Origin of the sequence: Ancylobacter sonchi, assembly GCF_018390695.1 — a bacterium.
Classification (GTDB): Bacteria; Pseudomonadota; Alphaproteobacteria; order Rhizobiales; family Xanthobacteraceae; genus Ancylobacter; species Ancylobacter sonchi.
Genome location: NZ_JAHBGF010000013.1, coordinates 1 through 57442, shown reverse-complemented (window position 1 = coordinate 57442; position 57442 = coordinate 1). Strand labels below are relative to the sequence as shown.

Annotated in this window: 51 protein-coding genes and 2 pseudogenes; 29 read left to right on the top strand and 24 right to left on the bottom strand. The window is 63.3% G+C overall.

All coding sequences use genetic code 11. The annotated features are described in order from the left end of the window. Positions 1-520: 520 nt before the first annotated feature. The 4 genes from KHC28_RS06405 to KHC28_RS06390 all read left to right on the top strand — a co-directional run bounded on the left by KHC28_RS06405 (position 521) and on the right by KHC28_RS06390 (position 4808). Positions 521-2185 carry a recombinase family protein gene (locus KHC28_RS06405; protein ID WP_214007517.1) on the top strand — a complete coding sequence of 555 codons (1665 nt, stop codon included), beginning with the start codon at positions 521-523 and terminating at the stop codon, positions 2183-2185. Between the two features lie 326 nt (positions 2186-2511). Beyond that, entirely contained in the window at positions 2512-2955 is a 444-nt protein-coding gene (locus KHC28_RS06400) for a hypothetical protein (protein ID WP_214007516.1), read from the top strand. A gap of 162 nt (positions 2956-3117) precedes the next feature. Beyond that, positions 3118-3405: a Rha family transcriptional regulator gene (locus KHC28_RS27960; RefSeq protein ID WP_376772620.1), complete on the top strand. Its 288-nt coding sequence runs from the start codon at positions 3118-3120 to the stop codon at positions 3403-3405. 617 nt (positions 3406-4022) lie between these two features. Beyond that, on the top strand, positions 4023-4808 hold the full coding sequence (locus tag KHC28_RS06390; RefSeq protein WP_214007514.1) for a LuxR C-terminal-related transcriptional regulator: 786 nt from the start codon (positions 4023-4025) through the stop codon (positions 4806-4808). Positions 4809-5570: 762 nt separating this feature from the next. Here the strand turns inward: KHC28_RS06390 and KHC28_RS06385 are convergent. Next, positions 5571-6137 carry a helix-turn-helix domain-containing protein gene (locus tag KHC28_RS06385; RefSeq protein WP_214007513.1) on the bottom strand — a complete coding sequence of 189 codons (567 nt, stop codon included), beginning with the start codon at positions 6135-6137 and terminating at the stop codon, positions 5571-5573. 124 nt (positions 6138-6261) lie between these two features. After that, complete coding sequence (locus KHC28_RS06380) at positions 6262-6747, bottom strand: DUF1269 domain-containing protein (protein ID WP_214007512.1); 486 nt, start codon at positions 6745-6747, stop codon at positions 6262-6264. 229 nt (positions 6748-6976) lie between these two features. Between KHC28_RS06380 and KHC28_RS06375 the strand changes: the two are divergent. Next, positions 6977-7500 (top strand): annotated as a pseudogene (locus KHC28_RS06375) (IS3 family transposase); the annotation flags it as partial. Positions 7501-7627: 127 nt separating this feature from the next. Here the strand turns inward: KHC28_RS06375 and KHC28_RS06370 are convergent. The 10 genes from KHC28_RS06370 to KHC28_RS06325 form a co-directional block, all read right to left on the bottom strand. After that, complete coding sequence (locus tag KHC28_RS06370) at positions 7628-8791, bottom strand: BatD family protein (protein WP_214007511.1); 1164 nt, start codon at positions 8789-8791, stop codon at positions 7628-7630. After that, positions 8785-9399 carry a hypothetical protein gene (locus tag KHC28_RS06365; protein ID WP_214007510.1) on the bottom strand — a complete coding sequence of 205 codons (615 nt, stop codon included), beginning with the start codon at positions 9397-9399 and terminating at the stop codon, positions 8785-8787. The genes KHC28_RS06370 and KHC28_RS06365 overlap by 7 nt, the downstream gene beginning before the upstream one ends. Then, a complete protein-coding gene (locus KHC28_RS06360; RefSeq protein ID WP_214007509.1) occupies positions 9396-10262 on the bottom strand; it encodes a VWA domain-containing protein in 867 nt (288 codons plus the stop codon). Before KHC28_RS06360 ends, KHC28_RS06365 begins: the two co-directional genes overlap by 4 nt. Then, entirely contained in the window at positions 10259-11200 is a 942-nt protein-coding gene (locus KHC28_RS06355) for a VWA domain-containing protein (protein WP_214007508.1), read from the bottom strand. Before KHC28_RS06355 ends, KHC28_RS06360 begins: the two co-directional genes overlap by 4 nt. Further along, positions 11197-11538, bottom strand: a complete 342-nt coding sequence (locus tag KHC28_RS06350; protein WP_214007507.1) for a hypothetical protein — start codon at positions 11536-11538, stop codon at positions 11197-11199. Before KHC28_RS06350 ends, KHC28_RS06355 begins: the two co-directional genes overlap by 4 nt. Further along, a complete protein-coding gene (locus KHC28_RS06345; protein WP_214007506.1) occupies positions 11525-12361 on the bottom strand; it encodes a DUF58 domain-containing protein in 837 nt (278 codons plus the stop codon). The genes KHC28_RS06350 and KHC28_RS06345 overlap by 14 nt, the downstream gene beginning before the upstream one ends. Further along, positions 12355-13305, bottom strand: a complete 951-nt coding sequence (locus KHC28_RS06340) for an AAA family ATPase (protein WP_214007505.1) — start codon at positions 13303-13305, stop codon at positions 12355-12357. Before KHC28_RS06340 ends, KHC28_RS06345 begins: the two co-directional genes overlap by 7 nt. A 92-nt stretch (positions 13306-13397) precedes the next feature. Further along, positions 13398-14723 carry a histidine kinase gene (locus KHC28_RS06335; protein WP_214007504.1) on the bottom strand — a complete coding sequence of 442 codons (1326 nt, stop codon included), beginning with the start codon at positions 14721-14723 and terminating at the stop codon, positions 13398-13400. Further along, entirely contained in the window at positions 14723-15355 is a 633-nt protein-coding gene (locus KHC28_RS06330) for a response regulator (RefSeq protein ID WP_214007503.1), read from the bottom strand. The genes KHC28_RS06335 and KHC28_RS06330 overlap by 1 nt, the downstream gene beginning before the upstream one ends. A 556-nt stretch (positions 15356-15911) precedes the next feature. Then, a complete protein-coding gene (locus tag KHC28_RS06325) occupies positions 15912-17351 on the bottom strand; it encodes an NAD-dependent succinate-semialdehyde dehydrogenase (RefSeq protein ID WP_214007502.1) in 1440 nt (479 codons plus the stop codon). A gap of 140 nt (positions 17352-17491) precedes the next feature. Here KHC28_RS06325 and KHC28_RS06320 point away from each other — a divergent pair, with 140 nt between their 5' ends. From KHC28_RS06320 to KHC28_RS06275, 10 genes are all read left to right on the top strand, one after another. Further along, positions 17492-18259, top strand: a complete 768-nt coding sequence (locus KHC28_RS06320) for an IclR family transcriptional regulator (protein ID WP_214007501.1) — start codon at positions 17492-17494, stop codon at positions 18257-18259. 20 nt (positions 18260-18279) lie between these two features. Continuing rightward, complete coding sequence (locus KHC28_RS06315; RefSeq protein WP_214007500.1) at positions 18280-18657, top strand: nuclear transport factor 2 family protein; 378 nt, start codon at positions 18280-18282, stop codon at positions 18655-18657. 69 nt (positions 18658-18726) lie between these two features. After that, positions 18727-20322, top strand: coding sequence for a phytoene desaturase family protein (locus KHC28_RS06310; protein ID WP_214007499.1), 1596 nt, complete (start codon positions 18727-18729; stop codon positions 20320-20322). A 55-nt stretch (positions 20323-20377) separates the two neighbouring features. Beyond that, positions 20378-20758, top strand: coding sequence for a cupin domain-containing protein (locus KHC28_RS06305; RefSeq protein ID WP_110374484.1), 381 nt, complete (start codon positions 20378-20380; stop codon positions 20756-20758). A gap of 39 nt (positions 20759-20797) precedes the next feature. Beyond that, positions 20798-21928 (top strand): extracellular solute-binding protein, encoded by a 1131-nt coding sequence (locus tag KHC28_RS06300; RefSeq protein ID WP_214007498.1) that lies wholly within the window; start codon positions 20798-20800, stop codon positions 21926-21928. A 132-nt stretch (positions 21929-22060) separates the two neighbouring features. Next, the gene (locus KHC28_RS06295) at positions 22061-23134 is read left to right on the top strand and encodes an ABC transporter ATP-binding protein (protein WP_214007497.1); all 1074 of its coding nucleotides are present in this window, start codon (positions 22061-22063) and stop codon (positions 23132-23134) included. Continuing rightward, positions 23134-23997, top strand: a complete 864-nt coding sequence (locus KHC28_RS06290; RefSeq protein ID WP_214007496.1) for an ABC transporter permease — start codon at positions 23134-23136, stop codon at positions 23995-23997. Before KHC28_RS06295 ends, KHC28_RS06290 begins: the two co-directional genes overlap by 1 nt. Beyond that, complete coding sequence (locus KHC28_RS06285; protein ID WP_214007495.1) at positions 23994-24821, top strand: ABC transporter permease; 828 nt, start codon at positions 23994-23996, stop codon at positions 24819-24821. Before KHC28_RS06290 ends, KHC28_RS06285 begins: the two co-directional genes overlap by 4 nt. Before the next feature lie 106 nt (positions 24822-24927). Further along, a complete protein-coding gene (locus KHC28_RS06280) occupies positions 24928-26631 on the top strand; it encodes an amidohydrolase (RefSeq protein ID WP_214007494.1) in 1704 nt (567 codons plus the stop codon). Positions 26632-26864: 233 nt separating this feature from the next. Continuing rightward, complete coding sequence (locus KHC28_RS06275) at positions 26865-27983, top strand: PLP-dependent cysteine synthase family protein (RefSeq protein ID WP_214007493.1); 1119 nt, start codon at positions 26865-26867, stop codon at positions 27981-27983. Positions 27984-28166: 183 nt separating this feature from the next. Here KHC28_RS06275 and KHC28_RS06270 read toward each other — a convergent pair whose 3' ends face one another. From KHC28_RS06270 to KHC28_RS06245, 6 genes are all read right to left on the bottom strand, one after another. Beyond that, positions 28167-28358 (bottom strand): hypothetical protein, encoded by a 192-nt coding sequence (locus KHC28_RS06270; protein WP_214007492.1) that lies wholly within the window; start codon positions 28356-28358, stop codon positions 28167-28169. Between the two features lie 133 nt (positions 28359-28491). Continuing rightward, the gene (locus tag KHC28_RS06265; RefSeq protein ID WP_214006459.1) at positions 28492-29244 is read right to left on the bottom strand and encodes an SDR family NAD(P)-dependent oxidoreductase; all 753 of its coding nucleotides are present in this window, start codon (positions 29242-29244) and stop codon (positions 28492-28494) included. 13 nt (positions 29245-29257) lie between these two features. Next, on the bottom strand, positions 29258-30103 hold the full coding sequence (locus tag KHC28_RS06260) for a fumarylacetoacetate hydrolase family protein (protein ID WP_214007491.1): 846 nt from the start codon (positions 30101-30103) through the stop codon (positions 29258-29260). Between the two features lie 70 nt (positions 30104-30173). Further along, a complete protein-coding gene (locus tag KHC28_RS06255; RefSeq protein ID WP_214007490.1) occupies positions 30174-31343 on the bottom strand; it encodes a mandelate racemase/muconate lactonizing enzyme family protein in 1170 nt (389 codons plus the stop codon). A gap of 9 nt (positions 31344-31352) precedes the next feature. Beyond that, positions 31353-32033, bottom strand: coding sequence for an amino acid ABC transporter permease (locus tag KHC28_RS06250; protein ID WP_214007489.1), 681 nt, complete (start codon positions 32031-32033; stop codon positions 31353-31355). Positions 32034-32112: 79 nt separating this feature from the next. Further along, positions 32113-32967 carry a substrate-binding periplasmic protein gene (locus tag KHC28_RS06245; protein WP_214007488.1) on the bottom strand — a complete coding sequence of 285 codons (855 nt, stop codon included), beginning with the start codon at positions 32965-32967 and terminating at the stop codon, positions 32113-32115. A 259-nt stretch (positions 32968-33226) separates the two neighbouring features. Here KHC28_RS06245 and KHC28_RS06240 point away from each other — a divergent pair, with 259 nt between their 5' ends. Then, the gene (locus tag KHC28_RS06240; RefSeq protein WP_214007487.1) at positions 33227-34036 is read left to right on the top strand and encodes a FadR/GntR family transcriptional regulator; all 810 of its coding nucleotides are present in this window, start codon (positions 33227-33229) and stop codon (positions 34034-34036) included. Further along, the gene (locus tag KHC28_RS06235) at positions 34033-35055 is read left to right on the top strand and encodes an aldose epimerase family protein (RefSeq protein ID WP_214007486.1); all 1023 of its coding nucleotides are present in this window, start codon (positions 34033-34035) and stop codon (positions 35053-35055) included. The genes KHC28_RS06240 and KHC28_RS06235 overlap by 4 nt, the downstream gene beginning before the upstream one ends. Here the strand turns inward: KHC28_RS06235 and KHC28_RS06230 are convergent. Then, a complete protein-coding gene (locus KHC28_RS06230) occupies positions 35052-35858 on the bottom strand; it encodes an SDR family NAD(P)-dependent oxidoreductase (RefSeq protein ID WP_214007485.1) in 807 nt (268 codons plus the stop codon). The genes KHC28_RS06235 and KHC28_RS06230 overlap by 4 nt on opposite strands. 207 nt (positions 35859-36065) lie before the next feature. Between KHC28_RS06230 and KHC28_RS06225 the strand changes: the two genes are divergently transcribed. The 7 genes and pseudogenes from KHC28_RS06225 to KHC28_RS06195 form a co-directional block, all read left to right on the top strand. Beyond that, positions 36066-37085 carry an ABC transporter substrate-binding protein gene (locus tag KHC28_RS06225; RefSeq protein WP_214007484.1) on the top strand — a complete coding sequence of 340 codons (1020 nt, stop codon included), beginning with the start codon at positions 36066-36068 and terminating at the stop codon, positions 37083-37085. Positions 37086-37181: 96 nt separating this feature from the next. Next, a complete protein-coding gene (locus tag KHC28_RS27825; RefSeq protein WP_214007483.1) occupies positions 37182-38267 on the top strand; it encodes an ABC transporter ATP-binding protein in 1086 nt (361 codons plus the stop codon). Positions 38268-38278: 11 nt separating this feature from the next. Then, a complete protein-coding gene (locus tag KHC28_RS06215) occupies positions 38279-39148 on the top strand; it encodes an ABC transporter permease (protein ID WP_214007482.1) in 870 nt (289 codons plus the stop codon). Further along, the gene (locus KHC28_RS06210) at positions 39145-39942 is read left to right on the top strand and encodes an ABC transporter permease (RefSeq protein WP_214007481.1); all 798 of its coding nucleotides are present in this window, start codon (positions 39145-39147) and stop codon (positions 39940-39942) included. Before KHC28_RS06215 ends, KHC28_RS06210 begins: the two co-directional genes overlap by 4 nt. Positions 39943-39998: 56 nt before the next feature. Beyond that, a complete protein-coding gene (locus tag KHC28_RS06205; RefSeq protein WP_214007480.1) occupies positions 39999-41216 on the top strand; it encodes a mandelate racemase/muconate lactonizing enzyme family protein in 1218 nt (405 codons plus the stop codon). Between the two features lie 21 nt (positions 41217-41237). Next, a complete protein-coding gene (locus tag KHC28_RS06200; RefSeq protein ID WP_214007479.1) occupies positions 41238-42140 on the top strand; it encodes an SMP-30/gluconolactonase/LRE family protein in 903 nt (300 codons plus the stop codon). Positions 42141-42270: 130 nt separating this feature from the next. Beyond that, a pseudogene (locus tag KHC28_RS06195) lies at positions 42271-42387 on the top strand (IS3 family transposase); the annotation flags it as partial. A gap of 120 nt (positions 42388-42507) precedes the next feature. On the opposite strand, the gene KHC28_RS06190 reads toward KHC28_RS06195, so the two are convergent. After that, on the bottom strand, positions 42508-43656 hold the full coding sequence (locus tag KHC28_RS06190; protein WP_214007478.1) for a glycosyltransferase family 4 protein: 1149 nt from the start codon (positions 43654-43656) through the stop codon (positions 42508-42510). A gap of 247 nt (positions 43657-43903) precedes the next feature. On the opposite strand from KHC28_RS06190, the gene KHC28_RS06185 reads away from it, so the two are divergent. Next, on the top strand, positions 43904-45073 hold the full coding sequence (locus KHC28_RS06185) for a glycosyltransferase family 4 protein (RefSeq protein ID WP_214007477.1): 1170 nt from the start codon (positions 43904-43906) through the stop codon (positions 45071-45073). 32 nt (positions 45074-45105) lie between these two features. Here the strand turns inward: KHC28_RS06185 and KHC28_RS06180 are convergent, their stop codons facing one another. Next, positions 45106-46245 carry a glycosyltransferase gene (locus KHC28_RS06180; RefSeq protein WP_214007592.1) on the bottom strand — a complete coding sequence of 380 codons (1140 nt, stop codon included), beginning with the start codon at positions 46243-46245 and terminating at the stop codon, positions 45106-45108. 418 nt (positions 46246-46663) lie between these two features. Between KHC28_RS06180 and KHC28_RS06175 the strand changes: the two genes are divergently transcribed. Both KHC28_RS06175 and KHC28_RS06170 read left to right on the top strand, forming a co-directional pair. Continuing rightward, positions 46664-47539 carry a glycosyltransferase family 2 protein gene (locus KHC28_RS06175; protein WP_214007476.1) on the top strand — a complete coding sequence of 292 codons (876 nt, stop codon included), beginning with the start codon at positions 46664-46666 and terminating at the stop codon, positions 47537-47539. 124 nt (positions 47540-47663) lie between these two features. Beyond that, positions 47664-48962 carry a polysaccharide biosynthesis/export family protein gene (locus tag KHC28_RS06170; RefSeq protein ID WP_214007475.1) on the top strand — a complete coding sequence of 433 codons (1299 nt, stop codon included), beginning with the start codon at positions 47664-47666 and terminating at the stop codon, positions 48960-48962. 466 nt (positions 48963-49428) lie between these two features. On the opposite strand, the gene KHC28_RS06165 is transcribed toward KHC28_RS06170, so the two are convergent. Then, entirely contained in the window at positions 49429-50268 is an 840-nt protein-coding gene (locus tag KHC28_RS06165) for a Hint domain-containing protein (protein WP_214007474.1), read from the bottom strand. Positions 50269-50737: 469 nt separating this feature from the next. Between KHC28_RS06165 and KHC28_RS06160 the strand changes: the two genes are divergently transcribed. Further along, on the top strand, positions 50738-51706 hold the full coding sequence (locus tag KHC28_RS06160) for a crotonase/enoyl-CoA hydratase family protein (RefSeq protein WP_214007473.1): 969 nt from the start codon (positions 50738-50740) through the stop codon (positions 51704-51706). 50 nt (positions 51707-51756) lie between these two features. Here the strand turns inward: KHC28_RS06160 and KHC28_RS06155 are convergent, their stop codons facing one another. Then, the gene (locus KHC28_RS06155) at positions 51757-54249 is read right to left on the bottom strand and encodes a hybrid sensor histidine kinase/response regulator (RefSeq protein ID WP_214007472.1); all 2493 of its coding nucleotides are present in this window, start codon (positions 54247-54249) and stop codon (positions 51757-51759) included. Continuing rightward, positions 54233-56404: an EAL domain-containing response regulator gene (locus KHC28_RS06150; protein ID WP_214007471.1), complete on the bottom strand. Its 2172-nt coding sequence runs from the start codon at positions 56402-56404 to the stop codon at positions 54233-54235. The genes KHC28_RS06155 and KHC28_RS06150 overlap by 17 nt, the downstream gene beginning before the upstream one ends. Positions 56405-56924: 520 nt before the next feature. Here KHC28_RS06150 and KHC28_RS06145 point away from each other — a divergent pair. After that, entirely contained in the window at positions 56925-57149 is a 225-nt protein-coding gene (locus KHC28_RS06145; RefSeq protein ID WP_214007470.1) for a hypothetical protein, read from the top strand. Positions 57150-57442: the final 293 nt, after the last annotated feature.

Genomic DNA, 57442 nt, shown 5'->3' with positions numbered 1-57442 from the left:
CCCAAACCAGCCATTCGTGATGCCCTCGGCGACTTCCGCTTATGGCGCAACCATGACCTCAAGAGCGGTAAGCGGAAACGTCTGCTTTCGGGAATCCGATAATCCGATCTCTACGTCCGACATGGCGGCGCAAAGCCGCCATCCGCACGGGCGTGTCGACATGGCCGCTTCTGGCCAAGGAAGTACTGCGTACTGCAGGTCATAGATCGGCTGTTGGGCATCGGTCGCCGTCGCGTCAGTCTTGGGAATGACCAGACGCTCACATTCACCCACTCAATACCCCGCATATCGATTGGCGCCGAGCCGCTTGCCCGGCAACCTCTACACCTACGCCGACACGCCGTCGCCCTGTCGCAGAACGCGGCCGTCGCCAGTTCCCGCCCCGATGACCGTCGCCGACGACTGGCCAGAATACATTCCGGTGACAGAGGCGGAGATTGCTGTCTTCAAGGCGTGGTTCGGGGATATTCTGGAGGAGCTGATCCAAGGGGAATGACCGCCTGACACGAAAGGCTCCACCATGACCGCTCCGTTGCGTGCCGCCTTGTACCTGCGCGTCTCCACAGCCCGGCAGGCCGAGCATGATGTCTCGATCCCCGACCAGCGCCGGCAAGGCGAGGCCTATTGCCAGGCGCGCGGCTATCAGCTGGTCGAGACATATGTGGAGCCGGGGGCCTCAGCGACCAACGACCGCCGGCCCGAATTTCAGCGGATGATCGAGGCGGGGACAATGAAGCCGGCGCCGTTCGATGTCGTCGTGGTGCACAGCTTCTCGCGCTTCTTCCGCGATCACTTCGAGCTGGAATTCTATGTCCGCAAGCTCGCCCGCAACGGCGTGCGGCTGATGTCGATCACCCAGGAAATGGGCGACGACCCTATGCACGTCATGATGCGGCAGATCATGGCGCTGTTCGACGAGTACCAGTCCAAGGAGAACGCCAAGCACGTCCTGCGGGCGCAGAAGGAGAATGCCCGGCAGGGCTTCTGGAACGGCGCCCGCCCGCCGATCGGCTATCGCGTGGTCGAGGCCGAGCAGCGCGGTGCCAAGGTGAAGAAGAAGCTGGAGATCGATCCGCTTCACGCCGACACGGTGCGGCTCATCTTCGATCTCGCTCTCCATGGCGATGGCCGCTCCGGTCCGATGGGCGTAAAGGCCCTCGTCAGCCATCTGAACCGCAACCGGATCTACACCCGCGAGGGCGGGCGCTGGGGCATCGGTCAGCTTCACCGGGTGCTGACTCGCCGCACCTACGTCGGCGAGCACCAGTTCAACAGCCGCTCCAAGAGCAAGCAGAAGAAGCCCGACAGCGAGGTAGTGGTGGTCGCCGTGCCGCCGCTGATCGACGCCAAGGTCTTCAACGCCGTGCAGGAGCAGCTTCAGGCGCGCAATCCCAAGATCGTCCCGCCGCGCGTCGTGAGTGGCCCGACGCTGCTCACTGGTATCTGCTATTGCGCCCAGTGCGGCGGGGCCATGACCATCCGCACCGGCAAGAGCGGGCGGTATCGGTACTATGCCTGCTCGATCAAGGCTCGGCAGGGCGAGACCGGCTGCGCCGGGCGGGCCATCCCGATGGAGACGCTCGACACCCTTGTGGCGAGCCATATCGAGCAGCGTCTTCTCCAGCCCGAGCGGCTGCAGGAAATCCTCGCTTCAATGCTCACCCACCGCCAGGAGCGCCTTGAGCGCCGCCGCGGGCACATTGCTGAACTCAACAAGCGCGGGACAGAGGCGGATCAGCGGCTGCGCCGGCTCTATGACGCCATCGAATCAGGCGTCGCCGACATTACCGATCCGGCGCTCAAAGAGCGGATCGACGGACTGAAGGGTATCCGGGACCAAGCCCATGCCGATGTTGCTCGCGCGCAAACCTCTCTCGCGACTTCAGGCGACGACGCCGTCACGCCGGCCATGGTGGCGCGTTTCGCCGACATCGCTCGCAAGCGCATGCGCATCGAAGGCGGCGGCTACCGGCGCGATCATTTGCGCGCCTTGGCTCAGCGCGTGGAAGTCGGAGCGAGGGAAGTCCGCATTATCGGATCGAAAGGAGACCTGCTCCGAACGCTGGCTGCCGTCTCAGGAGGGAAATCGGCGACTCTAGGCGTGCCCAGTTTGGGACTGAAATGGCGGGGCGTGCGGGATTCGAACGAGGCTGAAACGCACGTGCCGCGCGGATATGTTTGTTGACGTGCATGCCGGCGCACCCTAACTCGAGACGTCACTAAGCCCATTCTTCGGCGCTTTCTAAACCAATGCAATTTCAACGACATAGGTGTTCGCAGTTTCACTTTGGTCGGCGCGCCAATTTTTTCAATGGCTTGGCCGTTGATTTGGTGCGGAAACTTCTTCGTTACGGCAAAAATACGGAAAAGGCGCCCCGAGCTTCTGTGAGCTGCGGCGGCCTATCAGCTTGTCGCGGGAACGAAAAAGGCGGCGAGCCCGTCTGGCTGCCGCCTCTTGATTCGCTCGTAGGAAGAGGCAGCGCCTCCTGCCCTCAGTCATCATGGAAGGCAGTGTCGATCCTGCTGGATGGCGATGAGCCTGCGCGTTTTGACTGGACCATAAAGGGCGGCACATTCTGGTCGTTCAGCGATCCGCATGACTCGGCGTGTCGGCATATTGTGGACCTCGACCAGGTCCAGGCCATCGAGACCTCCGAGATCGCCTTCCACGACGATCAAGATGAGCTGAACAATTTTGCCTTCCTCTTGCGGAAGACGCTCGATCATCAGGTGCGCGCCGATCTCGCCTGGAGCAAGGAGCGCAAGCTTTATTATTTCAGGGCGTCGGATGTGAATACACCTCGCTCATTCACCTGTGATGCTTCAAAGAAGAAGGCATCCACCGAAGTCGTGAATGTCTCTATGAGAAAGTCTGACAAAATGCGAATTGAGTTCGTGAGAATCATGAATCAGTTCCTAGATTGGAGTGTATTTACGATCAGTGGTATCTGGTAATCAGCCCGACATGCTTCTTCACGACCAATGGGTTCATTCCGCATGCCTATCCGGCAGCGCTGCTCTCTGGAAGAAACGGCTCGATAACAGCGCGTCGCTTCGAGGACAGGTCGTCATGTGGCATCGCTTCCTCAGTCGGCCCGACCGCGAGGGAGATAATCTATTCAGCAAAGCATCACCCGAACCTCGCCTGAAGCTCGGCGAGTCGCCTCAGGTGGCACTCGCCACGCGCGTACGCCTCCAGCCGGGACGTTTGCGGAGTTCTTTGAGAGGCGGCACGACAACGTGCTGCGGGACATCAAGGGCCTTCTTGAGGAGGCTCCGTCCACTGCTCTCAATTTTAAGGCCAGTTCCTACAAGAATAGCGCCGGGCGGACGCTGCCCGATAACGAGATGACGCTACGGGGGCCTCAGGCTACCGCAACCGCCTCAACGATGCTCGCCGGCTGATGTCCGAACACACCGGACAGTCGGACGTAGGGCCTTCCGACTACGCCCCCACGAGACCCATCACGTTCCCGAACAGATGCCCTTCAGCGAGCTTCCCGCGGCCGACACGTGCTGAAAGCTCTCTGTGCCGACTCCAGGGGCAGTTCAGGGGCCGCATAGAGGCATTCCTGACACCCTCCGATCCATGAGCGTGGAGGAGGTGAAATCCTTTTGCGTGCGGGTGGTGGAGCAAGGCCAGCGAGACCGGCAAGCGACTGCGTCTCAGTTCGACCTTCCTCACCCTCAGGGTGCCCTTTCAGGCCATCGGGAAGGTGACCGTGAGGCTGGTCGATCCATGGCGCGAGGGGCCGCAGACGGTGGCCGCATGAGACGCAGTTATTCCAGAATCTGCATATACCTTCGGCCCATGGGTTACCGGCCGGTTACCAATCCGAATGACGACAAGCCTACGCCTTTTTGGTTATCCAGAAAGGCCACAAAAATGATACTACTTTTGATAGATGGGGCACTCAGGGAAAACCAGACGGTGTACCGAGTTGCCGTTTGCTGCAATTTCCAAGCTAAAAGCTTGTGGATTGCCTAGGGCCAAATGCAACGTACACCACGGGGCGATTTGAATGAATATCGCACACGCGCATGATATGAAGCGTACAGAATATAAATATACAAAAGAAAATATTATTCGTGAGAATGAAAAAGATGATTTATCTTTGTGTCGATTAGAAGAAGAAAAAAATAATATTTCTAAGTCTTTATCATGCATAGCCTTGATTGAGCCGCGCGTACTTCGTGCGGAATGTATGTATAAATCTTTTATAGAAGTTAAATCGATAGATAGATTCTCAGTTCATTGTAGGTTGTCTGACTGGGCTTCTTCCGAAGAGAGTGCGCGTACCTCGCTGGTACTCTTTTCCTTGTCGAAAGTTTACGGTTCGTCATCTGAAGCGGCCTCGCAGGAGTTGGCAAAGTTACGGCCGGCGATGCGATTTGCTATTCTGTCGGATACGGATGAGCCAAACGACGTACGGGCGGCCATGCAGGCAGGGGCTCAAGGGTATCTTTCGACCGATTTGTCGTTCGAGGTGATGGTTCAAATTTTGCTGTTGCTGGAGGCTGGTGGCACTTATGCGCCAGCGTCAAGGTTTCTAAATCTGTATGCTGACCCGAAATCGAATGAATTTTCAGGAAAAACGGATTCAGTATTTGCATCCCATCGGCAAATGTTAGTGGCACGCGCCATGTGCAAGGGCGCTCCGAATAAGATTATCGCGTATCAGCTCGGTATGTGTGAGAGTACCGTGAAAGTTCATGTTCGTAACATCATGAAAAAACTCAATGTAAGAAATCGGACTGAAGTTGCGCTTTGGGCAACTCAGAGGTTTGCTGACGCTGAAAATGGGTAAGTTCATGGCCTAGGCTAGACTAAAATATACATAGGGTCACGTGCGGGCTCGATCGGAAGCTGCGCTTTCTGCTGATGCGGGAGTTAAAGCCTTTCGAACTGGGCCGGAAGCGGGAGCTTGCCGGGTGGAAGCAGCGGTCGGTTGGCGAAGCGCGCTGTCAGGGGGAGGGCTCCCTAGGAAGTTCCTAGGGTCCTTTCAGGGGCGGATATTCCACCGGAAAAACTGAGCGCGTATCTGAATAGGAAGGAACCGCGCGTTCCCCCCTGGGGGGCTTGCCGGGCTGCATTCGGCCAAGCCTAGGGTGCCCCGGCGGTGGCCTGCGGATGCCCTCAGGACTCCATGGGCGCGCATTGAGCGCCGCCGCTGTAGAGCCCTGCTGTGGAGTGCGAACGCCGACCTGCGGGGGCTCCCTGAGTCCAAAGGGGCGAGGTCAGCCGATCTGATCGATGACGATTGCGCGGATTTGCTCGCGCGTCAGGCCGCAGGGCTCCGGCTTCCAATCGGGGCGGGAGCGGCGTGCCTCGGGGGCGGGGGCGGGGGCGGGCGGAAGGACGGGGAGGGGGCGTATAATCTGAGTATGCATATATCCTCTATGCCTCCGGCAGATAGCCGGTGGCTGACGCTCGTGCGTCGATTTGAGTGGAGCCCGATGCCTGAGGCAGGGCGTGGCCGCATGTGCGACGATGCTGACCTAACGGGACAATGCGTTCCCAGTATGACAGCCGGGGAAACGACCTCAGGATACCGCTCCGGCTAACCCCACTATAGGATCCCGTCCGTGGGATATGAGACCAATGAGGAGACCAGCTCAACGTCTGGATCATGGCGATAGTGGCCGTCATTGCGGCCTTCTGCGCCAGCTTCGAAGCGGTCTTCGGCTGGCCTGAATGGCTCAGCGCAGGGCGGGTGCCGAGGCATGGTCTCAAGCTTCCGTGACCCTTGCAGTTCCCACGTCTCCAGCGCCTTCGCCTGTTCGGTGGGCTCTTCCTTGATCCGATAGACCGTCTGCCGGGTGAGGCCGGTGAACTTGGATATCTCGCTCACGCCTGTTCCCTGACCGAGCATCTCCCGCATGCTGGTGAACGGTTCCCGCGTGAAGCTCGGCTTCCTGCCCCGGTACTTGGTCTCGCTTTCAATCGCTTTCGCGTGGGCAATGCCGGCCTTCGGAGCCTCCTTGGTGGTCCTCTGCCTGGGGCCTGAGCGGTGGCCGGAAACGCCTTCATCGGCAATCACCGTGTCGAACCTATAGTCGGCTGCCTCGGCCTGCGTACGTTGACGGGCGAGAGTCTGGTCAGCGGTGGAGACGCGGGTATGGAGCACGGTGGACATCGGCCCCTCCGATGTCGGCAAGGCTGATGTCCGCGGATAATATGTACGCTGAAGAGAAGTTAACCCTAGCGGTCAGGGTTTCGGTGCGTCCGTCGATCGACCACTAGGGTATACCTCAGAGGCGTTAGCCGGCCTTGAGGGCGGCCTGAAGCTTCTCTTCCTGTTCGTGGGAGAGGCTGGTCTGGAGAACTGTGCCGCCGAACTTGGCCATGTCCGCAACCACCTTGTCGGCCGTCACCTTGCGGATAAGGACGCAGAGCGCGGCCTGATTGGGGCCGAGAGCCGAGCTGGCTTCTTTGAGGAAGTCATCGTTGATCCCGACGTCGGTGAACTTCCCGGCAATCGCCCCAGCGCCCGCTCCAATCGCCATCCCGAGCAGCGGGTTGAGGAAGATCAGGCCGACAAGGCCGCCCCAAAGACCACCCGAGGCTGCGCCGGTCAGGGTCGTGTTCACGAGCTGGTTCAGCTTGATCGTACCGTCTTCCCGACGAACCGCTATCACGGCGTCGCCCAGCTCGATCAGATATTCCTTCTGAAGCTTCAGAAGCTCTTGACGTGCGGCCTCAGCCTTCTCTTCGGAGTCGTAGGCGATGATTACGAGGTCGGCCATTTCACTCTCCACACTGTGCTGACAGGCTCGTCCTGAGCCGGCCGCGCGCCATACAAGGCATATTGTCTTACCGGCGCAACAATGAGTTGACCCCCGTTACGGGGCCATTTCGCCGCGCCTGCAACCATCCTTCAAAACCACGGAGCCTACCGCATCATGACCGATGCCACCCCTACGCGCGCCTCTACGTCCCCCGTTCTCGTCCGCCTGAACTTCGCCGGCAAACCCAACCGTGCAGGATCAAGCGGCACCGTGCCCGCTCGACCGAGTGAGCCGGGTCTTTCATGCCCCGGCGCCGAATAGGCTGTGGCTGTCCGACGTCACCTATGTCAGCACCTGGTCAGGCTCTGTCTACATCGCCTTCGTGATCGACGCCTACGCCCGCCGCATCGTCGGCTGTCGGGTGAGCCGGACTGCTCATGCCGGCTTCGTGCTGGATGCTCTTGAGCAGGCGCTTCACGAGCGACGGCCCGTTCATCGCGGCGGCCCGGCGCACCATAGCGACCGCGGCTCGCAATATGTCAGCATCCGCTACACCGAGCGTCTGGCCGAGGCTGGCATCGAGCCCTCCGTCGGCAGCATCGGCGACAGCTACGACAACGCCCTCGCCGAGACGATCAGCCGCCTCTACAAGGCCGAGCTCATCCATCGGCGTGGTCCCTGCGCTCCTTCGAGGCTGTTGAGTTCGCGACGCTCGCCTGCGTCGATTGGTTCAACCATCGCCGGCTGCTGGAGCCCACGGCGCCCAATCCGCACCTGCTGGGCCAATGGGAACCAGCATGGCGCGCCATTTGCGGACGCGAGATCATGTCCAAGGTTCCGACATTGAGACGGCCTCTTTCACGGACTGCAATGGTCGGCAGGCTCCCTGCCAGGCACGTTATTCATGTCGAAAGATTTCCCGTGCCGCTGCGGCGTTTGCCTCGAATCCCTGTGTATTCTCAGCTCGCTGGTATAGCAGGGTATCGAGAAGAGTGGTCTCCCGCCCGCTCATTGGAAGGCACAGCTCGCGACGACGATTTAGATAGCGCTCGGCTGCGCGGCGAATGATCAAGAGATCGCCAGTGCGCATCACACGCTTCACGCCCTGCTTCGTCGGGTCGAAGGGCGAGAGTCGTCGCAGCTGCCGCACGATGTCCTCTCTTCGCCGGCGGGACAGTCCCGAGAAGGCCACAACGTAGCCTGCTGCCACCCCGATCGCGAATACGAAGAGCGCAATGCCCACTTGGCCGGCCGACAGGCTCCCGACGCCGCTCCGATTATCGCGAAAGCTGGCATAGCCAAACGGGATCGCCGCAATCTCCACGGTACGCATCTGGCGAGCGGCGGTGTCGAACCAGGGGATGGAGACCGCCGGCAACACGCCCGGCTCGCCGGTTTTGGGACGAAGGTGCCATTCCCAGGTAATGCTCGTCGCGGGTCCCTCCGGCGTGGGCTGCGTCTCGCGCCGTTCCGGGGCGGCGAAGCTGATTAGCCATGGCTGGCGCATGGAGGGGCGGGGCGGCAGCTGATGGGGCAGCGCACCTTGCGCCTTCAGGGTGATACGGCGGACCAGCGTTTCGCCGTCGCGCAGCGCACCCGGCGCATCCGACAGCGTGTCCTCGATCTCCAGCTTGCGGGCGGAAAGCGGAGCGCCTTCGGCGGGGAAGGGGGCGACCGGCAGCGTGATCGGCTGTGCCGTCATGTCGAGGGGCTCACGCAGATTATTCGCGCCGACCACGGTCAGATGGTGCGTGACCGGCCCGAGGGTGAGCGGACCGGCCTGCCGCGGAAACACGGCGAGGCGCCGTTCGAACACGCGGACGGTGCGGCCGTCGATTTCTTCATCTCGCCACTGGTCGCGGGCGAGTTGCATCCAGTCATACTGGTCGGAGCCGGGAAAGGTGAGTGTCTCGAGAGCGATACGGCTGGTGTACTCGCCTCGCAGCGTCACCGGGATCATCTCGCCGACGACCGGCTGCATCTGCGGCACGACGAGCCGCAGGTCATCGGCCCGGGCGCCGCCGAGGAGCAGGACGAGAAAGGCAACGATCCGGATCACCATCGATCGTCCTCCTCCGGCCGGAGCAGGCCGAGGCCGGCGCGGCGCTCATGTTCCTTCAGCAATCGCAGGCGCAGGAACTCGCCGGGATCGTCCGCGAGCGTATCGAGCCACGCATCGGAGGCCGCGAAGCCGCGTGCTTCGATTGGCTTTTTCCAGGTCGGATCGGGCGTGCTGGCCATCATCTGGCCGGTCACCTCCCGCGAGGCCTCGAGGCCGCCATGTCCGGGCAGCCGTCCGGGGGCGATGCCATCGCCGCGTGTCTTCGGAACCATCGTGGCAATCCGCTCGCGCAGCTCCCGCGCCTCGGCATCCGCCGGATTGGCGAAGAGAACAGCGTCGAGATAGGCGACCGACAGGCCATGACGGCCGGTCGCGGCAAGCGTCAGGGCGCGGTTGAAGGTCTGGCTGCGTCCGGCGTCGGCGAAGGCGGCATCGGCCTCGGCATAGGCACCGTCACGATAGAGAGCGAGGCCGCGCGCGGCGGCGTCATCAAGGAACCATGCCGCGCCCGGTGCGCCCGTCCATAGCGCGAGGCGCCCCCATGCCGCCGGACCGGCGAAAACGATGCAGCCGAGCCCGGCCGCCGCCAGCAGTGCGGTACGGTTCATAGGCGCCTCCGGAACAGGCTGAGCAGTGGGATCGCGGCCAGAGCGGCGACGAATGGCCCGAGATCGCGGAATTCCAGGGCAGGCAGTACCGGATCCGGCTTCGGCGAGCCCCGGCTCGACAGGCGCTGGAGGACCGGTCCGGGAGAGCGGGCTGGTGCGAAACTGCTGCCCAGCGCTGACAGTGCCCCCGTGCCCTCTCCCACGCCGAGCACGGAAAGGCGAACGCCGGAGCCGACGAGCCGCTCGGCCTCCGCGCGGGCGGCATCGTCAAACCCGCCGCCATCCGAGATCAGCACGAGATCGGCATCCCGGCTGGCCACGAGCATCTGCCGCGCCAACGCCAGAGCGGCGGCAGGCCGACTGCCGACGCTCGGCATGATGTCTGGCCCCAGCACCGCGATCTGGCTCTCCAGCGTCGCCGGATCGGCGGTGGGAGCAGCAACCTCGTAGGCTTCTCCTGAATAGAGAAGAAGGCCCACGGGCCGGCCGTTCGCCGCCGACAGCACGCCAGCCGCGGCCGCTTGCGCGTCGGCCATGGCTCCGCTTTCGGTGACGGAGGGCGACATGTCGATGGCGATCAGGATCGCGCCGCTTCCCGCCAGCAGGGGCGCATCGGCGCGCGGTACCGCCGGCCCGCAGAGGCCGAGGCTGATCAAGCCTGCCGCGGCGAGCGGAGCAAGGCCCGGGCGGCCGGCGGCGCCGCGCAGATGGCCGAGCGTCCGCATTGCGGCGAGCATGGCGGGAGACATCACCCGCTCCCAACCGCCGGCGGTCGGGCCACGCCACCAATTCCATAGCACGATGGCGAGGAGCATCGGCAGCGCGGCGAGCCACCAGGGACGCAGCAGGATGAAGTCACTCATTCTCGCCTCCGCAGAACCAGCAGCGTGACCAACGCCAGGGCCGTACCGCCGAACCACATCCAGAGCGGCTGCCAATAGAGCATCGGCGGGCGCTTCATCGGGTTGGGCTCGAGCTGGTCGAGACTGGCAGCCATGACCTCCAGTTCCTCCATGCTGCGGACCCGGAAGCTCGTGCCGTTTCCTGCCTCGGCCATGGCGCGCAGGGCTGCCGCGTCCACCGCGTCGCGCGACTGCGGCTGACTTTCCAGATCGTCCGGGCCCAATGCGATGGTGTGCACCCGGATGTCATGGCTGGCGGCCAGCCGTGCCGCATCGCTCGCCTGTACCTTCCCCGTCGTATCGATCCCGTCGGACAGCAGGATGATGACCTTGCTCTGCGCATCGCTGCGCGAGAGCCGCCGGGTGGCAAGGCCCAGCCCGTCGGAAATCGCCGTGGAGCGACCGGAAATGCCGATCTGCGCGACCTCGATGGCATGGGCGGTCGAATCGACGTCGAAAGTGGACGGCTGTGCGACGTAGGCCCGGTCGCCAAAGATCACCAGTCCGATGCGGTCGCCACGGCGGGCGGCGACGAAGCGCGCGGCCACGCGCTTGACGGCGTCCATGCGCGACAGCGGTCGCCCGTCGAGGACAAAGTCCTCCTTCACCATGCTGCCGGAGAGATCCAGCACCAGCACTATCTCGCGTCCCGAGGCGGTAACGATGTCCCTGGTCACCGGCAACTGCGGGCCGGCCAGCGCCAGCACCAGCGCTGTCCAGGCCGAGATTATTAGAGCGTTACCCAGCCGATCGTCGTGCCCTGGGGCCGGCAGGGCGGCGGAGAGGACCATGGAGTCGACGCGCAGCGACGCGGCCACAGGCGCGTGGGCTGCGAGAATGTGCCGGACCAGCCAAGGCAGCGGCAGCAAGAGAAACGCGAGCGGAAAGGCGAAGCTCATCGGTGCCGGCGCCTCGCTTTCAGCGCAATCCGCTCGATTGTCTCGGAACGTAGCGCCGGCGCGGCGCCATAGGCCGTGGCGCGCAGCTCCTCCGGCAACCGTCCGAGAATGCGGGCGATTGCCAGCGCGCGCTCCTGCGGCGGCATCCCGCGCGTGGCGCGGATGAGCACGCGGCGAGAAGGCCTGCGTTGCAGGAGTGGCTGCGTCAGCCAGCACAGCAACGCCGCCATCAGCAACCCGGCGCCGAAGAGAGTAGCAAAATCCGTAGCGTTGAGTTGCATCAGCCCGGGTGGCAGGCGCCCTTCGGGAAGCGTTGCGATGAGTTCAGCCTGGGTCATCGACGACCACCTCGAGGCTCACATTCAGCGCCCGCATCCTCTGCGACAGCGCCACATGGTCGAAGGCGCGTAGCCGCGCGAAACGACGGAGCGGACCCGCATGAAGGGGCAGCGCCAGCGGTGGAGGAGACAATTCGATCGGATCGAGGGGAAGGAGGAGGCGCACCCGGCGCCGCCGCGCGAGCCGCGCCAGCGCCGGCTCATCGTCAGGTGCCACTCCCTCCGCATCGGTGGCGACGAGCACTTCGGCACCAGGCGGGGCCAGCCGCGCCGCCCGAGTGAACGCCTCGGCGAGACATGGGGCTTCGCTGCCGGCCTCCAGAGCCCGGTCGTGCCGGGCGGCCAGCATGTGGCTGATCCTGCTCATCTGCGGCACACCGCCGCCGAGCGGGACGACCGCGAAGCCGGTGGCATCGACGCCGACGGCCGCGAGCGAGGCGCCATGGGCGACCGCCTGCCACCCCCGTCGCGCCAACGCCCGCGCCGCGCGGACCGAGCGGAGCGCCGCGCCCGTGCCCCAGAGCATCGGCGAGCGGAAATCAGCGATCAGCAGAAGCGTGTCGTCCCGATCCTCGTGGAAGCTACGTATATGCGGCGTGCCGGTGCGTGCGGTGGCGGCGGGATCGATGCGGCGGGCGTCGTCTCCCTCCGCGAAGGCGCGGATCTCCCGCAGATCCATACCGGAACCGGGCGATCGGGCGGGAACCGCACCAGGCCGGCGCGAGGCGGGGCGATGGCGGCCCGTCCCCGGCACGCCCTCGCGCAGGGCCAGCAGTTCCGCCGCCCGAAGACGGATGCCGGGGACATCCGGCACCGTCACCATGGCTCCACCATGCGTAGGATGTCGGCGACGAGGCTGCGCCCGGTGCGTCCCTCGCCCTGCGCCGTCCAGCTCGGGATCAGCCGGTGGGCGAGCGCGTCCGGCGCCAGCGTGGCCACGTCCTCGGGCAACACATAGTCGCGGCCCTTGAGCCAGGCCCGTGCCTGCGCCGCCGCCGCCAGAGCCAGCGTGCCGCGCGGCGAGATGGGATGCTCGACCCATTCGGCGACCACGCCGCCGGGTCGCGAGGCCATCACCAGACGGACGATGAAATCCTTGAGCGCGGGAGCAAGATGCACCCGGGCGACCTCCGCCTTGGTCGTGTGCAGCGTATCGGCCGACAGCGGTATCGCCGCGAAGGCGGGCGGGGCTATGCGCTCGGCGGCCACCAGATCGAGGATAGCGCGCTCCTGCTCGGCGAGCGGAAGGTGGAGCGAGAGATGCAGCAGGAAACGGTCCATCTGCGCCTCGGGCAGCGGGAAGGTACCTTCGTGCTCGATCGGGTTCTGGGTCGCGACCACCATAAATGGATCGGGCAACGGGCGGCTCACGCCCGCTGTTGTCACCTGGCCCTCGGCCATGGCTTCGAGCAGTGCCGACTGGACCTTGGGCGGCGCCCGGTTGATCTCGTCCACCAGCACGAGGGCGTGGAACAGCGGGCCGGGCACGAAGTCGAATCCACCGGTTTCCGGACGGAACACCTGAGTGCCGGTGAGGTCCGAGGGGAGTAGGTCCGGCGTGCACTGGATGCGCGCATGGCTTCCCGGCAGATGGGCGGCGAGGCGCTTGACGGCGCGGGTCTTGGCGATGCCAGGTGGCCCCTCGATTAGGACATGACCGCCGGCGAGAAGGGCGATCAGCAACCGCTCGACCATCTCCTCATGGCCGATCAGCCCGGCGGCAACCTCGACACCGAGCCGGGTAATCGGATGGCTCATGTCGTTCATGTGGCAACCTCCCTGTACCGGAAGAGCATGCGTCCGGTACGGGCGGAGCCGCCAGAGAGGCTTTCCCGGGCGATCCGGGAAGATCGCCCGGGTCAGCGCGGCAGCCGGGCGATGGCCCGTATGCCTCCATCGACGGGGGTCAGCGCGAAGGTGCCGCCGAGCGCGTCCACCCGTTCGCGGATGCCGAGCAGGCCGTAGCCGTCGCCGATGGGACCGTCATGGCGCGGCGAGCCGTCATCGGTGGCGGCTAGGGTGATGGCCTCGGCAACCTCGATCCGCAGCGCGACGGTTTTCGGCCTCCCGTGCCGGATTGCGTTGGTGAGGCATTCCTGCGCGATGCGGTAGAGGCTGAGCGCCAGATCGTCGGGTACCCCGTCGATGTCGCCGACGAGTTCCAGTCCGAAACGCACGGCCGGCACGCGGCTGCGCCAGTCCGCGACCATCCGTTCCAGCGCCGGGCGTAGCCCGAGATCGTCGAGATCCGGCGGACGGAGCCGCGAGAGCTCGGCCCGCAGGCTATCCATCATCTGGCCCGAGATCTCGGCGATGCGTGCGCCATCCTGCGCGGTGGTTTCTCCCGACTGGGAAATCGCCGCCGCTAGCGCGCGGGTTGCGGTGAGACATTGGCCGAATTCGTCGTGCAACTCGCGCGCCAGCGCCCGGCGTTCGCTCTCCTGCACGCTGAAGAGGCGCCGGGTGAGTTCGGTGCGGGTCGCCTGCGCTTCCTGAAGCGTTGCCGCGGTGTCGTTCAGCGCGGAACTCAGCCGGTCGAACTCGGCAACGCGCAGCGGCGGTAGGCGCGCGGCGAAATCGCCGCGCTGCAGCCGTTCAATGCCGCGCAGTATGGCGCGGAATGGGGCCAGCAGGCGAACGACCAGCAATCCGGTAAGGAGCGCGCCGCCGATCGCCATACCTACCGCGACGCGCATGAGGTCGCCTGTACGCCCCCAGGCACGGGTGACGATAACGCCGGGATCGGCGACGGCAGTGACGCGCGCGTCCGAGGCGTAGCGCATCCGCACCGGTACGGCGCTGGGCGCCGGCACCAGCCCGATATGCTCGGCGAGCCAGATGAACCAGCCGGGCGGCGCGCCCTCCGTGGCGAGATAGGGACCGCAGCGCCGGTGCACCGGTCGGTCCCGCGCGCCGAATTCCACGCATACGCCGGGAGCGATCAACGTCCAGGCCGGGAATTCCTGCCAGTCGCGGAAGACCGGGGTCGGAGCCACGCCGCCAAAGGCAAGGCCGATGAAGTCGGGCCGGGCAGCGATGGCGTCGGCCACGCGGACGGCGGTGATCCGCACGTCTTGGCGGGCGGCGTTGGCGGTGTCCCACAGCACCCAGCCGGCGGCGATGAGCACAGTGATGAGACCGGCCGCCAGCACCCGCAGAACCAGCTGGGGCAGTAGCCCGCGCATCATATGGCCTGGACGAGGCCGGCGCGCTGCGCCTTCAGCACGAGATCGGCGTCGCCGGAGGCGCCGAGCTTGGCTCGAATCTGCGAAAGGTTATTTTGCACGGTCTTGGAGGAGAGGCCCAGATTCTGGGCGATGGCGCGGCCGTTAAGGCCGCGCACCAATAGAAGCAGGATGTCGCGCTCGCGCGGCGTCAGGCCGGCGAAGTCGTCGTCGAGCGAGGTGCGGGCGAACTCCTGCGCCATGTCAGCCGAAAGCACACGCCGACCGGAAACCACGGTGGCGATGGCACGGACGAGCTCGTCAGGCGGGCTGCTCTTGGAGACGAAGCCGCGTGCTCCAGCGGCCATCGCCTTCTGCGCGAAGATCGCCCCTTGATGCATCGATACAACGATGATGCGGGCGTGAGGGTCCTGCGCGAGGATCGCTTCCGCTGCCGAAAACCCTCCGCCGCCCGGCATGGACAGGTCCATCAGCACGATGTCCGGCCTGTGCTGGGCAAACGCAGCTAGCGCCGCCTCGCCGTCTCCGGCCTCGGCCACGACCGAGAAGCCGGGCTGGCGGCCGAGCAGCCGCCGGTAGCCCTCGCGCACGATCGGATGATCATCGACTAGGAGAATGCGGATCAGATCCATGGCGGGAGGATATCGCGGGCCGGCCTCGACACAAGCGGGGACATGAGTGCAGGGGCGGCAAGGCCGAGCGGATCGCGTCGATCGCGACCTGATCGGCTCGCTTTCGGGGCATCGGAGGTCAGATGCGATGGCGCCCGAACTCCTGCGATGCGGTCCCGACGGTTCTATCTTCTGCGTCGCTAGATCGATGTTTCGGTGCAATCACGCGGCGTTGCTTGTCGAGGAGGATGGAAAAATGCTCGCGATCATCATGCTCGACAATCTGGCGAAGTCTCTCGTGATTGTAGTCGTCGCATCTAAGCAAATATAAGCATAGGAGCGATCATATTTTTGAAATTTGAACTGTTTTCACGATGATAGTTTGTTTAAAGTTATGGGATCCAGATGAATTCTCATTGATTGGATGAATCCACGCAGATGAAAGCACGCCGTTTGCGGACATTTAAGTGATTGCCCGAAAGCAGGCGCCGCGCTGTCCGGCGTCCATCCAGAGTTCCTCCGGTCTGGTGTTTTAGTAGGGATTTGGAGTGGCGAAATGGCAACCGCAATTCTCAATTCACTGGCGATTGGCTGCAGTGAAGAGGCGGGTGTCGAGATAGGCCTCGATTGCCTCGGAGCCGCCTTCGGAGCCATAGCCTGAATCCATGATGCCGCCGAAAGGTAGCTCGGGGATGCCGAGACCGAGATGGTTGACGCTCATCATCCCCGCTCGCACCGATTTCAGCGCTTCCTGATGCACGGCGGAGCGCGTGTAGGCATAGGAGGCAAGACCGAAGGGCAGACGATTGGCTTCGGCGATTATCTCGTCGCGTGAGCCGTAACGGTTAATGATGGCGACCGGGCCGAAAGGCTCGTCATTCATGATCGCCGCGTCGGTCGGGACATCGGTTAGTACGGTGGGCTGGAAGAAGTAACCCTTGTTGCCCATCCTTCGCCCACCGAGGGCGACTTTGGCGCCGCGATCAACGGCGTCGGCGATCATCGCCTCTAGGGCGAAGATGCGACGATCATTGGCGAGCGGCCCCATTTGGACGCCCGGCTTCGATCCATCGCCAACCACCACATTCCCGGCTGCCTCGACAAAGCCGTCGATAAACGTGTCAGCGACACTCTCCTGGACGAGGAATCGCGTGGGAGAGACGCAGACCTGACCGGCGTTTCGCAGCTTCTGGGTCACAAGTTGCGGAATGGCGAGGCCGAGATCCGCGTCCTCCATGACGATGGCGGGCGCATGGCCTCCAAGTTCCATCGTCGCGCGCTTCATATGGGCGCCCGCCAATGCCGCCAGATGCTTTCCGACCGGCGTCGAGCCGGTGAAGGAGATTTTGCGTATCGTCGGATGGGCGATCAGATACTCGGAAATCTCGGCGGGATTGCCATAGACAAGGCCGACCACACCGGCCGGCAGACCCGCGTCGAGGAAGCAGCGGATGAGTTCGGCCGGCGACGCCGGCGTCTCTTCCGGCGCCTTTACGATGATCGAGCATCCCGCTGCCAGCGCGCCTGAGAGCTTGCGCACGATCTGGTTGATCGGGAAGTTCCATGGTGTGAAAGCCGCGACCGGCCCGACCGGCGTCCTGAGGGCGAGCTGAGTGATGCCGGCGTCTCGAGCGGGAATGACCTGGCCGTAGGTGCGCCGCGCCTCCTCGGCGAACCAATCGATCGTGTCGGCGGCGCCCAGGGTCTCGGCCTTGGATTCAGCGATCGGCTTGCCCTGCTCCAGCGTCATGATCGTGGCGATCTTATCTGCGCGCTCGCGCAACAGATTGGCAGCCCTGCGCATCAGCTTCGACCGATCGAAGGCCGGCGTCGCCGACCAGATGGTGAAGCCACGCGCGGTGGCTGACAGCGCCCGGTCGAGATCATCTCGACTCGCATGGGCGACCTGACCGATGACGGCTTCGGTAGCGGGGTTCACGACCTCGATTGTCTTGCCCGCAGAGGATTCCGACCAAGAGCCATCGATCAGGAGCTTTGTGTCTGGATAGTCGCGCATGGCTGGTTCTACTCCGCTGACAGGCAGGTTTCGGTCAAAAAGTTTCCACTCTACGGAATCATCTTTTCGCAGAGAGGAAATCGGTTGACAAGGCAGCGGTGCGGCACTTAGCGTAGAAAATGGAAACGGGTTTTCGACAAATGGAAAACGAAGACAAATCGGGTGGTGAAGACAAGTCGGGCGTGCGCTCCGTAGCCCGGGCGCTCGCCCTGCTCTCGGCGCTGGACCGCAAAGGGAAAAATCTCTCCGAGATGGCTGCGGCGGCGAGCATCAGCGTGAGCACGGCATCACGGCTGCTCGGAACTCTGGTGGCTCATGGCTTCGCCGCTCAGGGGAGCAACAACCGTTATGTCGCGGGGCTGGCCCTGACCACACTGCTTCACGAGACGGACCGCTGGGCGCCGCTTCGGATGTTGGCGGCGGAGTCGACCACCGCCCTATGTGCCGAGCTGGACGAGACCTCCGCCTTTTTCGTGCAGATTGGCGATGAGCGCCTATGCATCGATTCAGCCGAGTCCAGCCAGTTGGTCCGGCGCGTCCGGCTGACCGGCGAAAAGGGCAAGATCTATCGCGGCGCCGCGGGGAAGGCGTTGCTGGCCTTCAGCACGAATGAGGCCGTCGACGACATTCTCGGAGACATGGTGAGCTTCGAAATTCCCGGCCAGCGGGACCGGACGGTCGAGGAGTTGAAGGCGGAACTGACGCAGACCCGAGCGCAGGGCTACGGCTTCAGCCATCATGAATCCACCGGCGGTTCCTGGTCGGTCGCGGCTCCCGTCTTCATTCGGGGCAAGCTGGTCGGCGCCCTCGCCGCCGTCATCCCCGATCACCGTTTCGATCAAGAGCGCCTGGCTGCCGTGATCGAGGCGACCAAGCGTGTCGCCGCCGAATTTTCCGAAACATCCTAGAAAATGACGGAAGTAACGATATGACGCGAATCGCCGATATCGACCGGGTCGATATCACCGACACTCTCAACAAGGTCGCCTATATCCTCGATTCCAAAGAATATGACCGGATGGGCGATGTTTTTGCTGACGACGTCCAGTTCAGTAATCCGGGGCGCCTCACCGCAAACGGGCTCGAAGAGCTGAAGACGGCGTTCAGGAACTTTCCGGCCCCATCCCTCAGTCACCACATCACCAATCTTCTACTATCAGTCAGCGAGGACGGAACCGTCAAGGCGCTCTGCAAGGCCCTGTCCCAGCGGGCCGACAAGTCGATCGCCGCAGCTGAATACACCGACATTCTGAAGAAGACTCCCATGGGCTGGCGGATTGCCGCCCGGACCATCAAGCCGTTGTAGCCAATCGAGTTTTGACCATTCGCGTTGTCGCCGCGCCGGTGGCATTGGCCGAGATCGAGACGGACAGAAATGTCGAAATATGACGTGATTATCGTTGGCGCTGGCCATAGCGGGCTGGTCGCGGGTTTCTATCTCGCGCGGGCGGGGTTGAAGGTGCTGATGCTGGAGCGCAGCCACCAAGTTGGCGGCACCTGCATCACCGAGGAAGTTTTTCCGGGGTATCGCGGCAGCAGCATCGCCAACTCCTGCCACAGCCTCGACCCGCGTATTGCCGGCGATATGGAGCTGGAAAAGCACGGGTTGAAGCTGACACATCCCGATCTCAACTCGCTGACCCTGTTCTCCAACGGTGACGCGCTGGTTATGTGGCCCGAGCGCGAGCGGCGTCGCGCCGAGATGGAGCGGCTGGCCGAGCCCGGCGACATGCAGGGCTTCTCCGACGTCATGCAGTTCTACCAGAACGTCGCGAAGAAGATGGGTGTGTCGTTCTACGATCCCGCGCCCTCGCTGGAAGAGGTCGCGGCGCGTTTTGTGGAGCCGGCCGACAAGGAAGCCTTCAATCTCGTCATGTTCGGCAGCGTCAGCGACGTGCTGGACCGCTACCTGAAATCACCGTGGCTGAAGGCGTTTCTGGCCGGCACCGCGATGGCAACCAATCTCGTCGGCCCGCGCACGCCGGGCAGCGGCTACATACTGCTGCAGCGACCGCTGCAGGAAGAATCGATGCGCCGCAGTGGCGTGGTCTTCGAGAGCAACGAACTGATGATGAAGAACGCGTCGCCGATCGGTGGGGTGGGCGCCGTCACGCAGGCCATGGCCCGGGCCAACGAGAGCCTGGGCGTCGAGATCCGCCTGGAATCCCCGGTGCGCGAGCTTCTCTGCGACAACGGCAAGGTTAAGGGCGTCGTGCTGGAAAGCGGTGAGGAGATCGAGGCCTCGCGCGTACTGGCGAACGTCAACCCGAAGACGGTGTTGACCAAACTGGTGCCGGCGAACCAGCTGCCGCGCGAGATCGAGGAGCGGGCTAGGAAGCTGACCATGCATGGCTCGTCCTCCAAGGTGCATCTCGCCCTCAAGGGCACGCCGCGTTTCAATCGCGCGCAGACCGATGAGGAAAACACTCAGTTCCTCGGCACGAATTTCCGCGTGGTTCCCAGCATCGACGTGCTTCAGGAGAGTTACAACGAAGCTACCATGGGCCGTTGGTCGTCGCATGTGACGATCTCGGGCGTGGTGTCGTCCGCCGCGGATCCGGAGATGACCCCGCCCGGCTGCCACTTCATGAGCCTGAGCGTGCGCGGCACGCCCTACCACTTGGCCGAAGGAAGCTGGGACGACCAGCGCGAGGCGCTCGGCAATGCCGTCGTCGAGACGCTGAGCCGGAACATCGGCAACATCAAGGATATCCTCGACGGCATCAGCGTCTACACGCCCGTCGATCTCGAGCGGAACTACGGCATGACCGAGGGTAACGGCGCCCATGGCGACATCGTGCCAGGTCGCATCTTCGATGCGCGTCCCATGCCGGGATGCTCGAACTACACGACCCCGATCGAGGGGCTCTTCATGTGCGGCGTCGGCAACTGGCCCGGCAACTTCATGAGCGGACTGACTGGCTACAACGCCAGCCGGAAGATGCTCGGCACGTTCCACCCAGCGCACTAGTTGGGCCGTCCGCGGCGCCTGAGGGTCCGGGACAGAAAATGCAGAGGAATCAAATATGTATCACGGAAAAGCCATTCGGAACGGTGAGCCGTCCGGTCTGCGCTCGGCGACCAATACCGGCGATGTCTGGTCCGACATCCTGCTCAATGCGGGTAATGCGCGGGTGATCAACATCATGTTCCCGCCGGGAGCGCGCACGCACTGGCACACCCATGAAGGCGGGCAGTTCATCTACACGGTTTCCGGAGAGGGCTGGATTCAGGAGCGGGGTGGTGAGCGCGTCATCCTCAATCCGGGCGATGTCGTCTGGACCGAACCGGGCGTCGAGCATTGGCACGGCGCCAGCGAGACCGGTCTCGTGACCCAGATCGCCCTGCACTTCGGCAATGTCGATTGGCAGAGCGCAGTCACCGACGAGGAGTACGTCACCAAGTAACACCGTGCGAAAGCACCAGCAGGGGAACGGAATAAATCAATGAACGACAAGAAACCTTCTTCCTATCTTTCGAAGACGAGGCTTCGCCTTTGCGGGCTTTCGGTGGCGCTGGTGTTCAGCGCAACCCATGGCGCGCTGGCGCAGGATGCGGGCGATGTCCGTCGCTTCGCGGGTCAGAGCATCTCCTTTGCGGGATACTCAAGTGCGTTCAATGACAAGTGGGCCGCGAGTTTCGGGAAGTATTTCACCGAGCGCACCGGCATCACCATCAACTGGATTCCGTCCAGCCCGTCCAAGAACATTACCAGCATCCGCGCCTCCGGCGGCAATCCGGACATTGACGTGATGCTGATGGATTCCGCGAACCTGGCGCGCGGTATTCAGGAGGGCGTCGTCGGCACGGTCGATCCGGCCAAGATTCCCAACATGAAGAAGGTGCCGGAGAGCCTGCAGATCAAGGCGGGAATCCCCAGCATGGCCTATCGCTATGGCAACTGCTACCGGACCGACAAGTTCCAAGAGCTCAAACTGGGCACGCCCAACGATATCGCCGTCTGGTCAAATCCGGGTCTGGCAGGGCGCGTGATGTTCCCCTCGACCACGGCGGCACAGTGGCTGATCAACGCGCCGGCCATCGCGCTATCGGCGGGGGGCAGTTACAGCGATGTGTCCGGCAGCATCGAAAAGCTTTCGTCGAAGGTGAAGGCCTATGGCTTCTTCAACTCGTCCGGCGACATGGACGCGGCGATGTCGGCGGGCGACGTGTGGTTGACCGTCGGCAACAACCAGGGCCGCTGCCTCGCGCTGAAGAAGCAAGGCATCCCGGTCACCTATGCCAACTGGACCATCAACTCGGGCGGCAAGACCTATTCCGACCTGATCAACCCGGACAACCTCGTTCTTGTGGCCAACTCGCCCAAGAAGGAACTGGTCGAGCTGATGATGAACGAGTTCCTGTCGGACGAAGCTGCCAAGGCCTCGCTTCCGCTCTTCATGTTCATCGCCGGCACGCCGCCGACCTCGTCCGCGATCGACGCCGTGATGGCCGCCGATCCGTCGTCCGCTGAATGGATCATCAAGGATCCTTCCCAGTTGTTCCTGCCTGACTACCCGGCCTTCCTCGCCAATCTGCGCGAATGGACCACGCAGTGGGCGGGCATTCTTCACTGACCCCCGTAAGCGGTAACGGACGGCCCTTAGACGCCGCCGTCCGTTGCCGGCTTCGGTCCGAAGACCTGTAACGCACGCCACCCGAACGTTTTGGCGACCCTAGTAACAAGTGCATCCGACGAGGGCGTGGCAATGAGCAGACTTGAGATCGACTCCCTGAAGATCGCTTATGGCGGCTGGGTTGCGATCGACGACCTCAACCTAACGATCGAGAAGGGTGAACTGGTGTCCCTGCTCGGCCCTTCGGGGTCCGGCAAGACGTCTCTGCTGCGCGCCATTGGCGGCTATCTGAAGCCGGCCGGGGGATCGCTGCGGATCGATGGCAAGGACATCACCTCCATCCCTCCCCAGTTCCGGGACATCGGCATGGTGTTCCAGAATTTCGTGCTCTTTCCCCATCTGACGACGGTCGAGAACGTCGAGTTCGGGCTACGGACCCGGGGCGTTGCCCAGGCGGAGCGCCGCCGGCGCGCCATCGAGGCCCTCGCGATGGTGCAGATGGACACCTATCTGGAGCGCTACCCGTTCGAGCTCAGTGGCGGTCAGCAGCAGCGCGTGGCGCTGGCGCGGGCGATAGTCATCCGCCCGACCATGCTGCTGCTCGACGAGCCGATGGGCGCGCTTGACACCAAGCTGCGCGAACGGGCGCAGGAGGAGATCCGGGCGCTGCAGCAGGAATTGCAGCTCACCACGGTTCTCGTGACCCATGATCAGCGCGAGGCCATGGCGATGTCCGACCGGATCATCGTCATGCGCGGCGGCGCGATCGTCGACGCTGGCGACCCTTGGCGGCTCTATCACTCACCGAAGACGGCCTTTACCGCTGAATTCCTGGGCACCACCAACCTACTGGCTGTCGAAGTGCTGACGCGCGATGGCAACAGGGCGCGCGTCCGGATGACGAAGACCGGCCACGAGTTCGACGTCGAGGGCAGCCTGCCGGGCACGAATGCCGGCTGTGTGTCGCTGCGCCCGGAAGACATCACCTGCGCCCCCAGTTCTGGGCCGGGCGCATTGCCGGCCAAGGTTGTGAAGCGCATGTTCTATGGCGTGAACACCCATTTGCGGCTGGAAACCCCGGATCTCGGGTCGCTGCTCGCGGTACAGCACCGGCATGCCGTATTCGAGGAAGGCTCCGACGTCTTCGTCAGCTTCCAGCCGCAGGATGCACGCCTGCTGCCGGCGGATTTGCCGGAGGATCGGTGATGAGCTCTTCCTCGTCCTCTCCGTTCCGGCTCGGGATCATCCCGCTCGCCCTGTTCTTTTTGGTGTTCTTCGCCTACCCGGTGCTGCATTTTCTCTGGGGCAGTCTGGCAGTCGATGCGGGCGGCACGGCCACCCTGTCGCTTCGCAACTTCACCGATGCGTTGCGTTCGGCCTCGGTTCTTCGGTCGCTGTCGACCACCCTTCTTCTGAGCGTTCTGACCGGCGTAGTCTCGCTGGTCCTAGGCTATCTGCTGGCTTTCCAGATCGTGCGGCGCAACGCCGTTATCGGCAAGATCATCTTCGTCGCAGCTATCGCCTCGCTGTTCACCAGTACCATCGCCCGTGCACTGGGCTGGCGCGTGCTGCTTGGGTTCGAGGGGCCCATCAACAACGCGCTTATCGCTATTGGCCTGATTTCGCAGCCGTTGCAGCTCATCAACAATTTCACCGCGGTCGCGATCGGGATGATCCACATCCAGGTCCCGGTGGTGATGGTCGGGCTCATTCCGGTGATCGAGGCTCTGCCGCGTGATTTCGAACGGGCGGCAATCGGGCTTGGTGCCTCGCGGTGGAAGACCTTTCTGACCGTTCACCTGCCGATGACCTGGATGAACGCCGTCCCGGTGGGGCTGATCGCGATCATGGCGACCGCGGCCTACTTCACCACGCCGGTCCTGCTCGGAGGCGGGCGCGTCAATGTGATCGCGATCCAGATCCAGCAGGCATCGCAGGTGCTTTTCGACTTCGGCTACGCCGCGACGCTGTCGGTCATGCTGGTGGCGATGATCAGCGCCGTCGCGATCGGCATCCTTCTGCTTACCCACTGGCGCCGCAACGTCCGAGCGAGGGGTTCGTCATCATGAAAAACATGATCTCACGCGTTGTGGATGCGGTGCTCTGTGGCGCGGCGCATGCGCTGACTGTGCTGGCCGTGGTCTTTCTGGTGATGCCACTTTTCGTGGTGGTGATCGTCTCGTTCAACTCGACGACGGTGATCTTTCCGCCGCGGGACTGGTCGCTGGTCTCCTACATGCAGATCCCACAGGTGGCCGTCGACACCTTCCTGCGAAGCCTCGTGCTCGGCCTCTGCTGCGCGACCCTGTCGGCGTTGCTCTGCGTGCCGGCGGCGATCGCGATGGTGAAGAGCAACCTGCGCGGCAAGGCGCTGATTGAGGCCGCCCTGCGCAGTCCCCTGCAGTTCCCCGCGATCATTCTCGGCGTCGCCATCCTTCAGTACTTCTACTTCTGGCAGGGCGCGCTTGCCATTCCGCTGGTTGGCACCTTCATGGGGTTGTTGATCGCCCACACGATCTACACCTTTCCCTTCGTGCTGGTGCCGACCATCGCCCGCCTTTCGGCGCTCAGCGGCCAGTATGACGAGGCGGCCGCCGGACTTGGGGCGGGCCCGCTGACGACGCTGATCCGGGTGATCATTCCATTGATGCGCCCCGGCATCATCGCCGGGATGTTCATGAGCTTCATCATGTCCTTCGAGGATGTCGCAGTGACGATGTTCCTCGCCGGATCCAAGATGACTACCTTCCCCGTGTATCTGTTCGGCAGCGCCGAGGTTTCCAACACGCCGGGCCTTTATGCAGTGGCCAGCCTTGGCTCGCTCACTGCGCTTATCCTCGTGCTGTTGGTCGAGCGCTTCATCGGCATCCGAACGGTTCTCAGCAAAGGCTGACGCAACTTGCCCGCGGGCACGTCGGGCGCCCGCACATTCATCAATCCAAATCAGGCCACTGCACCGGAGCCTCTCCGGCAGGGTTGGCCCAAGGAGAACTTGACCCATGAGCAACCGAGACATCGCCAACCTGAACGTCACGAAGGCGAACGGCGTGCCGACCGGGAGAATCCTCGTCACCAACGCGACCATCCTGACCATGGACGAGGCGGAGACCACTGCCAACTCGCTGTTGATTGATGGCGGCCGGGTCGTTGCGGTCAACCCCTCTGAGGAGCAGGCGAAGGGCGCCGCAATCGTGGATATGGGCGGTAAGACCGTGGTTCCCGGTCTGATCGACGCGCACACCCATATGGAAATGATCGCCTATGGCTGGAACATTGCCGTCAACGTCAAGCCGCCGCTCGTGAAGTCCATCGACGACATGGTCGAGCGCCTCGCCGAGAAAGCGGCGAGCTTGCCGGTGGGAAAATGGGTCCTCGGCCAGGGCATGCACTATCAGAACCAGCATATCGCCGAAGGCCGCTATCCCAATCGCTGGGATCTCGACCGTGTCAGCACCGAGCATCCGGTGGTGGTGCGTTTCAGCTTCCACATCAATGTCTTCAACTCCAAGGCTCTCGAGGTGCTGGGCGTGGACGAGAACACGCCCGATTCGGATGGTGGCTATCTGGAGCGCGACGCGGACGGTGTCCCAAATGGCGTGTCCAACGACATGTGGCACGCGCTGAACGCGCCGGACTGGCCCTATGAGGAAGTCGGCCCCGCCCTCGCCAATGCTCAGGCGAGCTTTCTTGAGAACGGCGTCACGGCGATCACCGAGTTCACGCTGTTCCGCGGCGGCGTCGACGCCTATCTGGAGATGGAGCGGCGCAAGGATCTGAAGATCCGCGTCGCGCTCTATCCCAAGGTACCCTCCGTCTGCCCGCTGGAGGATGCCCTGTCAGGGAAGATCGCCGCCCGTTTCGCCAAAGCGGACCCGAGCCGACTGAAACTCGGCGGAATGAAGATGTTCATCGATGGCGGCCTGACGTCCCGCGCCGCGGCGATGTACGAGCCCTATTGGGGCAGCGATCTGAAGGGCCACCTTTCCTTCAAGCCCGAGGAATTCTCGGAGATCGTCGGCAAGCTGCATGGCGCGGGCTACCAGATCTGCGTCCATGCGATCGGCGATCTGGCGCAGGACGTTGTGCTGGATGCCTTCGCCGCTCTGCCGGAGCGCAAGGCAGCGAACGGCGCGGCCCACCGGATCGAGCATGCCGGCAACTGCCTGTGGACCGACGAACGCGCCAAGCGCTTCGCGGAATTGGGTGTGCTGCCAGTGCCGCAGCCTCCGTTCATCTACACCACGGCCGCGGGCTATCGTAAGAACCTGGGACCGGTGCGTGGCGCCGACCTCTTTCCCATGCGCCGGATGGTGATGGAGCAGAAGTTCGCTGTTCCCGGAAACTCTGACGCGATCGGCATTCACCCGAAGCAGCACGTTCCCATGTTCGGCATCTGGGCGATGGTCACGCGGGAAATGAACAATGGCGAGACGCTCACTGACGGCGAGAACCTCGACGTCATGACCTCGTTGCGGATGTACACCCGTTTTGCCGCGCGCTCGATCGGGCGTGAGCATGAGATCGGCTCCCTTGAGCCGGGCAAGTTCGCTGATTTCGTCGTGTTCGACGACAATCCGCTCACCGTTCCTTCGGACATGCTGCGGGACATGATGCCGAACCAGACATGGATCGGCGGTGAGCGGGTATTCGCGCGTGACGAAGACAAGGTCGGCATTGCCAAAGAAGCTCGCGTGCCTGCTTGAGATCTGTCGGCGCCGCCGTGTCGTAGGATGCGGGAACCCGTACCCGCCATGGCCTGCTCGTCCTGAACAGGCCATGGCGTCGCCGGGCAAAAGCTTGATCGGGCGCCCACTCTCGTGGGCGGCGCAGGACATCATTCGCGCTGCGCCCGGAAGATGCCGTATGGCACCGGTAAACTTGGCGAAGCTATGAACCCCAACCAAGTATCATCTCGTCTGTATGCTGAGAGTCCGAAATGACGAACCTCATCCAGGTCTCACCACACCCTATTCGTCATTCCAACTCGCAGCCACGCGACTGGCTGTGCACCGCCATCCAGCGCATCGAAGCGGACATCAACCGCTCCGCCGACACGCATCTCATCCGCGTGCCGCTGCCCGCGCTTCCCGGCATCACGCTCTATCTGAAAGACGAGTCGAGCCATCCGACCGGCAGCCTGAAGCACCGGCTGGCGCGCTCGCTGTTTCTCTATGCGCTGTGTAACGGCTGGATCGGGCCGCAGACCCTGATCGTCGAGGCGTCGAGCGGATCGACCGCTGTATCGGAAGCCTATTTCGCCCGCCTGATCGGCCTCGATTTCGTGGCGGTGATGCCCCGCACCACCTCGCCGGAGAAGATCGCGGCTATCGAGTTTCAGGGAGGCCGCTGCCATCTGGTCGAGAATCCGAAGGCCGTTTATGGCGAGGCCGCCGAGCTCGCCCGCAAGACGGGCGGTTTCTACATCGACCAGTTTACCTTCGCTGAGCGCGCGACCGACTGGCGCGGCAACAACAACATCGCTGAATCGATCTTCAGCCAGATGTCGCAGGAGCCCGATCCGGTGCCGAAGTGGATCGTGACCGGTGCCGGAACCGGTGGCACCTCGGCGACGATCGGGCGCTATATCCGCTACCAGCGCCACTCAACCCGGCTTTGTGTCGCCGACCCCACGGAATCGGTGTTCCATCGGCACTATGAGGATCGTTCGATACTGGAGGTCGACCACTGCCGATCCATCATCGAGGGCATCGGCCGTCCGCGTGTCGAACCCTCATTCATTCCCGATGTGGTCGACCGGATGATCACGGTCCCGGACACGTTGTCCGTCGCCACCATGCGCGTCGTCAGTGACATGCTCGGCCGCCGCTGCGGCGGTTCGACGGGGACCAATGTCTATGCGGCGCTCAAACTGGCCGAGGAGATGGCGGCTTTCGGCGAAACCGGATCGATCGTCTCCATTCTTTGCGACTCGGGAGAGCGTTACGCCTCCACACTCTACAATGACGGTTGGCTTGCCGAGCGCGGCATCGAGATCGGCGCCCCCATGGCACTATTGGAGAGTTTTCTCTGCGGTAAAGGCGATCTGTTCCTGTAGGGTCGTCTCCGTACCTCATCGGTTTCGCTGGAAGTAAATATTGGTGTTCGTCTTAATGCAGGATAATATCTGGTGAATTAATCTATGTTTCTCCGCGATCTCGAAGCTGAATACATGAAACGGGCCTCGTCGAGCTCGGCTACGGATCACATGCGTCATAGCGCTGTAGCGAACACATAGTTCTCATCTTGGTTGCCACGGCCACTGATGCTGCCATCGGCGGATTTTGTCGACTTGCAGATGATCACGCACATCTTTGGCATCAAAGCCGGAACACGGGCGGTATTCGAGCAGCGTCGTGTAGTCGGCGTTCTCAACCACCTTGAAGTGTGCATCCTCGAGCGCCGCAGCGGAGGCGTTAGTTTTCACTGTCATCAAGGTCGGCGCGCCAAGACTACGCCATGTCACGCAATGACCGCCGATTGCGTCCTGTTTTGACTTGGGCTGGAGCCGGGCTCGATCTGCAATGTTTGGGCCGATGTCGGGCGGAGTGTCTCCCGGCGCCGCCTCAGTAGACGGCGCGGCCGCCGGAGATGTCGAACACGGAGCCGGTGGAGAAGGCGCAGTCCTCGGAGGACAGCCACGAGATCAGCGCCGCCGCCTCGTCGACCGCCAGGAAGCGGTTCATCGGGATCTTCGACAGCATGAAGTCGATGTGCTCCTGCTTCATCTGGTTGAAGATCTCGGTCTTCGCCGCCGCCGGGGTGATGGCGTTGACGAGGATGTTCGAGGTCGCCAGCTCCTTGCCGAGCGACTTGGTCAGCCCGATCAGCCCGGCCTTCGACGCCGAATAGTGCGAGGCGTTCGGGTTGCCTTCCTTGCCGGCGATGGAGGCGACGTTGACGATGCGCCCCCAGCCGTTCTTGATCAGGTGCGGCACCACGGCCTTGCAGGTCAGGAACGGCCCGACGAGGTTGACGTCGATCACCCGGCGCCAGGTCTCGGTGTCGAGCTCCCACAGCTTGCCGTTGCCGCCGGTGATGCCGGCATTGTTGACCAGGATGTCGATCTTGCCGTGCGCCGCCGCCGTCGCCTCGGTGGCGGCGGTGACCGAGGCCTCGTCGGTCAGTTCGACGACATGGGTGGACACCTTGCCGAGCTTGCCGAGTTCGGCCGCCGCCTCGTCGAGGCGGGCGGCGTCGATGTCCCACAGCGCGACGGAGGCGCCGGAGGCGAGCATGCGCTCGGCGGTGGCGTAGCCGATGCCGCGGGCGCCGCCGGTGATGATGGCGACGCGGCCGGTGAGGTCGAGCTTGTTCATCTGGCTAATTCCTTCACGCCGCCGGAACGGTGGTCTGCTGCTGCTCGCCGAGGCCGGAAATGGCGAGGCGCATGGTCTGGCCGGCCTTGAGATAGACCGGCGGCTTCTGGCCGAGGCCGACGCCCGGCGGGGTGCCGGTGGAGATGATGTCGCCCGGCTGCAGGCTCATGAACTGGCTGATGTAGGACACGATGGTCGGCACATCGAAGATCATCGTGCGCGTCGAGCCGTTCTGGTAGCGCTTGCCGTCGACCTCCAGCCACATGTCCAGCACGTGCGGGTCGGTGATCTCGTCGGTGGTGACCAGCCACGGGCCGATCGGGCCGAAGGTGTCGCAGCCCTTGCCCTTGTCCCACTGGCCGCCGCGCTCGAGCTGGAAGTGGCGCTCGGAGACGTCGTTGATCACGCAATAGCCGGCGACGTGGTCGTAGGCGTCTTCCTTCGACACGTATTTGGCGGCCTTGCCGATGACGATGCCGAGCTCGACCTCCCAGTCGGTCTTTTCCGAACCGCGGGGGATCTCGACGTCGTCATTGGGGCCGACGATGCAGCTGGTGGTCTTCATGAACAGCACCGGCTCGTCGGGGATCGCCATGCCGGATTCGGCGGCGTGGTCGGTGTAGTTCAGTCCGACGCAGATGAACTTGCCGACCTGCCCGACGCAGGCGCCGATGCGGGGATTGCCGTCCACCGCCGGCAGCGTCGACAGGTCGAGCGCGGCGATCTTGGCGAGGCCTTCGGGCAGCAGCGTCGCGCCGCCGATGTCGGGCACCACGCCCGAAAGATCGCGCAGCACGCCCTGCGCATCGAGGATGGCGGGACGCTCCGCCCCCGGTTGACCGTAACGGACAAGCTTCATCGACGCTTTCTCCTTTGATATCGATACGGGTCGCTCGGCTGAACGGCCCGTGGGCTTCTCGCAGCGGACCTTATGTCGGGGCGAAAAGCGAAGCGGGCGTGTGGGTGAAACGCGCCAGTGCCTCGGGATCAAGGTGGATGCCGAGACCCGGCCGATCGGGGATATGCAGCTTGCCCTCGTCGTCGAGAATGAAGGGCTCGGCGACGATGCCGTCGACATAGGCGCTGCCGCCGATGAACTCGACGAGGTCGCAGTGCGGCAGCGCGGCGGCGAGGTGAAGATCCGCGGCCAGTCCCAGCGCGGTGTTCCAGCCATGGCCGACATAGCGCAGGCCGAAATCATCGGCGAGCCAGGCGATGCGCCGCTGCTCGCTGATGCCGCCGACCTTGGTCACGTCCGGTTGTACGATGTCGAGGGCGCCGGTGGAGAGCCAGGGGACGAAACTCTGCCGCCGGGTGAGCACCTCGCCGCCGGCGATCGGCACCGGGCTCGCCCGGCGCAGCGTGCGGAACCCCTCCAGCGCGTCCGGCCGCAGCGGCTCCTCGAACCAGCCTACATCGTAGTCGCGCAGCATCTGCGCGGTGTTGAGCGCCCATTTCAGCCCCTGCGGCCAATAGGCGTCGGAGGCTCCCGCGTCGACAAAGAGCTGGGCATCCGGCCCCGCCGCCTCGCGGGCGGCCCGCACGATCGCCTCGTCGAGCTTCGTGCTGTCGCGTCGACCGAAGGGCCCCCAGCCGATCTTGAAGGCCTTGAAGCCGCGCGCGCGATGCGGGCCGATGACGTCGGCCATGCGCTCGGGCTCCTCCATCAACAGCGAGCAATAGGGCGTGACGCGGTCGCGATAGGTGCCGCCGAGCAGCCTCCCCACGGGCTGGCCGAGGCTCTTGCCCAATATGTCCCACAGCGCGATGTCGATGCCGCTGATCGCATGGGTGAGGCTGCCACCGCGCCCCATCCAGAAGCTGTTCTGATGCAGCTTTTCGGTGACGCGCTCGGGCTCGAGGGCGTTCTCGCCGCGCCAGAGCGGCTCGAGCACGTCGACGGCGGCCTGGACGAGCCGCCCGTCGGTGAACACGCTGCCATGACCGGTGATGCCTTCTTCCGTGTGCACGGCGATCAGCGCGTGGACGGAATCTTCCGGTTTGATCTCGGCCGACCAGCCGCCCTTCGGGCTTTCGCCGAACAGGGGGGCGACGGCGATGGAGCGGATGGTCACTTTCGGCAAGCTGATGTTGGACATGGAGATCACTCAGGACTTTCGATCGGGCGACGACCAGCCACGCCGCGACCAGTGCTCCAGCCGGCGCACGAGAAGGGCGGCAGGAAAGCCGACGGAGAAATAGAGAATGGCGGTGACGGTATAGACGGTGAAATACTGGTAGTTGCGCGCGGCTACGATCTGCCCGGAGAACATGAGTTCCTGCACCGTGACCACCGATGCCAGCGCCGTATCCTTGAACAGGGCGATGAGATAGTTGCCGAGCGCCGGCAGGACCATGCGGAAGGCCTGCGGGAAGATGATCTTGATGAAGGTGATGGTGCGACCGAGCCCCAGGCTCTGCGCCGCCTCATACTGGCTTTTCGGTACCGCCTGGATGCCCGAGCGATAGACCTCGCTCATGAAGGCGGAATAGTTCACCGTGAGGCCGATGATCGCCGCCGTGACCGGCTCCAGCCGGATGCCGGCGCTGGGCAGCACGTAGTAGATATAGATGAGCTGCAGGATCAGCGGCGTGGCCCGGATGAACTCGACATAGAAATCCGCCGGCCAGCGGATCCAGCGCCGCGGCGAAAGCCGTGCCAGCGCCAGCGGGACGGCGAGCCCCCCTGCCAGGAGGATGACGACGAGGGTGAGGAAGGTCGTCATGGCGAGGCCTTGCAGGAAGACCGAGCCGTATTCGTCGACGACCGAGAGATCGAGAAGGTTCATGACGCAACCTGCCGCGGAAGCCGGAAGGGACGTGCGGGATCAACCGCCCCGCGCGTCCGTTTGCCGTGCCCGGCGGCTGTCAGAGCGGGAAGAAGAACAGGTTGCGGTTGGTGAGCCCGTAGGTCTTCAAGATCGCCGTGGCCTGACCGTTGCCGCGCACCTCGGCGAGGCCCTGAGTGAAGGCGACGCGCAACGAGCAATCGTCCTTGCGTAGCGCATAGCGGGCATAGCCATAGCCGTATTTGAAGATGAGTTCGTCCGGGATCGCGACATTGGCGACGATCTCGATCGGCGTCGAACCGTTGGCCTTCATGAACTCGATGATCTTCACGTCGTCGTCGAGAATGGCGTCGACGCGAGCGGTGGAGATCGCCGCGAATTCCTCGGCGTCGGTCTGGAAGGCCGTCACGGCAACGCCGATCTTGCGCAGATATTCATCGGCCGCTGAGCCGGCGATGGCCCCGACCTTCTTGCCCTTCAGGCCCTCGAAGGAGGTAACGCCCGCCGGGTTGCCCTTCGCCACCACGATGGCCGGCCCGTACCACCACGCCGGACCGGAGAAGGACACCGCCTTGAGCCGGTCCGGGGTGACGTGGATGTTGGCGGAGACGACGTCGATACGCTTGGCGAGCAAGGCCGGGATGAGCTGGCCGAACGGCATCACCTCATATTTGAACTTGGTGACACCGGCCCATTTCAGCGCCGCCTCCACCAGCTCGATGTCGAGCCCGCCCGCCTTCTTGGTTGCCGGATCGAGAGAGGAGTAGGGCGGCGAGGGCGAGAAACCGAGGGTCACGCCTTCGGTCTTCGCGCGGGCGAGAGAGGGATCGCCGCAATTGTCGAACAGCGGCGGCGCTTCGAACTGGAATTCCTGCGCGCTCGCGCTGACGCTGACGACAGCCGCAAGCACGGCCGCCAATACGGTCCTGAGCATGCCATTCTCCTGATCTCTGGAAGGGTCGATCTGTGCCGACGAAAAAATATTATTTAATATGCGCTGCCTGTCCAGATGTGTCAGCGTTTCCTGTGCTTGTTTGGCTAAAAAATATGATTTAAATGAATCCTGTGGACATGATCGCAGGCCGATGGGCGGTAAGGCCCCCATGCGCGGCTTAGGCTATCGTGTCCGGCAAGGATGGCCCCAGACCTGAGCATTGCGGGGCGGCCGCAACGACGGAAGACGGAGAGCGCCAGTGACGGAGCGCACATCGACGCCACGCCAGCGCCCCGAGGCCGAAGCCGCGGCCGGTGAAGGGCGCGCCCCCCGTCCGGTGCGGCCGTCCGGCTATCGGATCAGCGGCGTGCAGGGCCATGTGATCACCGAGCTCGGCCGCGCTATCGTTTCCGGCCGTTTCGCGCCCGGCGAATTGCTGCCGCGCGAGCCGGACCTGATGGCGGAGTTCGCGGCGAGCCGCCCCTCCCTGCGCGAGGCGCTGAAAGTGCTGGCGGCCAAGGGGTTGATCGAAATGCGCCAGAAGGTCGGCACGCGGGTGCGCCCGCGCGACCTGTGGAACACCTTCGACAGCGACGTGCTCGCCTGGCATTTCGGCGACGGGAACGGCTCCGCCGCGCTGCGCGACACCATGATGCGCGATCTGATCGAGCTGCGCCTGATGATCGAGCCGGCGGCCGCCCAGCTCGCCACCGGCCGGGCGACGATCGAGGACCTGCGTCGCATCCGGGCGGCGCTGCACGCCATGGAGGCGACGAGCGGCGATCTGTCGGCCTATGCCCATGCCGACGTTGCGTTCCACATGGCGGTGTTCGCCGCGAGCCACAACGTGCTGCTCGGCAGCTTCGCCCATCTGGTCGCCGACTTCCTGCATCTCAGCTTTTCCATCCAACAGCAGGCGCTGAAGGCGGACAAGAGCGTCGAGGACGACATCAGCCAGCATCGGGCGGTGTTCGAGGCGATTACCGGTGGCGAGGGGGAGGGGGCGGCGCGGGCCATGCGCGACGTGATCCTCGACGGCAAGGATTCGCTGCTCGCGGCGCTGAAGTGAACGGCGCGCCGCTCGACCTCCTCACGCTCGACTGGCCGCATGGCGCCCTGCGTGTGTCGCCGGTGGGCGCGATGCTCACCGAGCTTGTCTTCCATCTGCCGGATGGGCCCTTCGCGCCCTTCGCTCGGCCGCACTGGTCACCGGACGATCCCTTGTTGGGCGCCTTGCCGGCCCATCTGCGTCGTCTCGGCGCGGAGTTCGTGTGCCTGCCCTTCGGCGTCGGCGGGCCGTTGGACGGGATCGCGCCGGGCTGGAGCGAATTCGGCCTCGATCTCTGCAATGATCCTCCCCATGGCCTTGCCGCCAATGCCACATGGCGCGTGGAAGAGCAGGGCGCCGATCACATCCGCCTAGCGCTCGACTACCCGACTGATCATGCGGTGCGACGGCTCACCCGCACGCTCGCGGTGCGGCCCGACGCACCGGCGCTGGACCTCGAACTCGTGATCGATGTGCGGCGCGCGACCCGTCTTCCGCTCGGCCTTCATCCGATCCTGTCGCTGGATGTTCCCCCGGAAGGCCTCCACATCCAGGCCCGCTTCCGCCGCGGCCTCACCTATCCGGCCGCGGTGCCGGGCGGGGCGATGCGTGCGGCCATCGGCCGTGATTTCGCGACCCTTGCCGCCGTACCGTCACGCACGGGTGGCTTTATCGATCTGGCGCGCCTGCCAAAAGCCGAGCCCATGGAGGATGTCCTTCAGCTCTGCGGTGTCGAGGGGGCCGTGGAGGCGGTTTTCTCGGAACGTGGTGCGGTGCTGAGCCTCGATTGGGACCAGGATCTGCTGCCCTCGTGCCTGCTGTGGATCAGCGACCGGGCGCTGGCCGGCGCGCCCTGGGACGGGCGCTACCGTGGTCTCGGCATCGAGCCGATAGCCGCCTGCTTCGATTTCGCCGAGCCGGTGTCGCTGGCCGACAACCCGATAGTGGCGGCCGGCACCCCGACCTGCCTGGCGGCGACGCCGGAGCGGCCCACCATCCTTCGCTACAGCCTCGCGGCGCGTCCGCTTCCCCGCCGCTAGAAGGTGGCGGACAGGCCGCCGTCGACGAGCAGGATCTGGCCGGTCACGTACCGCGCATCGTCCGAACAGAGGAAGAAGGCCGGCCCGGCGATGTCCACTGGCGTGCCGGGCCGGCGCAGCGGAATGCGGCCGTGGCGGATATAGATGTCGCGGAACCAGTCGGTCTCGTGCTCATGGCCGCTCCCGTCCGGCAGTTGCGCCATCCGCGTATCGATGAAGCCGGGGGCCAACGCGTTGACGACGATGCCTTCCTCGCCGAGGTCGCAGGCAAGGGCGCGGGTGAAATTGACCAGCGCGCCCTTGGCCGTTGCATAGGCGAGGGAATCGCGGGTGCCGCGCAGGCCCTGGATCGAGACGATGTTGAGGATGCGCCGGCCTGCGCCTGCCTTGCGCATAAGAGGCAGCAAGGCGAGCGTCACCCGGACGGCACCATCCTGATTGATGTCCAGCACCGTGCGATAATGGTCGAAGCTCATGGCGTCCACGCCGGCAGCATCGAGGATGGCGGCGTTGTTGACGAGGATTTCGCAGCGGCCGTAGCGCTGCTCGACGGTCTGCGCCAGCGCCGCGATCGAGAAGGCATCGGCGATGTCGACGCGCAGTCCCAGCGCCTGCGGGCCGAGATCGGCGGCGGCCTGGTGCGCTTCGGCCTCGTCAATATCCGCCACGACCACCTGTGCGCCCTCGGCAGCGAGGCGCTCGGCGATGCAACGGCCAATGCCGCGCGCTCCACCGGTGACGATAGCGACGCGTCCTTCCAGGCGGCGGGCGGCGGGCGGGACAGGCGGGGCCTCGGTGGACATGAGCGGTTCCAGCAATGACGGGAAGGGAGGTATCGATATAAAATATGATATTTAGTGACGTCAATCGATCCTCGCTCGGAGGCGAGCCAGGAGTCGTCGCATAAGAATGACGATTTTCGGCCGATTTCTTCAAGCGCCGAATTGACCGTCAAAATTAAATATGATTTTTTTGCCTCAAGCCGAACGGCGCCAGATGGAGAACAGACGATGAATTGGATGTCGAGGGCAGTGGCTGCATCGCTCACCACGCTTACCCTTCTCTCCTCGGCGGCGGCCGTCGCCCAGCCGAAGGGCGAGGTGCGCCTGCTCGCCTATGAGGGCTATGCCGATCCAGCCTGGGTCGAGGAGTTCGAGAAGGAAACCGGCATCGCCGTGAAGGTGACCTATGTCGGCGGTGTCGACGAGCAGATCGCGAAGATGAAGGCGTCGAACGGCAAGGACTACGACGTCGTCACCATCGATACCGCCAGCCTCAAGGCCTATGCCGACCAGAAGCTCATCGCTCCGATCGACAAGGCCAAGCTCACCAGCGCCGGCAATCTTCTCCCCGAGTTCCGGGGCATGGCGAACGCGACCTTCGACGGCGCCACCTATGGCGTGCCGTGGGCGTGGGGCTCGCTCGGCATGGTCTATGATAAGAAGACCTTTCCCACCGCGCCGGAAAGCTGGGAGGTGTTGTGGGACCCGAAATACAAGGGCAAGGTCATCTCGCTCGACGACGCCAACAACGCCATCAATTTCGGCGCCATCGTGCTGGGCATGAAGGACCCGTTCCACCTCACCGATGCGCAGTTCGCGCAGGTGAAGGACAAGCTGATCGCCCTCAAGCGCAACCTGCTCACCTATTTCGCCGGCTTCGACGAAGGCACCACCATCTGGACCGAGAACGACGTGGTGCTGATGTTCTCCATGGGCGAGCTCGCGGCTATCAACCTGCAGAAGAAGGGCTTCGATGTCGGCTACGCCATCCCGAAGGAGGGCGCCGTCGGCTGGCTCGACAATCTGACGGTCAGCGCGGGCACGTCCAATCCTGACGCCGCCTATGCTTGGATGAACTTCGTGCTGCAGAAGAAGATCGGCGCCGATATGGCGAAGAAGTTCGGCTACGGCTCGACCACCGACGCTCCCGAGGGGATGGATTACGCCAGCCGCCTGATCTGGGCGGACAATCCCGAGGACTACACACGCCGCCAGGCGATCTGGAACGAGGTCAAGGCGGCCGAATAGCCGCCGCCTCCGACACGGCCGGCCCGACGGGCCGGCCGTGACCCTCGGGCGGCCTCCGGATGCCGCCTCCCTCGACCGGATGACGGAACGACACGCGTGCAGCCTCTCCTCCATCTTAACAACGTCTCGAAACGCTATGGCGCGGTGCGTGTGCTCGACGGCATCGACATCACCGTGGCCGACAACGAATTCCTCACCATCCTCGGGCCGTCCGGCTCTGGCAAGACCACCATCCTGCGCATCATCGGCGGCTTTGAGGGGATCGACGGCGGAAGCCTGATGTTCGAGGGGCGCGACCTCTCCGCCGTGCCGATCAACCGGCGCCCCTTCAACACGGTCTTCCAAGACTACGCGCTGTTCCACCACATGACGGTCGCCGAGAATGTCGGCTATGGCCTGAAGGTGCGCGGGCGCCCGAAGGCGGAGATCGCCAAACGTGTCGCCGAGGTGCTGGACACGGTCGGGCTGGGCACCCTCGGTGGACGCTATCCCGCGCAGATGTCCGGCGGCCAACGCCAGCGCGTGGCGCTGGCCCGCGCCATCATCTGCGAACCGCGGCTCATTCTCCTCGACGAACCGCTGTCCGCCCTCGATGTCGAATTGCGCGCGCAGATGCAGCGCTTCCTCAAATCATTGCAGCGCCGGCTCGGCATCGCCTTCGTCTTCATCACCCACGACCAGGAAGAGGCGATCGCGCTGTCCGACCGCATCATCGTGGTCAATCGCGGCCGCATCGAACAGGAGGGAGCGCCCGAGGAGCTTTATCGCCGCCCCCGCACGCCTTTCACCGCCTCCTTTCTCGGCGACAACAACCTGATCCCCGGAACGCTGGCCGCGGTCGACGGCCGGCTCTGCACGGTCGATACCGCCGCCGGGCTTCTCGACGCGACAGTTGACGGGCCGGCACCGGCGACTGGAAGCGCCGTGCTGGTGGCGGTGCGCCCCGAGCATGTTCGGCTGGACGCCGATCCGGCCGCCCCGCACGGGCTGTCGGCCGAAGTGGCGGATGTGCGCTTTCTCGGCGCCAATGTGATGATCGAGCTGCTCAATCCCGCGCTGCCGGGAGCCGTGATCAAGGTGCGCCGCCTCGCCGATGGTTCGGTCGCCGGGCTTCGGCCGGGGGCATCCGTCAGGCTCCGCTGGGCGGCCGACGACGCCGCTCTGCTGCAGATGGCACCGTGAGGACGGGCGCGATGAACACCTCCCTTCGACGCGATCGACAAGACCTCCTGCGCGCCGGCCTTGGCCATGCGCTCAATCTCGGCCTGCCGCTGCTCTTCGTGGTGATCCCGATCCTGTCCTTCGTGGTGGTGAGCTTCTGGACGTTGCAGGATGGGCAGATTCTTCTCATCCCGACACTCGCAAACTACCGCACCTTCTTCACCGACGGCAGCTATCTGCCCGTCTATCTGCAGACGGTCGGGCTGTCGCTTCAGGTCACGCTGGTGAATGTGGCGCTCTCCACCGCCATTGCGCTGTTCATCTTCCGTCGCACCCCGCGCATGCGCTTCCTGATCCTGATGAGCTTCATGCTGCCGCTGTTCATGAGCTACATCATCAAAGTCTATTCGATCCGCTCCATTCTGGGGCAACGCGGGTTGCTGAACGAGGCCATGCTGGGGCTCGGGCTGATCGATCAGCCGATCGAGGCGCTGTTGTTCTCGCGCACGGCCATCTTCATCGCCCTCGCGGTGCTGTATCTGCCCTATGCGATCCTGCCGATGTATCTGGCACTGGATCGCATCCCGGCGAACTATCTCGCCGCAAGCGCCGACCTCGGGGCCACGCCGATACAGACGCTGCGCGATGTCGTCCTGCCCCTCGGGCGGCCGGGCATCGCGGCGGGCGCCGTGTTCACCTTCATCCTCACCTTCGGCGATTTCGTCACGCCGCAAATGGTGGGTGGCACCCAGGGCTTTACCTTCGGACGGATCGTCTTCAGTCAGTTCGGCCTCGCGCTCAACTGGCCGCTCGGCTCCGCTCTCGCCGTCATTCTGCTCGCCACCACGCTGCTTGCGGTGGCGCTCGCCGGCCTGAGCCTCAGGCGGGAGCATGTGCGATGAAGCAGAAGGCGCCGTTCCTTGACGCGCTCCTCGGCCTCGTGGCCGGGGTTGGCCTCATCGCGCTTTATGCCCCGCTGCTGGCGACCGCAGCGCTCTCTTTCTTCCAGATCGTGCGGGTACGCGGCAAGCTGGGCTTCGCGCCCTTCTCGCTCGATCCCTATGTCGCCCTGCTCGCCAATGGCGAGATCCTCGCGGCGCTCTCGACGTCGCTCGTCGTGGCGACGATGTCGAGCCTACTGGCGCTGGTCCTGGCGCTGATGTTCGCCTTCTACTTCGTCTCGGCACGGCGTGGCCTCGGCATCGCCATGCAGACCATGGTGTTCCTGCCGTTCCTGCTGCCGCCGATCATCACCGGCCTCTCGCTGCTGATCGCCTTTCGCGAGATCGATCTCGGCCGCGGGCTGGTGACTATTATCATCGCCCATGTCGTCTTCATCGTGCCGGTGGTGTACCGCACGGTGCTGGTGCGACTGCAACTGCTGGGCAGCAGCCTTACCGAGGCCTCGCTCGATCTCGGCGCCTCGCGGGTGCAGACGCTGCGCTATGTGATCCTGCCGCAGATGCGGCCGGCACTGATTTCCGGCGTCCTCCTGGCCTTCGCCATCTCCTTCGACGAGACGCTGATCACCCTCTTCGTCGCGGGATCGCAGACCACACTGCCGATCCGCTTGTGGGCGATGATGCGGGTCGGCTTCGTTCCGGAGATCAACGCCCTGGCAACGCTGATCTTTCTGTGCACCGCCGCCATTACCTTCGCCATCGGACTGATGCAACGCGCCGGCGAGCGGGTCTGACACACCGCGCCGCGCCACCCGACCCAACATTCTGCTTTTGAGAGAAGACGCGTCCTATGAAGATCGAAGCCGTCGATTTTTTCTATCTGGCCATGCCCGAGATCACCACCGCGGCTGATGGCAGCCAGGACGCGCTCGTTGTGCGTGTCACCGCCGCCGGCCATGTCGGTTGGGGCGAATGCGAAGCGGCTCCGTTGCCTTCCATCGCCGCCTTCATCTGCCCGATGTCGCACGGCGCCTGCCAGCCGGTCCGAAGCGCCGTGCTCGGCCAGCGGCTCGACGGGCCGCAGGACATCGCCCGCATGGCCGCGCAGGTCGAATATGACAGCATGGACCTGCTGCAGGCCGCGCACACCTGGTCGGGCATCGAGATGGCGCTGTGGGACCTCCTCGGCAAGGCGCGCGGCGAGCCGGTCTGGAAGCTACTGGGCTATGACCATTCCTGTCGCAAGACGCCTTATGCCTCTCAGCTTTTCGGCGACACGCCGCAGGAGACGCTGGAGCGCGGCCGGCGCTCGCGCGCCGATGGGTTTCGGGCCGTGAAATTCGGCTGGGGTCCGATCGGGCGCGGCACGCTGGCGGTGGATGTCGACCATTTCGTCGCCGCTCGCGAGGGACTGGGCGCCGACGGAATCCTCCTCGTCGATGTCGGCCAGATCTTCGGTGAGGATGTCGAGCGAGCGGCGGAGCGCCTTCCGGCCCTCGAGGCGGCGCGCGCCACATGGCTGGAAGAGCCGTTCGCTGCCAGCGCCTATGGCGAATATGCCGCGCTCGCCGCGCGCGGCACGGTGAAAATGGCCGGTGGCGAAGGCGCTCATAATTTCCACATGGCCCGCAACCTCATCGATTTCGGCGGCATCGGTTATGTGCAGATCGATTGCGGGCGCATCGGCGGCATCGGCCCGGCCAAGCGGGTGGCCGACCATGCGCGTGCCAAGGGCGTCACCTATGTGAACCACACCTTCACCTCGAACCTCGCACTGAGCGCCTCGCTCCAGCCCTTCGCCGGCGTAGCCGAGGCCACGCTCTGCGAATTTCCGGTGGCGCTGCAGCCACTCGCGGTGGAGTTGACGGCCAACCACATCGAGCGCGACGGCAATGGCGAGATCGCGGCACCCGAGGCGCCGGGTCTGGGGGTCGAGATCGACCCTGCCGCCCTGGAGCGATACCGGGTCGACGTGGAGATCTCCGTCGGAGGGAGGACCCTGTTTCGCTCACGCGCCGGGGACGATTTCAGCACGGCCGGTGCAACGGCGGTGGACGCGGCGTCCTGAGGCAAGAGGGAAGGGCGGACGATGACCAGCGAACCGACCTCCTCACGCCCGACCTTCCGGGTCGCCGCTGAAACCGGGGATGCACTCGGCGAGTCGCCGCTTTGGCATCCAGTGGATGGCCACCTCTATTGGCTCGACCTCGCCCTCGCCCGCCTGCACCGCAGGGACGGCGAGGGGAGGGTCGAGACCCGCCGGATCGTTCGGCCGCCGCCGCTGGGTGCCATCGTGGCCGGGGAGGCCCCCGGCCGCCTCGTCCTGAGCGCCTCCGACGGCCTGTGGCTGTACGACTGGGCGACGGACGGCATGGAACCGCTCTGCCATCCCGAAGCGCGACGCAGCGGCATCGGCTACAATGATGCCAAGATCGACCGGTGGGGACGCCTGTGGATCGGTACGAGCGATCTCGCCGAGCGCGACCCGAGAGGGGCGCTGTGGTGCTGGGTTCCGGGATCGCCTCCCGTGCTGGCGGATAGCGGCTTCACCGTGGTCAACGGACCGGCCTTCTCGCCGGGCGGAGATGTGCTCTATCTCAGCGACAGTGTTGGACGGCGGATCCTTGCCTATGATCTCGCGCCCGATGTCGTCGGTCTCTGCAACCGCCGGGTTTTCTCCGAGATGGCGATCGACGAGGGATATCCAGACGGACTGACCGTTGACGCCGACGGGGGCGTCTGGGTGGCGCACTGGGATGGCTGGCGGATCACCCGCTTCTCGTCAGAAGGTGACCGCGTGCTTGTGATGCCTTTGCCGGTACCGCGCCTCACGAGTGTTGCCTTTGGAGGGCAGGGGCTGGCTGTTCTTTTCGCGACCAGTGCGCGGCAGGATCTTACGGCTCCGCTGCTGGAAGCGGCCCCGCTCTCCGGCTCGCTCTTCGCCCTGCAAACGGGTTTCGTGGGGATCGCTGAGCAGACATTCAGGGTCTGATGAAAATCCAGTCCGCATTTCTGGGGGCATCGGTCGCTCCGGAGGGAGGGCGCTGTGGTCGGCCATCTGGAACCGCGACACATGCGCGCTGGTGATGATCCCGATGAAACTGAACGAGCGCGGGCCGCTCGACTTCGTTGCCGGTCAGATGACCGACGGCCGGCGCTTCCGGATGCTTGCGGTCGTAGGCGACTGCACCTGGGGAAGCCCGGTACTGGTGGCGGGCACGTCGCTGTCCGGGAGGAGGCAGAGTCTGATGCTAAGCACAGTGAATGGCTCCGCGTCTGCCCCCGCCGTTCAGCCCACTCGAGAGCTAAAATAAAGTCGCCGGGACGGACTCGCAGCTGGATAGAAATTGGAGGCAACGTCAGTCGATCTCGGCCATGAGTGTTAGATATGCAACGGCAACGCGCCGCCAGTTGAATTCATTCGCTCGCTTGCGGCCAGCGGAGGAGAAACGTTGGTGCAACTCAGGTGACGCGAGCAGCCGAGCGATCGCGGAGATCCAAGCCGTGGTATCATCTGGATCGGCGAACAGGGCAGCACTGCCACAAACCTCGGGTAAACAGGGGGATGTGGACGCAACGACCGGGCACCCCCACATCATCGCTTCTACCGCCGGAAGACCGAAGCCTTCCGCCCGAGAAGGGAGCAGGAAGCAAAGCGCTCGCGAAAGGGCAGCGGCGAAATCGTCGTCGCTGATCCGGCCGAGTACACGCACATTTTGCGCGCCCGACATCCGCAGGCGCTCGGTGAGTTCTGCGTCGAGCTCACCCATGATCATCATGTCGACGCCGATCACTTCTAGTGGCTGGGCAAGACGCAGGAGCAATTCCGGGTTCTTGTGGACCTGGTTGCGCAGCAGGCACAGCACGAAAGGACGTGTCGTTCCAAAATCCTGGTGGGAGCGTTCCGGGCGCCAGCCCTTCGCATGATCGGCGCCGTTATAAGTGACGACGATCTTCTCTGCCGGCGCCACGCCATGGCGCACCAGTTCGTCGCGCGACAGATTCGATACGGTCGTGATAGCGCTCGCTCTTCGGCCCAACACGGGAAGGATGACACGGTGCGCCCACCGAAAGCCGCGTGAATAGCTGTGCGGCGATGTAAGCGTCTGCACGTCATGGATGCAGGCGACCTGTCGGCGCACCATCACCGGCGCCAGATTGCAGAAGCTGAGAAGGCCGCCCCTCACATGCCTCGGCAGCTGTAGCTGAACCCAGAATTGCGGCAACCTCGGCCGAGAATATTCGGGAGCTATCTGCGTGGCTATGGCCTGCAATGGCAGCGGGTCGGTAGGGGGGCGAGGAGCGACAAGATTGAGACGCAGATTCCGTGTCAACGGATGCTTCTCGATCACGAGCGCATCGAGCGCCAGCGTAACCTCGCGCGCATAACGAGCCACGCCCATGGGACTGAGCGTGGTGAAATCGCCATTGATGGTCCAGTGCCGGACGGCGGCGGGGTCCCGTGCTTCGCGGGGCCGGTCGAGTTCGTCGCGATAAGGTCGGAACATGAATTGCGCCGTTTCGTTGCGGTGGGGTAGACGCCCTGTCTCCGGCACGATCCTCTCAACTCGAACCGTCTGGCCTGCCGGCACATTGAGCCAGGCTGCACGCCAAAACGGTAGTTCGCGCCACCGAACGAACGTACGCGGCTCCTTTGGTCAGCCTTCCAACACCTTCGTTGTGCGGCGTCGGAAATGCCGCACCTGCACAATGACGGGCAGGACACGGGTGGCCAGGAATGTCGCGAGGATGGTCATGAGACGTCACTGGGCCATCAATGGTCGTTTTCTGACCCAAAAGGTCACAGGCGTGCAACGTTACGCTAGCGAGATCGTCCAGGCGCTGGACCGCAAGATTGCCGCCGCCGAGCCGTTGGCGCAGAATCTCGATGTCGAGCTGGTTGTACCAGCCGGTACGGTGGCGCTTCCTAAATTGTCGGCCATTCGTCTGCGCCATAGTGGCCCGGTTCGCGGGCCTTTCGCATCCGGTCATCTCTGGGAGCAATTTGCCCTACCTCGAGGATTGCGAGGGGGCCTGCTCAGCCTTGGTAACAGCGGTCCCGTCTGTCACCGCAAGCAGATTGCGTGCATCCACGATGTGAATACCCGCAGCTTTCCTGCGAGCTATTCGCTGCCGTTTCGGCTGCTACAACTGGCTATGGTTCCGCTTCTTGGCCGATTGTCGAAGATGATTGCGACTGTATCTCAGCATTCGGCCAATGAATTGGTGGGGCGCGAGTTGTGCGCATCATCCAAACTCATGGTCGCGCCGAATGGATACGAGCATGCCTTGCAATGGCAGGGTCGGCACAGCGAGGCCACACTTTCCGTGGCGGGGCCGGACACGGTTGTCCTCGTCGGTAGTCCAGCCCCTCACAAGAACATGTCCTTGCTGCTCGGCATCGCCGATAAACTGGCAGCCGAAAGCCTGCGGCTCGCCATTGTCGGTCAGGTCGATCCGCATGTTCTTCACCACGATGGCGTAGCCGTCTCGGCAGGGAATGTGCACTGGCTTGGGCGGCTGCCAGACGAAGCCCTCACGGCGCTCTTGCAGGATTCGCTTTGTCTGGCGTTTCCTTCCTTTACCGAAGGCTTTGGCCTTCCGCTCCTGGAAGCGATGACGATAGGATGCGCGGTGGTGACGTCGGATCGGGCAAGCATGCCGGAGGTGTGCGGACATGCTGCGCTCTATGCCTCTCCCACCGATCCCGAAGCCTGGCTGGACCGCCTCAGGCGGCTAAAGCGTGAGCCCGGCTTGCGCGCCCGACTGATTGCCGCCGGGCGTCTACGCGCTACCCGATTTTCGTGGAACGACTCCGCGCAGGCATATCTGCAGGCGATGGCGTTCGTAGATGGTCTGACGGCTCCGGAGGCGAACATACTCTCCATGGTACCCAACCATGCGGAACAAGCGGCACTCGCCTGAGCACCTTCGGTGGTTTATTGGACGTGCCGCGCTCAACGGCACATGTTAACCGCCATCTCTACAGCCCGTCCGATCTCCAGCCGGAAGCGCTCCGGCGAGAAGCGAGTCGCGTTGAGCCGGCATGCTACCGGCGAAATCTCGCGCTCTCGGCGTTCGAACTGCTCGACCGCTTCCCGCACCGCCTCAACGGTTTGCTGCTTGAAGAGCAGACCAGTGGGATTCGAAGCGCCGCCTAGCGGTTGCACGATGTCACGGGCACCGCCCCGGTCGAATGCGATTACCGGTGTGCCATAGGCTTGGGCTTCAGCCATTGCGATGCCGAAATCCTCGCAACCCGCGAAGAGCAGCGCCCTAGCTTGACCGACGGCGGCGACGTAGTCGAGGCGGGGCAAGTATCCCGCGAATTCGATATTGTCGCCCGTGGCCAACGAACGGAGGGAGCGTGCTTGCTGGCCATCGCCAACTACCAGAAGCTTCCGGCCTGGCATGTCGTTGAAAGCACGAATGACGAGATCTGTGCGCTTGTAAGGGGCGAGAAACGAAGCCGTTACATAGTAATCATCTTTTTTTGCAATGAATTCACGGCCGGAATGATCCATCGGAACGGGAGGATGCACCACCTGTGCGTCTCGCCCGTAGATGCGCCGGATCCGATCTCTCACATAGCATGAGTTCGCCAGCATCACATCTGGCCCATGCGCCGTGCGGGTATCCCAGATCCGCAGATTATGGAGCATGTGCCGAAACAGCAGCCCCTTCGGGCCATAGCCCAGCCGACCCTCGCTCAGATAGGAGAACTGTTCGTCCCAAGCATAGCGGACCGGGCTGTGCACGTAGCACACATGCGGCTGATCGGGTCGAGTCAGGACACCTCGCGCAAACGCTGCCGATGACGTGATGACGGCATCATACTCGGTCACATTGAACTGTTCGATCAGGAACGGGCAGAGAAAGAAGAGTGATCTGTAATAGCGTCTTACACCAGGCAATTGGTTGGCGACCGACGTGTGGAATGAAATATCAGGAAAGAATTCGTTTTTCACCTCGGGGGATAAAAAGTCGAACAACGTGTAAACGTCCCTTCCCCCCATGATCTTGCAGAGCTCGGCCAATACACGTTCGCCCCCCCGGAACGAGGGGCACCAGTCATGTACAATGGCGACGCGGCCCATACCGGTCTGCGTTGATGTGTCGAGTCTGAAAGGAGCGGCCAGCTCAGCTGTTTCGACCGCACGAATTGGGGAGGCAGCGACAGGCAGATCGACCGCAACGTCGCTCATGTGTCGTCACTCGCTTGATGGAGGGGCTCAAACCGCACGGAGCGTTCATCCGGAGCGTACATCCGACGGTCCGCATCGAAATGGCGAAGTGAGGTGCCGCGCGGGCGAAATCGTTTTGCTACCAATCGCTGTTCGTGTGCGTCTTGCACCTATTGGCGGGCCTTAGTCCTTTGGAGGAACGTCCTTAGCCGAATTGATGCCGATGGCATCGCCTGCCTCGCGCCTCCCGGCTTTCGTGTCTGCCTATCTTTCGCGATGAACGTTCACCCATCGCCGGCCCCCTGGCAGGCTTGAAACGCGAGTGCTCCGCATGAAGCTTGCTGTCGTCATTCCAACGCTGGGACGCAAGGCCGTTGCAAGCCGCCTCCTCTCTCATCTCGAAAGCCAGAGTCGACTGCCCGATCATGTTTTCGTCACGGCACCCGACGAAGGCCATGTCGAGCAAGAGACGTCGCATTCTTATCCGATTTCAATGGTATTCGGTGGTCGAGGATTATGTGCTCAGCGAAATCGCGCTCTATCTCAGTCCATAGGTGGATTCGATATCATCACGTTCTTCGATGATGATTTTGTTCCATCAGACGATTACATAAAAAATGTCGTCGATGAGTTCGAATTACACAATGAATATTCCGTGTTGATGGGGGACGTTCTGTACGATGGCGCGCATGACAAGGCGTGCTCCTTCGAGGAAGCAATCAGGATCTTGCAGCATGCTGCGTCCAGCCCGCCCCCCTTTCACGATCCGGTTGATCATCTCGGCGCATATGGATGCAACATGTCTATCCGGACGAGCGCCATAGGTGCGGTGCGTTTCGACGAAAAGCTGGCGCTTTATGGATGGCAGGAAGATATCGACTTCACAGCACAACTACGCCGGCACGGGCGCGTGGTCCGACTGAGTTCGCTGCGGGGGGTTCATCTCGGCATAAGGAGCGGGCGCGTCAGTGGTGTGCGGTTCGGCTATTCCCAGATGGTGAACCCGGTCTATCTGGCACGCAAAGGTACCATGCCAGTTGGTTTCGCAGCAGACCTGATCTTCCGAAACCTCGCAGCCAACCTGGCCAAAAGCCTGTTTCCCGAACCCCACATCGATAGGCGCGGCAGGCTTAAAGGGAATTTGATCGGCGCCAGGCACCTGATCGCCGGACGGATCGAACCGGAATATGTGCTGGAACTGAAGTGAGATGACCGCTCAACCTCGGATATGCGAATTCTCGGCCCAGTTGTCAGAAGGGCGGCCATCCAAGCCCTCCATGAACGGGGGCTCTGCTCCGCTTGCAGCGACACGGTGGCAGGCCAGCCTCGCCATGGTGCTGCTTTTCCTGTTCACCGGCTCCGCCATGGCAGACGATCCACCACCCGCCGCAGGGGGGCGGGAATACCGCTTGGGTCCCGAGGACAAGATACGGCTCAAAGTGCTGGAGTGGCGCGCCACGCAGGATGAGATCTTCGAATGGACCCCGATGGCCGGAGAGTTTTCCATCAATCCAGAAGGCCGGCTCAACCTGCCACTGATCGGCACCGTCGAGGCGGCCGGCCGCACCTCGAGTGAGATCGGGCGCGAGATCGGCGAGGGCCTGCAGCAACTGATGGGGCTCGTCGAGGCGCCTCGCGTGGCTGTCGAGGTCTCCGAGTTCCGTCCGTTCTACGCTACCGGCGATGTGATGCGACCTGGCCCGTATCCGTATCGTCCGAAGCTTACTGTCTTGCAGGCGATCGCGATCGCCGGCGGAATCCAGCGGCCCGCCGACGCTGGTCTGCTCCGTCTGGGACGCGATGTCATTGCCGGCCAGGGCGAACTCATTCTGCTGGGGCAGGAGCGCGATGCGCTGCGCGCCAGGCTCGGTCGCCTGCAATCCGAACTCGACGGGCTAGATAATGTCAGCTTCCCCGCTGAGGTGATGAAGCGCGGCGACGACAGTCGTATTCTCCTGCTGATACGACAGGAGCGCCAGATTTTCGTTGGCCGCCGTGAAGCGATGGTGGCGCAGACTAACGCGCTGGTTCAGCTGAAATCCTTCCTTGAGAAGGAAGCCCAGACGTTGCAAGGGCAGATCGCCGCCCAAGACAGGCAGATGACCCTGGTGAACCAGGAGCTTCAGGCGATCACCGGGCTTGTCGAGAAGGGCTATGCGGTTTCCTCACGGCAACTCGGACTTGAGCGCACCATTGCGCAGATCCAGGGTGACAAGCTGCGGCTGGAGACGGAACTCCTGCGCGTCAGGCAGGATGCAAGCCGGGCCGACATTTCCATGATCGATCTGAAGAACACGCGAACGAACGAACTGACGGCGGAATTGCGCACGACCCAGGCGAAGCTCGATGACACGCTTCAAAAGATAAAGACGGCGCAGCAATTGCTGTACGAAGCCGGAGTGTCGGCGCCCCACCGCTATATCGAGCGTAGTCGGTCGCTTCGCCTCGAGCCAAGCTATGTGATCGTGCGGGGCAGTGGAGCCGAGCTCTCCGAGATGGACGCCACGGAAACAACCCCGATCGAACCTGGCGACACGTTGAAGGTGGGCCTGCCGCTTCCAGAGGAGCCTGGAGATCCTGCCCTGAGTGGCGAGGCGACCGGGATCGAAGCCGCCGAAAACCAGCCCTGAATGCGGATCAGTACCGCATCGGAGGTCGCTGGACCATTCGAGCCCGAGATCAATGTCGCGCTCGTTAGCGCAACATGCAGGAACCGATCACTCAAGAACGGATCGATTGCTTCTGCGCGGCAATCGCGCGTGGTCCTATGCGTTGCAAATCCGGCAGGGTAGTCCACGCGCGATGGCGCTCGCCGTCATGCCGAACAATCGGTTGCTCAAATGTCCGCATCGTTCGCAGCGAAAACGTACGCCGAGATTCCCGCCGGGATTGCCGCCACTTGTTGAATCGGGCAAGTGATAGTGATCGGCTCGCATAATGACGGTCCGCTTTCTCGGCGCGCGAGCAATCTCCATCGGTGCCGACACCATGCCGGGCCTCCATTGCTTCGACATGCCGCCACCCTTCGCAAATGTGAGGCGCTCACTTATCGAGGAAGTGGGTGAAGCTGCCCGTTGGCGGCTTCACCTTGTTGGCTCACGCCGCCGTAGGCTCCGCCAGTCGTCCGCGGATCCGGGCAGGCAACTGACGAGCCGACTTCACCCGCGGGAGGTCGAGCTCAGCGATTGGGGTTTCGGGCGCTTCTTGCCAGTTGTCGAAACTGCGGCGTGTGACATTGTCGACGAAGGTCTCGGCTGGCACCCCTTCGGCCAAGAGGAGCGAATGGTCGTCCAGTTCCACATGGTAGTAGGTGAAAGTCTGGGGCATGTCGGCATGTCGAACGATTGTCGTTCCGTTGACCAGCGCACCCGCCTGAATGAGCAGGCCATCGAGCAACAGCGCATGGTCGGTCGAGACGAAGAGATCGCGGCTGGGAAGGCCATCGCCTAGCGCGCCCGCCGCGATCCTGATTGGCAGGATTCGCAACGGATCGGCGAAGACGGTCGAGACAGTCTGTCGAGCAAGCCAGCGCACGGGCTTGGCGGCGCCCTCCGTCGTGAGGACGAGATCACCGGCTGTCAATGCCTCCACGGCAACGTCGCCAGTCGGCGTAGAAATCATCGTGCCCGCCAGGAAGCAGACGATGAAGGGATCCGTTACGTTAACGCTGACAACGTCACCCGTATGATAAGCGGCTGTCGGTGTGCTGATACCATATACGCCCTGATAAAAGGTCAATATTCCAAGATTGGTATAGCCAATATACGTTTCGTAATATCCGTCTACAAGTATATTTTCTCCAGGGTAGAATGAAGAATCGGGTTGTTCGTCGTTATAAATTGCCGGCCAGGGTATGGGTTCGCTGGTAACCGTAAATGTTTTTGTTTCTTCGTGGTATGAGACATAATTCCAGTAATTAACCTCATATGTCGCCATTTTTATATCCTGATCTGGCCGGAGAAATAAAATATCGCGACATGATCGTTGATTGGTTGCGGGAATTTTTCTCGAAAATTTAATCTAAAATATTTACTCGTTTGAATGTCGTCTCGGTCGTGACCCCTCAATTTTGGTGAAATGCACCCAAACGACGTATCTGAAAAGCGAGTTTGAGGCAGGGCGGATCGCTCTTTCGCGCCACGGCTGCTGTGTTCGACAGGCGTATCAGGCATCAGCCGTGTAGAACGTCCTTCCGTGATCTAAGCGACAATCGCCGTTTCCTCCGCTGGCCAGGATTTGGATCGCGCGCGAACGGACCCGTCCGCATCATTTGAGCGTTAACGATTTGCTAATCCGATAGTTTGTGGCCCTCGCATCAAGTGGCGCGCCTAATGTAGGGCGATCTGTCCTGCGACTTTCATCGCGTGGCAGTCATCGATCCACCCTTCGCAAATGGAGCGACAAGATGCCCGTTATCGACACGATTCATGATGCCGCCATACGTGCTCACGCGACCACCGACACTCCGCACCTCGCCACGGAGAAGGCGATCCGCGCACTGCGCGCTACCGGCTACGACAACCTCCGGCTGGACGTAGACGCCGCGAACGCCATCGGCTGGTGCTTCATGAAGCCCGTCGGCAAGCCGTCCTACACGCATGAGTTGATGGACGACATCAGCCGGATGCAATCGGCGATCACACGAACCTTCGCCGAACTGCCTCGTTCTGCCGCCGCGCCGTTCTCATGGTTCGTCATGGCATCCGACGTGCCGGGAATCTACAATCTGGGCGGCGACCTCGGCCATTTCGCGGAACGGATCCGCACCCGCGACCTCAACGCGATGCGCCACTACGGGCATGTCGCGGTCAAGGCGATCCACCGCAATGCCGTCGCGTTCGACACCCCCGTGGTCACCATCGCCCTGGTGCAGGGAGATGCCCTCGGCGGCGGCTTCGAACACGCGCTGTCCTTCGACCTCATCGTCGCGGAGCGCAGCGCGAAACTCGGCCTGCCGGAGATCCTGTTCAACATGTTCCCCGGCATGGGCGCCTACAGCTTCCTGTCGCGGCGCATGGATCGCGACAAGGCCGAAGCGCTCATTCTCTCCGGCCGCATCCACACGGCCGAAGAACTGCATGCCATGGGCGTGGTCGATATCCTGGCCGAGGATGGACAGGGGCGGCAGGCGGTGATCGACTATGTCGCGCGTCACAACCGCAAGCACAATGCCCATCACGCCATGTATCGGGCACGCCGGCGCGTCAATCCGATCACGCTCGAGGAACTCATCGACGTCGTCGACATCTGGGCCGAAGCTGCGCTCAACCTGACCGAAGCCGACCTCAGAAAGATGGACCGGCTCTGCACGGCGCAAAACCGGCGGCTCGCAGCGCTCGCGGCACCGATGCCCCTGCTCACGGCGGCCGAATAATGCCGCGCAACGCACAACCCGGCGGGCCCTGTGCCCGCCGGGTTGTGCCCTCAGCTAAGACCCAACATACGCTCCGAACACGCCCGCATGACGTCCCGCGTCCGGTGCAGTTCCTCATCTGCCTGCCGCTGGAGCTCGGCGGCCCCGGCGCGGAGTTCCTGTGCCCGCAACTCCCGCCATGGCAGGCAGAAGGTACCGAGAGCGAGGGCGCCGACATTGGCGGAACTGCTCTGCAAGGCATGAGCCTCGTTGCGAAACGCCAGCAAGTCCCCACGCTCCGCCGTCTCCACCAGCCGGCGGAGAATGACTTCGGCGTCCAGCAGATAATCCTCCATCAGCTCGGTCGCGAACCGGGCACCACCGAGCTGGCGGAGACTTTCAATGGCCCGGTCGTCCAAAGCCGATACGGCGGCCTCTTTCGCATCCGCGAGCCGCGGCACCGGTATCCAAGCCGCTCCCGTCTTTCTTGCCAGGCGATCGACCGCTGCCAGCAGGGCGGAGGGTTCGATAGGCTTGATGAGGCAGGCGTCCATTCCGGCCTGGCGCCAACGTTGATCGCCTTGCGCCGTCGCATCCGCCGTCAGCCCGACGATCGGCAGACGGTCGGCCCCTGTCGCCATCATCCGATAGAGCTTGGAAGCTTCCAACCCATCGGTGTCGGGCATGTTGAAGTCCATCAGCACAAGGTCGATCTCGTCGGCTCGCTCGGCCAGTACGTCGAGCGCCTGCTCCCCGCTCTCCACGACCAGGACGGAATGGCCGGCACCCTCGAGAATGCGGCGAAACACCTTCTGATTTATGCGATTGTCATCCGCCAGCAGGAGATGTCGCGGCTGGCTTGCCAGCGATCGCGGCGCCTCGGTTACCTGGCCGGTGGAACGAGCCGCGATCCGGCATGCCACGGTCAACGCCCGCCGGAGCTCCGCGACGGTAGGGCTGTCGCCCAGCAGGCTGGCGCATGAATGGCGCGTCTCCATGTCGGAAAGGCCGGCCCCGGCCCCCGGCCGAATGAGCAGGGGCCTGGAGGAACTGGACGAGGCGGGAGCGGGGAGCGGCAGAAGGCGCGTGTCCGGCTCGAACAGCACACGGATGGCCCCCATCGCATCCGGCGGGAACATGCGCGCCGGGCCAAGCCGGGGATCCACGATGATCGGCGTGATCCCCAGCGAGGACAGGGCTGCCAGAAACGTGGTCAATGGCGAGACGTCGCGGCAGACCAGCGCCACCCCCTGGTCACGCCAGGGCTCCTCACCCGCTAGTTCTTCGTCGGAAACCGGCAAGACGGTGAGGTGGAAACGGAACGTGCTGCCCATTCCCGGCTCACTCTCCACCGCAACGGTCCCGCCCATAAGATGGATGAGCCGACGGACGATCGAAAGCCCGAGGCCGGACCCTCCGAAGCGATTGAGAATGCTGGGATCCGCCTGAGTGAAATCCTCGAAGATGCGGGCCTGATCGGCGAGAGCGATACCGATGCCGGTATCGGACACCTCAACCGTCAGTCGAAGGCTTCCGCTCTCTTCCGGTTCGGCATCCACGGCCAGCGTCACCCCTCCCTGGTGGGTGAACTTGACGGCATTGCCGACCAGATTGATCAGCACTTCATGCAGGTGCTGCCGGCTACCGGACAGGTACAGCGGCGTTCGCGGCGTCACATGAATATCGAAACTCAACCCTCGCTCGCGTGCCTGGCTCTCGACGAGCCGCCGGGCGTCGAGCAGCAGTGCCAGCAGATCGAACGGCCCCTCCGGTACCGGCATCCGGCCGGCCTCGATGCGGGAAAGATCGAGCAGTCCGTCGATGAGCGAGCGCAGGGAGTGCGTGGCCACATCCACCGTCTCCACCATTTCGCGCTGCTCGGGAACCAGCGGCGTTCCCCGCAGCAGCCCGGTCATGCCGACGATAGCGGTGAGCGGCGTGCGCAGCTCGTGGCTCACGCTCGCAAGAAACAGGCTCTTCGCCCGACTGGCCTCCTCGGCAACTTTGGTGGCCTGCGAGAGCTTGCGAATGAGCGTGCCCGAATAGGCCGGCAAGATGACGAGGCCGATGAGCAGACCCGCCGAAAGGTGCCACTGCTCGTACCAGTAGGGTGTCGTCCAGACGACGGCCGCAAAACTCAGGGTGGCGACGGGGATGGCGACGGCCAGTTGAGACAGGCCGAAGCGAAAGCCATTGCCGAAGATGACCCAAAGATAGATCGGGAAGAACAGGGAGGCGATCTCGCCCCCCAGGTGCAGCTGCCAGGACAGAAAGCCGCAATCCAGCAGCAGCGAGAACAGTCTCCGCCCACGCGAGATGCCCGGGAAGAGAACGATGTGTCCGAGCACTCCAAGGGCTAGCGGTATGTAAAGCGCCATGACCCGAAGAGCGTCGCCGACATCGCTGCTGCTGCGGTTCACCAGCAGGACGACGACGATGATGCACGCGAAGACGAGGCGATTGAAGCTCATCTCGTGTTCGCTGTCGGGCCGGTCGCGCAACCGGCCGCCCATCCACCGAAGCGGTTTCGCAACCGCTTCCAGGAGACTAGATCCGACCGACATGCACCCGTCCAGCACCGTCCCTGCACACGCCGGCCCCCTCCGCCTCGCGCGCCAGCAGCCATTCGACGAAGGCATCGGGCGGAATCGGGCGGCTGAAGTAATAACCCTGCACCTCGTCGCAGCCCTCTGCCCGCAGCACGGTGAGATGCGCTTCCTCCTCCACCCCCTCTGCCACCACCTGCAGATTCAGGATGTGCCCGAGATCGATGATGGTCCGGACGATGGCAAGCGCGCGCGGGCCATGAGCGAGATCCCGCACGAAGGAGCTGTCGATCTTGAGACGTTGCAGCGGAAAGTTGCGAATGTAATTCAGCGACGAATAGCCGGTGCCGAAATCGTCGACGGAAAGACTGACGCCGAGCGAGCGCAGCAGTTCCATTTCCGTGACGATCTGCTCATCGTCGCTGATGAGGATTCCCTCGGTCAGCTCCAGCTCCAGCAGATCAGGGCGCAGCCCGGTATCCGCGAGGACCTCGCGCACTAACTCTCCCACTTTCTGGCGCCGGAACTGGATCGGCGACAAATTGACGGCGATCCGTAGCGCGCCCACTCCCGCTGCCTGCCAGGAAACTCCCTGGCGGCACGCTTCCCGTAGGACCCACTCGTTGATCGGCACGATCAGGCCGCTCTCCTCGGCAAGGTTGAGAAACGCATCCGGCCGCAGCAATCCGCGTTGCGGATGCCGCCAGCGCAGCAGCGCTTCCACGCCCACGACGCAGTTGCTGCGCAACTCGATGAGCGGCTGATAGTGAAGCTCGAACTCCTGACGCTTTACCGCACTGCGCAATTCGGTCTCGATCTGCGCTCTCTGGCTCGCACGCGGCGCCATATCAGCCGAGAAAAAGCGCCAGGTCCCTCCGCCGAGCGATTTGGCGAGGTACATGGCCTGGTCGGAGTTCCTCAGCAGTTCATCCGGATCCGCCCCATCCGGGGGCCCGATCGTGACACCGACGCTGGCGCCGATCTTCATCGCCTCGAGATCGTCGTCCTCGGCGGCCAGCATATCGAGAATCGACTGGGCCAGTTGCCCGGCGTCCTCCGGCCCATCAATGTCGGGCTGAAGGACGGCGAACTCGTCGCCTCCCAATCGAGCGACGGTATACCCCGGACGAACCAGCCGCTTCAGGCGTTCCGCCACGTTCTGCAGCAGTCTGTCCCCACGCTGGTGCCCATCGGCGTCGTTCACTGCCTTGAAGCGGTCGAGATCGATGAAGTGCAGCGCGAAATTCTGATCACCCCGGCGGCCGCGCGCGAGTTCTCGACGTAAGTGGTCGCGCAACATCAACCGGTTCGGCAAGCCAGTGAGCGAATCGTGGTTGGCCAGATATTCGAGGCGCCTCTCCGCCTGCCGTCGCTCGGTGATGTCGATCGACGTGTTCAGGATGCTGGTGATTCGGCTCGTACCGTCGTGTAGAGGAGCCTTGCTGGTCAGATAGACGCGGTGCTCGCCCGAGGATGTAACGACCTCTTCCTCGCGTGGGAGCAAAGGGTATCCGGTCTTCAATACCAACTGGTCCAACCTGCGGCTGATGTGCCCCCTTTCCTCCCCGAACAGTGCCTCGACCGAATGGCCCACGAGTTCCGCGGGCATCTTGCCAACGAAGGCGGCCTGATGCGCATTGACGAACACGCAGCGGCCATCGAGATCGACGGCACTGATGAGGGCGGGCACGGTGTCGATCACCTGCGCGAGGGCGTCCCGGCTCTCGCGGAGCAGCAGGTCCGTGGCATTCAGATTCATCTCCAGCTGGTCCGCCCGCTGAGAGATGAGCAGGTGCTGGGCCCGCAGCTTGAGAAGATTGCGTGCCCGCGCGAGAAACTCCACGTGGTCCACGGGACTCAACAGGAAATCCGTCGCTCCCGCTTCCAGCGACGCGACACGATAGCGGCGATCGTCATAGGCAGTGACGACGATGATGGGCAGATCCCGGTGCTGGGGCAGCGCGCGCACGGCGCTGATCAGCGACGCGCCGGTCATCTGCGGCATCCGATAATCCGTGATGATCAGATCGGCCGTGTTCTCCGCCAACCAGTCCAGTGCCTTTCGTCCGTTCTCGAAGGTACGGACGCGAACATCCGCCTGAAGCTGTCGCGACAGTTCCGAATAGATGCGTCGATTTGTCGAACTGTCGTCGATTATCAGTATTTTTGGCATCACTTCTAACGCCTTGGAACGTGAAGCGTATATATTTTTAGAGTTTATAAGATTAATCTATCCAAAATAGAAGTTATCTGGATCGATTTTCTATCCAACTAAGGCTAGATACATCGCTCGTATCGGCCGAACTAGCCGTAAAATCAGCTGGACGAATCAATCCGATACATAGGCGTTATCCCATTGAGGTGCATAAACGCTTCTCTCTTGCCCCTCCCCAGGGTAGACATAGCATGCTTCGAAGCGCGTCGCGAACGTGAGTGGGCGGTTAATATCCGTACGCTCGTTGTGAAATTCGAGAGCCGAACTCGCAAGGGCCGACATGCCCGGTCGCCGCGGTCACTCGAATGGCATTTCGTTCTTACGGATGGTCGCTAAATACCCCATCGGGCATTGCATCGGCGCAATCATAGGGTGGTTGTAGCCTCCTCTGACTAGAGCATGACGCGATGCGTATATCGCAAGCGATTAAAAAACAGAAACAATTCCGGTATCTTTATAAAATGTGGGAGGCTGCCACATGACGCCAAAACGACTGGCTGGTGTTCTTGCCGTGATTGTACTTGCAGGCGGTGACAACGCCCGGAGGCTGGAGATCATCGAGGCCATCGTCAGCTATGACAAAGACCCAGACATGTTTGAATTCATCAGGCTTGCGAAAATTCTCTTCGCGGGCGACGAGCCGGATGTAATTTCCGATGATGAGGCGATGCCTGGGGTCATCGTGCCCCGAATGGCAGCGTAGGCTTGCTGACTTGCTCTCTGAGAAGTGGTCCTGCTCGATGCTGGCTTTTCGAGGGGGCGCGATAGCGCAGAAGGCGCGCGAGCCCGAAGAGGCCGTTGCAGAGCTACGTCAAGTTGACGTCCTGCTTTCGCTGGGTGTTGGTTTGCGGAGGCGCGCCGGTTGATCAAGCCAGCGGCGCCGTGGCCTGCCCCTATTGAGTGGTCCGGTTGGACTCTAATGCATAGTGGGCCTTTCGGCCTGGCTTGATTGGCAGGGCTTCAGGGACAGGATGGCCGCTGGAGCCGGTGGTTTAT

Excerpts from the sequence above, each read along its gene's own strand:
- KHC28_RS06405 (WP_214007517.1), top strand. The coding sequence starts at position 521 with ATGACCGCTCCGTTGCGTGCCGCCTTGTACCTGCGCGTCTCCACAGCC.
- KHC28_RS06390 (WP_214007514.1), top strand. The coding sequence starts at position 4,023 with ATGAATATCGCACACGCGCATGATATGAAGCGTACAGAATATAAATAT.
- KHC28_RS06385 (WP_214007513.1), bottom strand. The coding sequence starts at position 6,137 with ATGTCCACCGTGCTCCATACCCGCGTCTCCACCGCTGACCAGACTCTC.
- KHC28_RS06380 (WP_214007512.1), bottom strand. The coding sequence starts at position 6,747 with ATGGCCGACCTCGTAATCATCGCCTACGACTCCGAAGAGAAGGCTGAG.
- KHC28_RS06370 (WP_214007511.1), bottom strand. The coding sequence starts at position 8,791 with ATGGTGATCCGGATCGTTGCCTTTCTCGTCCTGCTCCTCGGCGGCGCC.
- KHC28_RS06365 (WP_214007510.1), bottom strand. The coding sequence starts at position 9,399 with ATGAACCGTACCGCACTGCTGGCGGCGGCCGGGCTCGGCTGCATCGTT.
- KHC28_RS06360 (WP_214007509.1), bottom strand. The coding sequence starts at position 10,262 with ATGAGTGACTTCATCCTGCTGCGTCCCTGGTGGCTCGCCGCGCTGCCG.
- KHC28_RS06355 (WP_214007508.1), bottom strand. The coding sequence starts at position 11,200 with ATGAGCTTCGCCTTTCCGCTCGCGTTTCTCTTGCTGCCGCTGCCTTGG.
- KHC28_RS06350 (WP_214007507.1), bottom strand. The coding sequence starts at position 11,538 with ATGACCCAGGCTGAACTCATCGCAACGCTTCCCGAAGGGCGCCTGCCA.
- KHC28_RS06345 (WP_214007506.1), bottom strand. The coding sequence starts at position 12,361 with ATGGTGACGGTGCCGGATGTCCCCGGCATCCGTCTTCGGGCGGCGGAA.
- KHC28_RS06340 (WP_214007505.1), bottom strand. The coding sequence starts at position 13,305 with ATGAACGACATGAGCCATCCGATTACCCGGCTCGGTGTCGAGGTTGCC.
- KHC28_RS06335 (WP_214007504.1), bottom strand. The coding sequence starts at position 14,723 with ATGCGCGGGCTACTGCCCCAGCTGGTTCTGCGGGTGCTGGCGGCCGGT.
- KHC28_RS06330 (WP_214007503.1), bottom strand. The coding sequence starts at position 15,355 with ATGGATCTGATCCGCATTCTCCTAGTCGATGATCATCCGATCGTGCGC.
- KHC28_RS06325 (WP_214007502.1), bottom strand. The coding sequence starts at position 17,351 with ATGCGCGACTATCCAGACACAAAGCTCCTGATCGATGGCTCTTGGTCG.
- KHC28_RS06320 (WP_214007501.1), top strand. The coding sequence starts at position 17,492 with ATGGAAAACGAAGACAAATCGGGTGGTGAAGACAAGTCGGGCGTGCGC.
- KHC28_RS06315 (WP_214007500.1), top strand. The coding sequence starts at position 18,280 with ATGACGCGAATCGCCGATATCGACCGGGTCGATATCACCGACACTCTC.
- KHC28_RS06310 (WP_214007499.1), top strand. The coding sequence starts at position 18,727 with ATGTCGAAATATGACGTGATTATCGTTGGCGCTGGCCATAGCGGGCTG.
- KHC28_RS06305 (WP_110374484.1), top strand. The coding sequence starts at position 20,378 with ATGTATCACGGAAAAGCCATTCGGAACGGTGAGCCGTCCGGTCTGCGC.
- KHC28_RS06300 (WP_214007498.1), top strand. The coding sequence starts at position 20,798 with ATGAACGACAAGAAACCTTCTTCCTATCTTTCGAAGACGAGGCTTCGC.
- KHC28_RS06295 (WP_214007497.1), top strand. The coding sequence starts at position 22,061 with ATGAGCAGACTTGAGATCGACTCCCTGAAGATCGCTTATGGCGGCTGG.
- KHC28_RS06290 (WP_214007496.1), top strand. The coding sequence starts at position 23,134 with ATGAGCTCTTCCTCGTCCTCTCCGTTCCGGCTCGGGATCATCCCGCTC.
- KHC28_RS06285 (WP_214007495.1), top strand. The coding sequence starts at position 23,994 with ATGAAAAACATGATCTCACGCGTTGTGGATGCGGTGCTCTGTGGCGCG.
- KHC28_RS06280 (WP_214007494.1), top strand. The coding sequence starts at position 24,928 with ATGAGCAACCGAGACATCGCCAACCTGAACGTCACGAAGGCGAACGGC.
- KHC28_RS06275 (WP_214007493.1), top strand. The coding sequence starts at position 26,865 with ATGACGAACCTCATCCAGGTCTCACCACACCCTATTCGTCATTCCAAC.
- KHC28_RS06270 (WP_214007492.1), bottom strand. The coding sequence starts at position 28,358 with ATGACAGTGAAAACTAACGCCTCCGCTGCGGCGCTCGAGGATGCACAC.
- KHC28_RS06265 (WP_214006459.1), bottom strand. The coding sequence starts at position 29,244 with ATGAACAAGCTCGACCTCACCGGCCGCGTCGCCATCATCACCGGCGGC.
- KHC28_RS06260 (WP_214007491.1), bottom strand. The coding sequence starts at position 30,103 with ATGAAGCTTGTCCGTTACGGTCAACCGGGGGCGGAGCGTCCCGCCATC.
- KHC28_RS06255 (WP_214007490.1), bottom strand. The coding sequence starts at position 31,343 with ATGTCCAACATCAGCTTGCCGAAAGTGACCATCCGCTCCATCGCCGTC.
- KHC28_RS06250 (WP_214007489.1), bottom strand. The coding sequence starts at position 32,033 with ATGAACCTTCTCGATCTCTCGGTCGTCGACGAATACGGCTCGGTCTTC.
- KHC28_RS06245 (WP_214007488.1), bottom strand. The coding sequence starts at position 32,967 with ATGCTCAGGACCGTATTGGCGGCCGTGCTTGCGGCTGTCGTCAGCGTC.
- KHC28_RS06230 (WP_214007485.1), bottom strand. The coding sequence starts at position 35,858 with ATGTCCACCGAGGCCCCGCCTGTCCCGCCCGCCGCCCGCCGCCTGGAA.
- KHC28_RS06225 (WP_214007484.1), top strand. The coding sequence starts at position 36,066 with ATGAATTGGATGTCGAGGGCAGTGGCTGCATCGCTCACCACGCTTACC.
- KHC28_RS06215 (WP_214007482.1), top strand. The coding sequence starts at position 38,279 with ATGAACACCTCCCTTCGACGCGATCGACAAGACCTCCTGCGCGCCGGC.
- KHC28_RS06210 (WP_214007481.1), top strand. The coding sequence starts at position 39,145 with ATGAAGCAGAAGGCGCCGTTCCTTGACGCGCTCCTCGGCCTCGTGGCC.
- KHC28_RS06205 (WP_214007480.1), top strand. The coding sequence starts at position 39,999 with ATGAAGATCGAAGCCGTCGATTTTTTCTATCTGGCCATGCCCGAGATC.
- KHC28_RS06200 (WP_214007479.1), top strand. The coding sequence starts at position 41,238 with ATGACCAGCGAACCGACCTCCTCACGCCCGACCTTCCGGGTCGCCGCT.
- KHC28_RS06190 (WP_214007478.1), bottom strand. The coding sequence starts at position 43,656 with ATGTTCCGACCTTATCGCGACGAACTCGACCGGCCCCGCGAAGCACGG.
- KHC28_RS06185 (WP_214007477.1), top strand. The coding sequence starts at position 43,904 with ATGAGACGTCACTGGGCCATCAATGGTCGTTTTCTGACCCAAAAGGTC.
- KHC28_RS06180 (WP_214007592.1), bottom strand. The coding sequence starts at position 46,245 with ATGGGCCGCGTCGCCATTGTACATGACTGGTGCCCCTCGTTCCGGGGG.
- KHC28_RS06175 (WP_214007476.1), top strand. The coding sequence starts at position 46,664 with ATGAAGCTTGCTGTCGTCATTCCAACGCTGGGACGCAAGGCCGTTGCA.
- KHC28_RS06170 (WP_214007475.1), top strand. The coding sequence starts at position 47,664 with ATGGTGCTGCTTTTCCTGTTCACCGGCTCCGCCATGGCAGACGATCCA.
- KHC28_RS06165 (WP_214007474.1), bottom strand. The coding sequence starts at position 50,268 with ATGGCGACATATGAGGTTAATTACTGGAATTATGTCTCATACCACGAA.
- KHC28_RS06160 (WP_214007473.1), top strand. The coding sequence starts at position 50,738 with ATGCCCGTTATCGACACGATTCATGATGCCGCCATACGTGCTCACGCG.
- KHC28_RS06155 (WP_214007472.1), bottom strand. The coding sequence starts at position 54,249 with ATGTCGGTCGGATCTAGTCTCCTGGAAGCGGTTGCGAAACCGCTTCGG.
- KHC28_RS06150 (WP_214007471.1), bottom strand. The coding sequence starts at position 56,404 with ATGCCAAAAATACTGATAATCGACGACAGTTCGACAAATCGACGCATC.
- KHC28_RS06145 (WP_214007470.1), top strand. The coding sequence starts at position 56,925 with ATGACGCCAAAACGACTGGCTGGTGTTCTTGCCGTGATTGTACTTGCA.